We start from the raw sequence: 50362 nt of genomic DNA, 5'->3' as shown, positions 1-50362 counted from the left end.
TACGAAGAAAGGGTTCAACTTTAGATAAAAGTTAAACCCCTTTATTTAGAACTTACACACTTTACGGGATAGTGTCTCTGGACGATTTTTTTTATACCATTATGAGGTCTATATACTAAAAACGCTACTAGTTGTTTCTTAGGTTTTCTTCATCTTCACCTGCAACATGATCTGCATGATATGCATTTCTTTTCCCTAGTGGCATATCTTTACCTATGGTTGTATCATACCGTGTTTGATGTTCCATTTCAGAATTTATTTCAGCACCTATAAGTACTATAAAAGCAGTAAGGAATAACCAAAGCATTAGTATAACTACAGCTGCAAAACTACCATATAGGTCGTCATAACTTCCAAAATTCTGAACATACCATGAAAACAAGATTGAGCCTATGATCCATAGAACCGTACCGAATATCGCCCCCCAGCTTACCCATCCAAATTGAGGATTATTCCGGTTTGGAGCAATTTTATAGATCATACTGAGACTGAATACAAGTATTATGGCAAGAATTATCCATCTGGACCAGTCTAAAATATTTTCAATTTGTATTGGCAACCCAACTTTACCAATTAGTAAAGGAAAAAATATTACGATTAAGAGGCTAATAAGTCCAATAATGACCGCTGCCAGCGTAAACAATAATGTAAGAAGATTTTTTTTAATAATTCCGCGGTCGTCTGTCTCATCATAAGCTATATTAATTCCTTCAAAAAGTGCACTTGTTCCTTTGTTGGCACTCCATAAACTGATAAGAATACTTATTACCAGTCCCCAGCCGATTTCTGATTTAGATTGTTCCAATACAGGTTTTAGGATATCGGAAATCATTCCGAAGGCCTGTTGTGGAAGCATCATACTCAATTTTCCAAATTGCTCCTGAATCTGGGAAGGTTCCAGTACCAAACTGTAAATTGAGATTGCTGCAACAATTGTTGGGAACAGCGCCAGAAAAAAATAGAATGCCACACCAGCGGCAACGATTTGTACATGATCAAGTTTCATCTGGGCAAAAACCCGTTTTCCAATATCTTTCCAGCCATCGAAAGGTATTTGATGTGGTTTCCTAGCTTCTCGTCCGCGATTATCAGGTTTCTTATCTCTATTATCCATCATTTGGTTGGCGTTCATTCAAATAAATCACTTAGCTAATTGTTTAGCAAAGTGTAATTTAGAATATATAAGCTTTCTGAAAAAAAATGAAATTAGAAAGTTTTCTAAAAACTGAGATTTCCGCAGGTTTAACCGATAATCATTCCGGCGATTGTAGCAGACAAAAGTGAAGCAAGAGTTCCACCAATTAATGCTTTCATCCCAAATTCCGAAAGAACTTTACGTTGTCCTGGAGCTAATGATCCAATTCCACCAATTTGGATCCCTATGGAAGCAAAATTAGCGAATCCGCAGAGCATATAGGTAGCCATGATGACTGACTTTTCGTAATTGAGACTTAATGCATTTGCAGGGTTTTTAAGGTCTGCCAGTTGAACATATCCAACAAATTCACTTGCTGCCAGTTTGATTCCAAGCAGCTGTCCCATTAGCATCATATCTTCTTTTGCTACACCTATAATCCACATTAAAGGAGAAAAGATGATTCCTAAGATCGATTCCAATGAGAATTTAGAATATGGTGTATATTCTGCCATTATGCTGTTTAAAGTCGTAAGCGCACCTAGATAACCCAGGATATAATTGATCATGGCAATAAATGCGATGAATACAAGCAGCATCGCTGCAACATTCGCCGCAAGCTTCAGACCTTCCGTAGTACCATTTGCGATGGCATCCAGAATGTTACTTCCAATTTTGTCTGAAGAAACCTCTACATCTGTATTAACTGCTTCCTGTTGAGGATATAGAATTTTCGAAATTACGATAGCTCCGGGCGCAGCCATTACGGAAGCAGCAAGCAGGTGTTTAGCAAATTGAAGTCTTAATTCGGGATCATCACCTCCAAGAAATCCAATATATGCTGCGAGTACACCTCCGGCTACAGTAGCCATCCCACCAATCATAACCAATAGAATCTCAGACCTGGTCATACGTTCCAAATAGGCTTTGATCATTAGAGGAGCTTCGGTCTGACCAAGAAAAATATTCCCGGCGACACTCAGACTTTCCGGTCCAGAGATCCCCATTAATTTGGTAAGCACCCAGGCCATTCCCTTGACAACGATCTGAATCACTCCAAGGTAGAATAATACAGAGGTTAATGCTGAGAAAAAGATAATGGTAGGTAGTACCTGGAACAGAAATATAAATCCAAAACTGTCCACATCCATCATTCCGCCTAACAGGAATTCACTTCCTGCCGCGGTGAAATCAAGGATCAGCACAAATACTTTTCCTACGAATTCGAATACCTTCTGAACTACGGTGATCTTCAAAACACCAATAGCCAGTATGAGTTGTGCTCCTAATCCTATACCAACCGTTTTCCAGCTAATTGCTTTTCGGTTATTACTAAACAGGAATGCGATGAGTAGTAGAACGAGCATACCAAGTACACCTCTAATTAAACTTGAGGTGGACATTCCCTGGCTAGGTATCATTTGCTTCGCAGCTTTCACCGGGATTACATCTTCAGCAAGTTTTGGTTTTGCTGAAAGTTCGAAGGTGTTATCTCTGCCTTTAATGCTTAGGTTTTGATCACTAATCCCTGTTACCCTAAGATTTTGGATAGTATCTTTTGGTGAGTTATAAAACAGGACCAGTAATTTCTTCTGATAAAGATAGTCTCCTGAAGCAATAGTATCTTGTTCAGAATTTGCCAGAAAAAGGAAGCTACCTTCATTAAAATGAACCTCTTCAACATCCTGAAAAACTGAATTCTCTTGAAATTCAGCTGAATTTTCCAGAGTCCAGGATTTGGAAATAGTTTGAGAAGAAGCTGATGCAATAGAAATTAAGACCAGAAACAGGCAACACCAGAGTTTATTCATTGTAGATTATTTTCTTTTGGAGATCTCGTCCCTTAGACGAGCGGCTTTTTCGTAATCTTCCTGATTCACAGCCTGGGCAAGTAGCTCATTAAGTTCTTCCAGCGACATTTTACTGAAACCTGAATCGCTATCCATTTTTACTTCAATGTCCTCGCGTAGAAGTTCCTCTTCAATAATTTCCTCTTCATCTTTCATTTCCTTAGCACGCTGACTCTCGTCTGCTTTCAGGAAAATTCCAGCTTTATCAAGAATGTTCTTGTAGGTGAAAATTGGGGCATTAAACCTTAATGCAAGCGCGATTGCATCGCTGGTTCGGGCATCTACAACTTCTTCGACACCTTCACGTTCACAAATAAGACTGGAGTAAAATACGCCGTCTACCAGTTTGTGAATAATAACCTGTTTTACCGTGATCGAGAATCGATCTGAAAAGTTTTTGAAAAGGTCGTGGGTAAGTGGTCTGGGAGGTTTGATCTCTTTTTCCAGTGCTATTGCAATGGATTGAGCTTCAAATGCTCCAATAACAATTGGTAACTTACGTTCACCATCTTCCTCATTAAGAATCAGGGCGTAAGCTCCATTTTGTGTTTGACTGTAAGATATTCCTTTTATGTTCAGACGAACTAAACTCATGCTTCTTAAAAATTAAAAAGGCTGTCTAAATAAGGACAAAATTACCAGATCTAGACAGCCCTTTTATGGGTCGCAATTTAGAAAAATTATGCGTTTTTCTCTTTAAATTCCCTCAATTTTTCATTTAGCTTCGGTACGATCTCAAAAGCGTCTCCAACCACCCCGTAATCTGCAGCTTTGAAGAAAGGCGCTTCAGGATCATTGTTAATTACAACTTTGGTTTTGGCAGCATTAATACCGGCAAGATGCTGAATTGCACCAGATACACCAATGGCAATGTATAAATTGGATGCTACAGGCTTACCTGTTTGACCCACGTGTTCACTGTGAGGTCTCCAGCCCATATCACTAACTGGTTTGGAACATGCAGTTGCAGCTCCAAGAATTTCTGCCATTTCTTCGATCATTCCCCAGTTTTCAGGACCTTTAAGTCCTCTACCTCCTGAAACAACAGTTTCAGCATCGGCGATCGTTACTTTATTAGTAGCCTTATCTACAGATTCTACATTTACGGTGAAATCTTCATCTGTAAGATTCGGGCTAAAATCTTCAACAGTCGCAGCTCCCTGAGATTCTTTAAGACCGAATGCGTTCTTGGATATTCCAAGCACTTTTACATCAGTATCGATTTTGGTAAAATTAAATGCCTTGTTCGTGAAAGCAGTTCTTTTAACTGTAAAAGGGTCTGCACTCTCTGGCAATGCCACAACGTTAGATGCATAACCTGCTTCTAAATGCACTGCAAGTAGTGGTGCTAAATATTTACTGTTCGCACTCTGGCTAAGAACTACAACCTTGCTGCTTTCCTGAGTTGCTGCTTGTTTGATGGCGTCAGAATATGCTTCAGCATTAAAATTCTTCAACTTATCATTGTTTACTTTCAAAACTTTGTCAACCCCATAGGTTCCCAGTTCTGATACGTCATCTATATTAAAAGTAATCGCAGTAACACCGGTATCCAGCATACCTGCAACTTCCTTTGCATAAGACGCAACCTCGAATGAGGCTTTCTTAAATTTTCCTTCTTCTGATTCTATATATACTAAAACTGACATTTTCTAAATTTTTTAATTCTTGAATCTATTTTATTCTGAATCTTGATTAGATCGCCTTTGCCTCGTTGTGAAGCAAGTTGATCAATTCATCCAGATTGTCAGGATCAATTAATTTTACATCTCCTTTAGGTGCAGGCTTCTCAAATTTTACTACTTCGGTTTTTACTGAAGTTTCCGCAGGCTCCACAACATTTAGAGGTTTTTTACGCGCTTGCATAATACCTCTCATATTAGGGATACGAAGATCAGATTCTTCAACTAATCCTTTCTGGCCTCCAATTACAAGTGGAAGAGAAGCAGTTAAAGTTTCTTTACCGCCATCGATCTCACGAAGAGCTTTCGCTTTTTCTCCATCGATCTCAAGGCTAATACAGTTATTAATGAAATTAGCATCCAGAATTCCGGCTAACATTCCCGGAACCATTCCACCGTTATAATCAATAGACTCTCTACCTGCAATAACAAGATCGTAACCTCCGTCTTTTACAACTTTCGCAAGTTCCTTTGCAACCTGATAACCATCAGTTGCAGGAGTATTTACTCGAATTGCTGTATCTGCTCCAATTGCAAGTGCTTTTCTAAGTGTAGGCTCGGTTTCAGCTCCACCAACATTTACAACATCAACACTGGCACCTTGTTTTTCTTTGAACCACATCGCTCTGGTAAGACCAAATTCGTCATTCGGATTAATTACAAATTGAACACCATTCGTATCAAACTTCGTGTCTACTTCCGTGAAATTGATTTTGGATGTAGTGTCAGGTACATGACTAATACAAACTAAGATTTTCATATATAAGGTTCTTTTTTTTAATAAAACGTTTTCGCAGACGAAGGTAAGTATTTTATATCAGAAAAAGCTATGCATGCATAATAAATTTAACCAAAAGAAACAGCCAATTTTTAGTTGATTTTTGGTTTTGTAGATGTTTTAATGCGCAATATGTATAAAACTAAGTAAAATAATGAGATTCTCATTATTCGTGATTTTAGCATTTCCGAAGAACTCTGCGACCCCTAAATTTTTGCTTACAATTATGGTATTTACCTTAATGAATTACTATTTTTGCTCTGCAGGAATTAAAATTAAGATTTTACATAATGAGGACAATTCAATTTAGAGAAGCTATTGCTGAGGCGATGAGCGAAGAAATGCGTCGCGACGACAGTATCTATTTAATGGGTGAAGAAGTTGCTGAATACAATGGTGCTTATAAAGCTTCCAAAGGTATGCTTGACGAATTTGGTCCGGATAGAGTTATAGATACTCCAATCGCTGAACTTGGATTTTCTGGAATAGGAGTTGGGTCTGCCATGAATGGTAACCGTCCTATTATTGAATTCATGACCTTTAACTTCTCACTTGTAGGGATTGATCAAATTATCAATAACGCTGCAAAAATGCGCCAGATGAGTGGTGGGCAATTTAATATTCCAATTGTATTTCGTGGGCCAACAGGATCTGCAGGTCAATTGGGAGCAACTCACTCACAGGCTTTCGAAAGCTGGTTTGCGAACACGCCAGGACTAAAAGTAATAGTTCCATCTAACCCGTACGACGCCAAAGGATTATTGAAAGCTGCGATTCGTGATGATGATCCGGTAATCTTTATGGAGAGTGAGCAAATGTATGGGGATAAAGGAGAAGTTCCTGAAGATGAGTACGTTATTGAAATTGGAAAAGCCGATATCAAGCGTGAAGGTTCTGATGTAACTATTGTTTCCTTCGGAAAAATTATTAAAGAAGCTTATAAAGCAGCTGAAACTTTAGCTGAAGACGATATTTCATGTGAGATCATTGATCTTAGAACGATTCGTCCTTTAGATATTGATGTGATTCTTGAATCTGTTAAGAAAACGAACCGACTAGTGATCCTTGAAGAATCATGGCCTTTTGGAAATATTTCTACAGAAATTTCTTATCAGGTACAGTCTAAAGCATTCGATTACCTGGATGCTCCAATCATAAAAATTAATACAGCAGATACTCCTGCACCTTATTCACCTGTTCTTTTGAAAGAATGGTTACCAAATAGTGAGGATGTTGTTAAAGCTGTGAAAAAGGTCATGTACAAGTAGACCTTTTCAACCTATCTTTGAAACTTCATCTAAACGATGAAGTTTTTTTTTATCCTATAATGAACAAATACACCTACCTCTTAATACTTTTTCTCCTTCCAGTTTTCAGTTTAATCGCTCAAACAAAAGCAGGAGGAATTGTGACCGATGACACCGGCGCTACTGTACCTTTTGCGAACGTAGTTTTCGCTAATTCTACTTCGGGAACGACTACCAATGAAGTTGGTGAGTTTTACCTTCAGTCAGATGATAATTATGATACCCTTGTGTTTTCTTTTATTGGCTACAAAACCAAAAAGATCGCTTTAAAATCCAGGGTCAATCTAAATATGGATGTGAAGCTGGAGCAGGAAGCATCCAGCCTAGATGAAGTGGTTATCTATCGCGGGAAAACCTCGAAGAAGAACAACCCGGCAATTGATATTCTAAAGAAAGTATGGGCAAACCGCCGAAGCAACGGTGTTAATGCTTTCGACCAGTATAGTTATAAGGAATACGAAAAACTGGAATTTGACCTGAATACCATAGATAGTGCGGTGGTGGAAAGCAGGATCTTTAATGGCATGGAGTTTATTTTCGATTATACAGATACTAATGCAGTGACCGGGAAGACTTATCTGCCTATGTTCATTAACGAGTCGGTTACCCAGGTTTACGGAGATAACAAGATCAATGAGGAGAAAAAAGTTTTACTTGGGAATAAGAATTCCGGATTTAACCAGAACAGGAACCTGATCGATTTTGTGAAGGATATTTATGACGATTACGATATTTATAAAAACTACATCAAGTTCTTCGATAAATCATTCGTAAGCCCAATTTCGACTACAGGGATCGATACCTACAATTATGTGTTGTCTGATAGTGCTTACATCGACAATAAGTGGTGCTATAATATCGTCTATTATCCACGCCGAGAGAATGAACTAACTTTTAAGGGAGACTTCTGGGTAAATGATACGACTTGGGCAGTTAAGAACATCAATCTCGAAACTACCAAGGATGTAAACATCAACTGGATCAAACAGGTTTATATCGAACAGGATTTTGAAGTTTTAAATGACTCTGTTTTTTTGATAGAGAAGGATTTCTTTATGGCCGACTTCGGAATCAACAAAAAGAAAACTTCCCAGGGAGTTTATGCAAAACGAACCATGCTTTACGATGAGTATGAGTTTAATAAAGAGCGGGGATCAAGTTTTTATAATCAACCAGTCTACAATCCACAATCTCAGGCTTATAATAGAAGTGATGAGTTTTGGAGTGAAAACAGGCTGGAACAACTAAACGAAGATGAAGAGGGAATCTATGTAATGCTCGATAGTCTTACGAAGACAAAGGCTTTTAACAGGTTGTATGATATCGCTACGATTGTGCAGTCTGGTTACGTAGAGTTTGATGGATGGGATTATGGTCCTGTTTATTCTACTTTCGGATTTAATGATGTGGAAGGAGTACGAACCCGTTTTGGAGGAAGAACATATTTTGGACAGAATGATCCATGGAGAATTGAAGCTTATGGAGCTTATGGGTTCAAAGACCATAAGTTCAAGTATGGGGTGTCAGCCAAAGTGCTGCTGGATTATAAAATGCGACTTATCTTAAGTGGTGGAAACCGAAGGGATGTAGAACAGTTGGGAACCAGTCTTACAAATTCCACAGATGTTCTGGGAAGGAGTCTTGCTTCTTCATCACTTCTGAATGTTGGAGATACAGATAAACTGAGTTCGATCAATTTGAGTGTTTTTTCCGTAGAACTGGAACCGGTAAAGAATCTTACCCTAAGATTTGGAGCTAACTACAGAATATTGCAACCGGCATCTGAAGGTTTTAGTCTTGATTATTATGTGGATGACACGCGTACAATCACCGACAGTGAGATCAACCAAACCGAACTTTCAACAATCATTACCTGGACACCGGGTAGAAAAACTTCTGGCTTTGGAGTGGAGCGTAATGTGGTGAACGAAGAAGATTTCCCAACCTTGTTCCTAAACTACAGTCTGGGAGTTAAGGAGGTTTTCAATAGTGATTTTGATTATAAGAAACTTCAGTTCTTTTACAATCAGCCATTGTTAATTGGAGGTTTTGGTAGGTCTAAAATCAGCCTGGAAGCCGGGAAGACATTTGATGCTGTGCCTTTAGGGTTGCTGAGTGTAGTTCCTGGAAACCAGACATATTTTAGTATGTACAATTCATTTCCAACACTGGATTTCTACGAATTCGTGACAGATAGTTATTCAGCTATTCATATAGATCACAACTTCAATGGTAGGTTATTTTCCAGAATTCCGTTACTAAGAGAGTTAAACCTGCGGGAATTAGTAGGATTTAGAGCGATCTACGGAGATATTTCACAAGCCAGTAAAGATTTAGATGCTTCCGGTTTACCGCTGGTAGCTCCAGATAATGATCCTTTTTACGAGTATAGTCTGGGTATTGGAAATATTTTAAAAGTAATGCGATTTGACGTTCATTTCCGCGGAAATTACTTCGATAATCCTGACGCAAGAAGTCTTGCGTTTACAATAGATTTCGGATTTCACTTTTAGATAATAGTTTAAATATCAGAAATAACTATATTTGCTGCCCTGAATTTTAACACAGATAAAAATATAAAAATGTCGAATACTTTTGATGTATTGATCGAGATCCCAAAGGGAAGCCGAAACAAATACGAATACGATTTCAAGCTTAAAAAAGTACGTTACGACAGGATGATCTTCTCTTCTATGATGTATCCTGCAGATTATGGTTTTATTCCTAATACCCTTGCATTGGATGAAGACCCTCTTGATGTATTGGTTTTGGTTTCTGAACCTACCTTTCCAGGAATCGTGATGGAAGTGAAGCCTATTGGTGTGTTCCATATGGCAGATGAAAAGGGACCTGATGAGAAAATCATCTGTGTACCGGTATCAGATCCTATCTGGAATAGATTGAACGATCTTAAAGAATTAAACGGGCATATGCTTAAAGAGATCGAACACTTCTTTAAGGTTTATAAAGATCTTGAGAAGAAAAAGGTTGATACAGGAGATTTTGGAGATGCAGACGAAGCTCGTGAGATCATTAAACAGTGTATCGAACGTTATGAGAACTATGACGGTGATAAATCCCGATTTGGAATATAATCGTAAAATATCACTCGAATTATTAAGAATATGAAAGCAATAACCTTAAAAAGTTGTTGCTTTTTTAATTGTTGCCAATTTTACTACATTAGCTAGCATTAATATTTAATTAACAATTAACTAGCTAATATGGAATCAATAATGATCTACCTGCCAGCGGTGCTGGCAATCATCGGACTCATTTTTATGTGGATTAAAAGATCCTGGGTGATGAAACAGGACTCCGGAGACGGAAAAATGAAAGAAATTTCAGCACACATCTATGAAGGAGCCCTTGCCTTCTTAAAAGCTGAATATAAATTATTGACTCTCTTTGTGATTGGAGCCAGCATTGCGTTAGCCGCAATCGCATATTTTGTTCCAACCACTCATTACCTTATTATAGTTGCCTTTATTTTCGGTGCGATTTTCTCAGCATTTGCCGGAAATATCGGGATGAAGATCGCTACCCAAACGAATGTAAGAACGACTCAGGCGGCAAGAACCAGCCTACCGGAAGCATTGAATATCTCTTTTGGAGGTGGAACAGTGATGGGACTTGGAGTTGCTGGTCTTGCAGTTCTCGGTCTTACCGGCTTCTTTATACTCTTCTTTCATCATTTCATGGGAGGAGAGTGGACCAATACTCAGCAAATGACCGTAGTTCTGGAAACTCTTGCTGGCTTTTCTCTGGGTGCCGAATCTATAGCGCTTTTCGCCCGAGTAGGAGGAGGAATATATACCAAAGCCGCAGATGTTGGAGCTGATCTTGTTGGTAAGGTTGAAGCAGGTATTCCTGAAGATGATCCTAGAAATCCCGCGACCATTGCAGATAATGTTGGAGATAATGTAGGAGACGTTGCCGGGATGGGAGCCGATCTTTTTGGAAGTTACGTGGCCACAGTGCTGGCAGCAATGGTGCTGGGAAATTATATAATCGAAGACATGGGAGGTGATATTACCAGCGAAGGTTTTGGTGGTATTGGACCAATTTTATTACCAATGGCCATCGCCGGAGTTGGAATTATCATTTCCATAATCGGGACATTATTGGTAAGAATTTCGTCAAATTCAGCTAAGGAATCTGAAGTTCAGAAAGCTTTAAATATCGGGAACTGGGTTTCGATCTTACTGGTCGCGGTTTCCTGTTATTTTCTGGTAAACTGGATGCTCCCAGCGAATACCATGACCATGGGATTCTTTATAGGCGGAGAGGAAGGATTTGAAATGATAAACATAAGTTCCATGCGTGTATTTTATGCAACGCTGGTTGGTCTGGTTGTAGGTGGAGCCATTTCTTCAGTAACCGAATATTATACAGGACTGGGGAAAAAGCCAATTCTCAAGATCGTTCAGCAATCAAGTACAGGAGCTGGAACAAATATCATTGCAGGTTTGGCGACCGGTATGATCTCCACTTTTCCATCAATTTTATTATTCGCCGGAGCGATCTGGGCGTCTTATGCGTTCGCAGGATTTTATGGGGTTGCATTGGCAGCTTCAGCAATGATGGCAACTACAGCTATGCAGCTGGCGATCGATGCCTTTGGGCCTATTGCAGATAATGCGGGTGGTATTGCCGAAATGAGTGAACAGGAGCCGATAGTAAGAGAAAGAACAGATATTCTTGATTCTGTAGGGAATACGACCGCAGCTACAGGAAAAGGTTTTGCAATTGCATCTGCTGCTTTAACTTCTTTAGCACTCTTCGCCGCTTATGTAACATTTACAGGGATAGAAGGAATCAATATTTTTAAAGCTCCTGTACTGGCGATGCTTTTTATTGGTGGGATGATTCCTGTGGTATTTTCTGCTTTGGCAATGAATGCAGTGGGTAAAGCCGCCATGGAAATGGTGCAGGAAGTACGAAGACAATTCAAAGATATTCCGGGTATTATGGAAGGAACGGCAAAGCCTGAATATGATAAATGCGTGGCGATCTCTACGGAAGCTTCCTTAAAAGAAATGATGCTGCCAGGTTTGTTAACCATAGGTTTTCCATTAGTCATCGCATTTCTACCAATGATCTTTGGGATGGACAATCTTGCAATTGCTGAAATGCTTGGTGGCTATATGGCTGGGGTTACTGTGAGTGGTGTGCTTTGGGCAATCTTCCAGAATAACGCAGGAGGTGCGTGGGATAACGCGAAGAAGTCTTTCGAAGCTGGAGTCATGATCAATGGTGAAATGACCTATAAAGGCTCTGATGCACATAAAGCAGCAGTAACTGGTGATACGGTGGGCGATCCTTTTAAGGATACTTCAGGTCCTTCCATGAATATATTAATTAAATTAACCTGTCTTATCGGTCTGGTGATCGCGCCAATTTTAGGAGGGCATACAGATGCTGACATTCCAAATCAGGAGGAAACTGTGGAGATTATCTCTTCGGAAGGTTCTGTGATTTCAAAAGAAATAAGTTTAGAGAAAAATGATCTTGACGATCTGGTTACTGCGAGGGTAGTAGTTACAAGTTCCTTAAATGGAAATGAGACCAGTGACACCTACGAATTTGAAGGGTCAAGCCGGGAAGTGCAGAAAAAGATCGATGCGCTATAGTAAACTCTTCAGTAAAAAATAATTAAATAAACCTCCGCAATCGTGGAGGTTTTTCTATTTCCGACTATAAGTTCCATTCTCCTGTTTCTTCTGAAAATTGATTGTATAAACTGATATTTCAGTTAAACTATGGTTAATCAATCCCTCAAAATTTCAACACTGCCTGAAGGTTGATTAAATTTAAGTTCAAATTAAAAGATTCAGAAGATGTCAAAAGATCATGTACCCAGTATTAAGAATGACGAGCAATACGAGAAATTGCGTAAGGAGGGGATGAGTAAGGAAAAAGCGGCAAGGATCGCCAATACGTCCAATTCAGGAGAGAAAGGAGGTAAAGCCGAAAAATACGAAGAGAGAACTAAAGAGGAACTTTACGAGCAGGCGAAAAAAGTAGGCATCGATGGGCGAAGTGATATGTCTAAAAATGAATTGATCAAAGCACTAAGAAACCACTAATATGCGCTCAATCTGGAATGGTTCAATAAGTTTTGGTCTGGTTTCAATTCCCGTGAAACTTTATTCGGGTTCAGAAGACAGGCGTATAGACCTGGATATGCTTGATAAAAATGATCACGCCCGTATTCGCTATAAACGTGTAAATGAGGATACTGGTAAAGAAGTGGAATGGAAGGATATTGTCAAAGGTTATAAAAAGGATGATGGCTATGTAATACTGGAAAAAGAGGATTTCGACCAGGCGAACATGAAAAAGACGAAAACCATCGATATTGAAGAATTTATCGATGAAGATGAGGTAGCCGATGTGTTGTTCAAAAAGCCTTATTTCCTGGAACCGCAAAAGGAAGGTGGTAAATCCTATAATTTACTACTACAGGCATTAAAAAAGACTGGAAAACTAGGTGTGGCTACATTCGTGATGCGACAAAAGGAGCATTTATCGCTTGTGGGTATTTACAGGGATGCACTGGTATTACACGTAATTAGGTTTGAGGATGAGATTAGAAATCCCGGAGAGCTAAAGCTCACCAAAACCAAAGTAAAAGCCAAGGAGGTAGATATGGCGGTTTCACTGATCGAGCAGTATACTTCTGACTTTGATTTTAAAAAATACAAGGATATTTATAATGACCAGTTAATGAAGATCATAGAATCCAAAGCGACTGGTAAAAAGCCTAAAGTCGAGGAATACGATTCAGAACCAACTCAGGCAGATGATCTTATGGCTAAACTGAAGGCCAGCCTTGAAAAGAAAAAGTCAAAGGCCAGCTAATACATGTCTTTAGAGGAATACAATAAAAAACGTGATTTTGCCCAAACCTCTGAGCCTAAAGGTGATCTTGAAAAAGAGAATCTTTTTAGGTTCGTCATTCAACGTCATCGTGCTTCCAGATTACATTATGATTTAAGGCTTGAGGTTAATGGTGTTCTTAAAAGCTGGGCCGTTCCTAAAGGTCCTTCCATGAATCCCGAAGATAAGAGGCTTGCCATTGAAACCGAAGATCACCCGGTAAAGTATCTAACCTTTGAAGGATCGATCCCAAAGGGTAATTATGGAGCTGGGAAAATGAGGATCTGGGATACAGGAACATTTGAGTCGGTTGGAAATTTTGGAGCTGAGGAGGCTTTAAAAAAGGGTGATCTTAAAGTGAAATTTCATGGTGATAAGATAAAAGGAACATTTGCCCTGGTTCGAACAAGAAGGAGGGATGGACAGAAGCACTGGTTGCTAATAAAGAAGAAAGACGATCACTCTGTAACTTCAAATTACGATGCAGAAGATTATGCTCCGCAAGGAATCGTAAAAAGCCTAAACGATTCTGATATCATAAAGCCAATGCTGGCGACTGCGGCAGATGGAATTTTTAGCAAACCCGGTTGGATATACGAGTTGAAGTGGGATGGTTACAGAGTACTTGCAAGTATCAGCGATGGTAATGTGAATCTGTACTCCAGGAATGGGATCAATTATAATGATAAGTTTTCAAAGCTTGCTCAGGACCTGGACAGCATCCCTCATGAGGTGATACTCGATGGGGAAGTGGTAATTCTGGATGAGCATGGAAAACCACAGTTTCAACAACTGCAAAATTATGACAGTACTTCCCCGGCAGATCTTCGATTTTATGTTTTTGATATACTTTTTCTAAATGGACACAGTACACTGGACCTAAACCTGCTTGAACGTAAAAGTCTGCTTCCTGATGTTCTGGAAGGGTTGGAGATGACCTACTACTGCGAGCATGTTGAAAGTATGGCAGATGCTTTTTATAAGAAAGCTTTAAAAGAGGGTATGGAAGGAGTGATCGCGAAAAAAGCAGATTCTGTATACACTCCAGGCTATCGTAGTGAGAAATGGTTAAAAATAAAAGGTACAAGCTCTGAAGAAGTTTTGATCTGTGGTTATACAGATTCAAAAGGATCCATTTTTGGTTCGTTAATACTCGGGATCTATAGAGAAGGTGAATTGCAATATGTAGGTAATTGCGGAACTGGATTCTCATCTTCGGTGCAACAGGAATTACTTCAGAAGATGCAGGATCTTGAAATTCAAAAGTCACCCTTTAGTCAGAAAATAAACTTTAAAGGCAGATCACCAAATTGGGTAAAACCGGAACTTGTGTGTGAGATCAAATTTTCAGAATGGACAGAGAGCGGTAGAATGCGTCATCCTGTTTACAAAGGTCTGAGAGAAGATAAATCTTTAAGTGATGTAAAAACCACAAACAAAGCATCTCAGAATTCCTCAAAGGTTAGCTCCAATGCTTTAGAAATAAATGGCAGAACAGTTAATGTCACTAATCTGGACAAAATTTACTGGCCGGGAGAAGGATTCAGGAAGTATGATCTCATCGATTATTACATACAGGTTTCAGAATATATGATCCCGTTTTTAAAGGATCGTCCACAAAATCTCCACAGGCACCCAAATGGTATCGGGAAAGAAGGTTTTTACCAGAAGGATAATGAAGGTTTGCTGGATTCTTGGATCGAAACTTTAAAGATTTGGTCTAGTTCTGCGAAAAGAGATATAGAATACCTTCTCTGCCAGGATGAGGCTAGTTTAATTTATATGGCAAACCTGGGTTGTATCGAGATCAATCCTTGGAATAGTAGAAAAAACACCTTGGATCAACCAGATTATGTGATCATTGATTTGGATCCTTCAGAAAAAAATACATTTGAGGAAGTGATCGAAGTTGCGCAGGTAACACAGGAGATTTTAGAGTCCGCAAATATTGAAGCTTATTGCAAGACTTCAGGATCTTCGGGAATTCATATTTATATCCCACTTGGTGCGAAATATTCTTACGAAGAAGGTCGTGAATTTACTAAGCTCATCTGTTATTATGTTCTTGAGAGAACCAAAGGACTTACCAGCATGGATCGTGCTGTAAAGAATCGGAAAAATAAGATCTACCTGGATTATCTACAGAATAGACGGGGACAAACTCTGGCTGCTCCTTACTGTGTAAGACCTAAACCTGCTGCTCCGGTTTCAGCTCCTCTACACTGGAACGAAGTGAAACCAGGTCTAAAGATCATAGATTTCAATATCAAAAATATGCCCGCAAGAATTATGGAGAATCCAGATCTTTTTAAAGGAGTGCTAGTTGAAGGTATAGATATGGGAAAAGCGTTGGAAGCTCTAAACCGACTTTAATACTAAAATAATTATAAAACTAGGCCATCTGGCAGACTCGGTTCAGAATAAAATATAACTTGAACCAAAACCTTCAATTTTAATGATCAAACGTTTTAAAAAATTACTAGGCAGGTATAGAAACCTCGATCAAATTCATATAGTGCCCTATAGAAGTTATGGTACCTATTCCCATTTATATGTCTTCGGAAGGGTTTTAGATAATGAACCACTGAATATCGTCAAGGAACAGTCCATTTTTCGGACTATAAAAAATACGTATAAGCAATTCGATAGCTTTGAAATTCCTGATGCCGAAATGGAGCTGGTGGTTCCTGGAAAAGTAAATTTAAGAACGACTACCAGCGATGAAGGTTATTTTCTGTTCGATAAGACTTTTGATGAAAATTTATCTGAATATGCATCGAATGAAGGCTGGATAGATTACGAGGTTAGGTACTGTGAAAAGGTAGAACCTAGAACAGATGAATTGGAGAACCCAAAACGTGGCGAATTTCTTATTCCGCAGCATGATGCTGAATTTGGAGTTATAAGTGATATTGATGATACCATTCTGCATACAGGAGTTACTTCATTTCTAAAATGGCGCTTACTGAAGAATTCATTACTAACAAACGCCTATAAAAGAATACCATTAAAGGGAGCTCCGAGCCTTTACAAGAAATTACACGAGGGAACCAGTGGTAAGTTTAGAAATCCCATGTTTTATTTAAGTAACAGTCCCTGGAACATGTATGAGTATCTCAAATTGTTCCTGGATCACAATAATTTTCCCAAGGGTCCCATGTTGTTACGTGATCTTCGAACTCCTTTTGAAAGCACTATGAAACCTGAGAAACCTCATAAGCAAAAGGAGATCACCAACATTCTAAAAACCTATCCAGATCTTAAATTTATCCTGATTGGAGATAGTGGTGAACATGATGCGAGCATCTATACAGATATTGCGGCTCAGTATTCAGATCGTATTTTGGCGATCTATCTAAGAAGTGTGAAACACAAAAAGCAGATGCAACGTGTGCAAAGTATCATTGATAATTTTGATACAGTACCGGTGCTCATGGTGATGAGTAGTGAGGAAGCGGAAGAACACGCCCGTGAAAATGGCTTTATAAAATAGTCAGGTCAAAAATTTCAGTACATAAAAAAAGTCCCTTTTTCAAGGGACTTTTTTTATTGTATATACTGAATTAGCTTGGATCTATACTGGTTCCAACCGCAGCTCTTTCCTGAACCGGAGATTTTCTTGGCATAGTACCAAAGATCTGGTCCCAAAGTGGTGAAGAAACTCCGAAAGCACGATCTGGTTCACGATAATGGTGAATACTGTGATGATGCCATAGGATCTTTAGAAAGTTTCCTGGAACCTTAAAAGCGTGAACAGAATAATGAACAGCCAGGTAAGCAGCGTAACCAATCAGGAAACCTGCAAGAAAACCGAATACATAATCTCCCAGAACCGCACGATAAATAATGAATAAAACGGTTGCGATCACCAGACTAAGAACAGGAGGCATGGCCAGCCTGGATTTGTCTTTTGGGTAATCATGATGTACACCATGCATCGTGTAGCTAAATTTTTGTTTTTTGGGCGTAGTTGCTGGTATGTGATAAAGATACCTGTGCATTACGTATTCAATGAACGTAAAGAAGAAAAGGCCTGCCAGGAATAATCCAATCATCGCCGGGGCTTCAAAACCTTTTTCAAACACTCCATAATAAACTAAAGCGACAGAGATCAAACCAAAAATGATCAATGGGAGCGATATATGTGTGTGGGTTAATTTTTCCAGGATCGGGTTATCGAAGAGTTTTGGAGAACCCTTGTGTTTTGGTCTTTTTAGCTTAGTAGATTCCATAGTCAATTATCATTTAAAAAAGTCCGTGTAACTGTCCATCGATGCGGTTGATGATATCACCGAGGTCTTCCGGATTGTCCACAAAATTAATATTATCTACATCAATTATAAGCAAATTTCCTTTATTATAATCGTGTACCCATGCTTCGTAGCGTTCATTCAACCTACTCAAATAGTCAATAGAGATAGAGTTTTCATAATCACGCCCTCTACTATGAATCTGTTTTACAAGGTTAGGAATACTGCTTCTCAAGTAAATGAGTAGATCTGGTCCCTGTACCACACTTTCCATAAGATCAAAGAGTGATTTATAATTTTCAAAATCCCTGTTGGTCATAAGACCCATTGCATGCAAGTTTGGTGCGAAAATATAAGCATCCTCATAGATCGTACGATCCTGAATGATTTTCTGGCCACTCTCGCGAATTTGAAGGATCTGCCTGAACCTGCTATTCAAAAAATAGATCTGCAGGTTAAACGACCAGCGCTCCATTTTGTTGTAAAAATCTTCGAGGTAAGGGTTTTCCAGAACATCTTCAAACTGAGGTTCCCAGTTGTAATGCTTTGCTAGTAATCGAGTTAATGTTGTTTTTCCTGCACCAATATTTCCTGCTATGGCTACATGCATAATTTATTTCTTAGGCTGAATTAAGGAGTGTAAAGATAAAAGAATTGAATTAAATTGATTGATTTGATATAACTTGAGGAAATAAATTTTCAACAAAGTTTAAGGCCTTGTGCTACAGTTTTATAACGATTTGAAGGGTTAATTTTAATTTGCACTTATTACTGCCTAATATGGTTTAAAAATAGATTCAATATGGTTATTCATTACCGGATAATTCGAAATTGTTTCTGTACATATCGAGCTAAAAAATTGATTATCAAAAGTTTCATCCTATTTAGAGATGCTGCTTCAGAAGTAACAATATTTCTTTAAAAGCTTAAAAGCCAAGTTACTATTTACTTCCGAAGTATAATAAACTATAAGAGATTAGGGGAAATACAGGAGTTACAATTATAGTTTGTCCACAGGCAATCAAGAAAATCTGTGATCATATGAAAGAATAATCCGATACATATCAATCTGATTATTTTTTGTCTTATAAATATCATTCCGAATAAATAAGCAGCGATTGCAATTTCAGAATGCAGGGGATGGAATCCAATTCCGCAGCGATTGGGATCAAAAATTGGGGTGGCTAGTAAATGATCGATATCCACGATCATGGTAGCCGCAAGAATAGCCCAGTATTTTAACCAGTTTTCACGATCATAGAACCAGGCGATCACGGCGATCACCAAAAAGTGCATGGAGTAGTGCACCAGACTCTGTAGCATCAACCTTTGTTGTTATCTTCCGGTTGTTCTCTAAGGAGTCCGTTAAGTTTGCGTTCCAGGGCAACATACCTTGAAAATCCAACAATTATAAATAAGATGCAGAGGAAAAGGGATAAATAACCTACCCACATCAGGCTGATACCCTGATAATCCTTGATTTGTAATAAAGCAAGTCCGCTAATAAGCAAATATATAGATGCCCGAATATAGCTGAGTAAGGTTCTTTCGTTTGCAAGTTTAGTTCGTTCTAAAGCTAGATGTTCACGAAGCAGTTTTTCGTCAATGATTCTGGCTTTAAAAGGGTTATGTAATTTTACTTTTCTCATAGTTCAAAAGGGAAAAACATCGGGATAATAAATGAGGCCGCGATCCAGATGATAAAGTTAAGCGGAGTTCCGAACTTTAGAAAATCTCTGAACCTATAATTTCCCGGCGCGTACACCATTGTATTCACGGGATAACTTACCGGAGTCATAAAAGTAAGCGAGCATGCAAACATGACGCCAATCAAAAAAGGTTTTTCGCTCACCTGCATCGCCCCGGCCAGACTTATGACTATGGGCGTCATGAGAGCTGCCGCCGCCTTGCTGGATAGGACATTAGTAGATAGAAAAGTGAATAGAAATATCATGCTTAACGTCCACCGGGGATCCATATCGCCCAAAGTTTCAAAGACGTACTGGGAAACAATATCAGAACCACCAGTTTTTTCCAAAGCTTTTCCCATAGAAAGTACCCCGGCGATCATAAATATCACTTTCCATTCAATGGCTTCGTAAGCTTCCTGAGGTTTTAAAATGGTAAGAGTGACGATCAATAAACTCCCAACCATCGCGCTTATGAGGATAGAAGTTATATTAAAGGCTGCAGCGGCAACTACCCCAATCACGATGAGCAACGCAGGAATTGCCTTTTTATAGTTCACATTTCTTCCCTGGTATTCTGAAAGCGTTACGATCATTTTTTCTGTAGCAAGAACCGAAATTGCTTTTTCTGAAGCGAATAACAACATCATATCACCTTCTCTAAGAACTACCCGGGAAACATCTTCGGTGATCGTTTCCTTACGATGTCGAATAGCCAGAACAGAGGCATAATAAGTGCTTCTGAAGTTCATATCCCTAATGGAATGACCCGCAAGTTCAGATCCATATGGAATCATGACTTCGAAGATCTTTTTTTCTTCTGAAACTTCTGAGGCATCCTGATTGGCCTCCATTTCCCGGATACTTTCTTTGTCCCCTCTAACAGAAATCCCTTTTTTTGATTTTAATTTTGCCAGGTGTACTGGATCCACCAGGATTCTAATCCTATCGTTTTCTCTTAAAACCGTTTCTCCATTGATTTCATAAACCCGGTAATGTTTTCGTTTTATTCTAAGTATCTGGATCTTATAGTCTTTGACCAGTCTGGATTCTGAAACAGGTAGATCGATATCAACGTGATCATGATGCAGTTCGATCTCCGCCATATACTTTTCAGTTTGCTTAATCAGTCCGGTATTTTCAGGCAGTCCTCTTTTTGGTAATAGAATTGGTCCAAGCAGGAAAATATACGCCAGGCCAATAGTAAGTAAGCAAAGAGCAGCCATTGAAAACTCGAACATGCCGAAGGGCTCAGAACCTAGCTTTTCAGCATAACTGCTTACCAGGATATTCGTTGAGGTTCCAATAAGGGTGCAGGTGCCGCCAAATAATGCTGAAAAAGAGATAGGAATTAGAAGTCTGGCCGGGCTAATTTCGGCTTCGCGGCAAACCAGTAATGCCACAGGAATAAGAATCGCGACTACTGCAGAATCATTAATAAAAGCAGAAAGTACAGCTGAAGTGAGACACAAGGAAACGAGTGCAGAAAAATAATTTATACGTGCAATCTTAATAAGCCTGGCACTAAGACCGTCAATGATCCCCGATTTGAAAACGGCAGCACTAACCACGAACATACAACCAAGCGTAATGGTAGCCGGATGGTTAAATCCCGAGAAACCTTCTTCGGGACTTAGAACTCCCGAAATTATAAAAAGCGCCATGATAATGATAGAAGTGGTGTCTATCGAAAAATAATCGCGCACGAACAGGATGATACCAATGATGATGATCGCAACGGTGAGATACAATTCCATCTGAATTTATTTAATATAACAACCTGATGTTCTTCTTAAAGATAAGACTTCTTTTTTTTACCTGATTTAATTTCTATTTTACAGTAAAATATGAAAATGGATAAAGCTAAACCAGAGAATTGGCTACGCGGTAAAGTAGAAAATGTACCCGACCTGTTGCAGCCCGCAGCGCATGCACTACTTCAGTCTAAAGAAGAACTCCGTAAATATCTTGTTGATTTCCCTGCAGGCGAATTATGGACAAAACCTGCTGAAAGGGCGTCTGTAGGGTTTCATCTTCAGCATATAGCTGGTGTGACCAACCGTTTGATCACTTATGCAAAAGGCGAACAATTGAGTGAAGCTCAGTTGCACTATTTAAAACTGGAAGGAAAAGCTGATGCCTCCATTAGTGTTGAAGAACTTATAATTAAGGCTGAAAATGAATTGAGCGAAGCGGTAGTATTTTTGAAATCACAGAAGCCTGAAGATCTAACGAATACGGTCGAAGTAGGGAGGAGGCGAATTAAGTCAAGTTTAATTGGTGTACTTTTTCATGCTGCGGAACATTCTCAAAGGCATATAGGACAAATGCTGGTGACAATATCTGTAGTAAAAGACTCCTAAAATGGCAGGTTAGAAAGATCAACATTTCCGCCAGAAATGATCAAGCCCACTTTCTTGTTTCTGAATTTATCTTTCTGCTGAAGAATAGCGGCCAGGGCCACGGCACTGGAGGCTTCTACAACGATCTTCATGCGTTCCCAGATCAAGCGCATTGCTGCAATGATCTCTTCTTCAGAAACTCTGATGATCTCTGAAACATGATCCCTAATTATAGGGAAGTTAACGTCTCCGAGCATTGTTTTGAGTCCGTCTGCAATCGTAAGAACAGAAGCGTTACTTTCAATCTGTCCACTTTTTAAAGATCTCCATGCATCATCAGCTTCCATAGGTTCTGCACCAATACAAAGACAGTTGTGAAGCAAAACATGAGTGGAGATAGCGGTTCCGGCAATGAGTCCTCCACCGCCAACAGGACAAACGATCATATCCAGTTCGGGATGGTCCAGCAATAATTCGGTGGCCGCAGTTCCCTGTCCCAGGATCACATTCATATCGTTAGAAGGATGTATAAATCTTGCTCCTTTTTTGTCCATTATTCTGTTAGCTGTAGCTTCCCGATCCTGAAGAGTAGAGAGACATTCTGTAATCTTTCCGCCGTAGGTTCGAACCGCAGCTTTTTTAACTTCAGGAGCCGACTCGGGCATCACTATATATGCAGGAACATTCAGACTTTTAGCAGCCAGAGATAACGCCTGCGCAAAATTTCCTGAAGAATGTGTGACCACACCGGCGTTCTTTTCTTCCTCAGAAAGCTTTGAAATGGCGTACATCGCACCGCGCATTTTGAATGCACCCATCTTTTGAAAATTTTCGCACTTAAATTGAATTTCACAGCCGGCCATTTCGTCGATCAGCTTGGAAGTTAGAACCGGAGTTCTGTGAATAAATGGTGCTATAGTTTCCAGAACTTTCAGAAGTTCTTCCTTGCTGCTATTCAAATCTTTCAGTTTTACACTAAAATAAACAATCCCCGTGATTACGGGGATTGTTTTTATTCATTAATAGGTATCGTTAACATGGGAATTTCAGCTTTTTTAACCAGCTCCATCGAGACGCTTTCATTCAGCAGATTGTAAAGGAAACTGTGCTTATGAGTTCCCACGATCAACAAATCTACATTCAGTTTTTTAGCTTCTTCAAGAACGGTGCTTACCGTTGATCCCTGAATAAGTAAAGCGTCACTTTCAAGCTCTTTGCTTATAAAACTATCGCACACCTGTTGAAGACTACGATGTTCTTCGCGATATTCTTCAGCTTGAAGATCTCTAATATATTGAGGTCCCGGTTCATAACCAACAAAATCTGGTTCTGGATCTGCCACATGCAAAACCCATAATTTGGCTTCATATTTTTCAGCAAGACTATCAGCAAAGATCATTAATTCACCAATGCTATCGTTGAAGTCTACCGCTACCATGATGTTTTTAAATGTATCCATAGTAAATCAATTAGTAACCTCTGTCCATTTCAACTTTGTTCTTCAAGTCTTGATTTTCCTTCATACGATCGTAATTTTCAGCGATCTGCGGAACCACAGATTCCGGCTTGGTTACACTCGCAATGTGCGGAGTGATATTGATACGATCATGTTCCCAGAAAGGATGTTCTTCCGGTAACGGCTCTTCGCGGAATACGTCTAAAGATGCTCCTGAAAGATGACCATTATCGATCATTTTCATAAGATCATGCTCCACCAGATGTTCACCACGCGCCACATTGATCACGTATGCACCTTCCGGCAGCATATCGAAAAGATCTTCGTTCAGGATATTTTCAGTGTCTTCAGTCAAAGGAAGGAGACAAACTAAAATTTCAGAATTATTTAAAAATTCTTCCAGTTGATCTTTCCCGTAATAGCTGGTTACATTTTCACAATCCTTTTCTGTTTTTGACCAACCGGACACTTTGAAAAAGTTCTTGTGTAATTTATCTGCGACGGCATTACCAAGGACACCAAGTCCCATAATTCCAACATTAGTATTCTGTGGTCTTTTATATTGAGACCTGTCCCATTGTTTTTTATACTGCGATTTTACGTATCCATGAAGATTACGAATATGATTCATTACCTGGCTAAGTACGAAATCTCCCATATCTTCGGTGAGTGTTTCGTCTACGACTCTCGTAATTGCAACATTTTCAGGGAGGGAATTATCACTTAAAATATGATCTACACCGGCACCCATACTTGCGATTACTTTTAAATTCGGATAATTCTTGAATAATCCTCTTGGGTGGTTCCAGGTTAGCGCAAATTCTACCTCTTCCGGATCATGTTCTTCGGGATATGTATAAATATTCATTCCCGGATGTTGATTTTTTAATGCTTCTACCCATGCCTCCGAATCTCTTCCCGGAGCAACGATTAATACTGACATAAATTTTTCTTTTTCATTTAACTCACAAATGCGCTGTAACCGGTAATTGCACGGCCAACGATCAATGAATTGATTTCTTTAGTTCCTTCATAACTGTAGATCGCTTCGGCATCTGCTACAAAACGAGCTACATCGTATTCTAATAATATTCCATTTCCACCAAGAACCTCTCTTGCTCTGCTCACTACATCCCGCATTCTCATGCTGCAATACACCTTCGCAAGACTGGCGTGCTCATCTGTAAGTAGATCCTGATCCTGCATTTCTGATAATCTAAAGCAAAGCGTCTGCATCGCTGTAAGATTTGAAAGCATTTCCACAAGATGATTTTGAATAAGCTGAAAAGAGGCAATAGGTCTTCCAAACTGCTCTCTTTTTTTGGTGTATTTCAAAGCGCTTTCATAAGCACCTCTGGCACATCCAACGGCTTGCCATGCAACTCCGGCTCTGGTCATTCTAAGAACATTGGCAGTGTCTTTAAAAGAATTCGCGTTTTGCAGCCTGTCACCTTCAGGGATCTTGCAATCCTTAAGGGTGATGATCGCATTCTGCACGATTCTCAATGCCATTTTATCCTGTATCTTTTCTGCTGAAAAACCAGGGTTTTCCTTACGTACAAGGAAACCTTTTACTCTGCCAGAGTCAAGATCCCGAGCCCAGATCACGATTACATCAGCGAAAGTGGCGTTTCCTATCCATTTTTTCTGACCATTCAATATCCAGTTCTCTCCATCAAATTTACAGGTAGTTTCGAGGCCGCCAGCAACACCAGAACCTACATTAGGTTCGGTAAGGCCAAAGGCACCGATCTTTTCCATTTTTGCCATTTGCGGTAACCATTCCTGTTTCTGTTCTTCACTTCCGCAGAGATAAATGGAACCCATGGCGAGACCACTGTGAACTCCAAAGAAGGTAGAGATCGAAACGTCTACACGTGCAATTTCCTGAGCTATGATGCCTTCCATCAAGAATGGCATGTTTGGACATCCATATCCTTCATAAGGAACACCGACGATATTCAGTTTGCTGAATTTTTTGATGACCTCAAATGGAAACTGATCTTTCTTCCAGTATTCATTCACTAAAGGACGAATTTCGTCTTCCATGAAATTTCTAACCTTAAGCTGAATTTCCCGTTGTTCCGGCGTAAGCTTGAGATCCAGATTATAAAAATCACCGTCGATAGGAGGCAGGTCGTGCTGACCTTTCTTCTTCTTAGTTTTTAACATTTTCATTAATCCGGCGAGTTGACGGTCGTCAAGTTTGCCCAAAGTTTTCATTGCCTCGGCGAGATCGATCTTTTGATTGATCTTGGCGAGCTGATCCAGATCAACCGATTTTAGAAGGTTAACCGTATCACGAACTTTTTTAAATAAAGACATAGAATTTCCTCTTGGTGGAATTTCAATTTAGGAATTAAAACAGCGTTCGCTTGTTAAGGTTTTCCGAAGAATTGATAAAAAATATCGCGCTTTTCCATAATTATTTAGGGAAAGTTTACAATATCTACTCTCCTGATTTATCGAAGCATTCTATAATTTTAAAGAAACCTTTAAAATCAATAATTATGGAACATCCACAGGAAAAATATCCAAAACCACCATTTGAAAATCTCAACCAGAGTGAACCGGGAACAGAAAGTAGCATTGATCCGGATACAGATCATGGTGAAAAATCCTATAAAGGTTCAGGTAAGCTCAAGGGCAGAAACGCGATCATTACCGGGGCAGATAGCGGAATTGGAAGAGCAGTGGCAATTGCTTTTGCCAGGGAAGGGGCGAATGTATTGATCTCCTATCTTGAAGAACATGAGGATGCTAAGGAATCTGCCAGACTGGTAGAAGAGGCAGGCAAAAAAGCAGTTTTAGTTCCGGGAGATATTGGTGATCAGGAACATTGTAAAAGTATAGTTGAAAAAGCTATTGCTGAATTTGGCCAAATCGATATCCTGGTTAACAATGCAGCTTACCAGATGGCGAGAGATTCTTTGCAGGAAATTTCTGCAGAAGAGTGGGATTACACCTTTAAAACGAATATTTACTCCCTGTTTTATTTATGTAAAGCGGCCGAACCTCATATGAAACCGGGCAGTACCATTGTGAATACCACTTCAGTAAACGCATACAATCCCCGTCCAGATCTACTGGCCTACGCTGCTACTAAAGGTGCGATACAGAATATTACAGCGAGTATGGGGCAATTGCTGGCAGATAAAGGAATTCGGGTGAATTGTGTAGCTCCAGGACCAATCTGGACTCCGCTTATTCCGGCTACCATGCCAGAGGATGTGGTGAAGAATTTTGGAAGTGACAACCCTATGAAACGACCGGGACAGCCTGCAGAATTGGCAGCAGCTTTCGTGTTGCTAGCTTCCGAAGATTCCAGTTATATGACCGGCTCAACGGTGCAGGTCACTGGTGGCCAGTACACGATTTGATCCATTAAAAAAGCCTCTAACTTTAAGAGGCTTATTTTATTATTTATCCATTTTTCGAATAATCTCACGAAGCAATTCGTTTTGTTGCTCGCGTAAATGTATAAATCTGGAAACCCATTTATAAATAAGATACAGTACAGAGCCTATTATTAAAAAATATAGTAAAACTATTAAAATTGGAAAAAGTGATAGAAAATCCATTGCTAAAAATTTGATTTATAAATATATCAAATTATTCCAGATCAAAACTCTCTTTGATCTTATCTACATAATCCAGTTTCTCCCAGGTAAATAGTTCCACTTCCTTGGTTATCTTACCATTATACGGACTTTCAAAAACCTTTGTTTCTATACGCGGAGTTTTTCCCATATGACCATACGCTGCGGTTTCACGGTAAATTGGATTTCTCAACTTCAGTCGTTCCTCGATCGCTGCAGGTCTCATATCAAAGATCTTACGAACCTTTTCAGCAATTTCACCATCAGAAAGATTTGTATTGTTTTTTCCGTAGGTATAAACCGAAATAGAAGTTGGTTCCACCACTCCAATTGCATAAGAAACCTGTACCAGAATTTCAGGAGCTACTCCTGCAGCCACCAAATTCTTGGCAATATGTCTGGAAGCATACGCGGCAGATCTATCTACTTTAGAAGGATCTTTTCCAGAGAATGCACCGCCACCGTGAGCACCTTTTCCGCCATAGGTGTCTACAATAATTTTTCTACCGGTGAGTCCTGCGTCACCATGCGGACCTCCAATTACGAACTTACCGGTAGGATTAATATGGTAAATAATGTCGTCATTGAACAATTCCTGAACATAATCTGGCAGCTGTTTCTTAACCCTTGGGATAAGAATCTCAACTATATCTTTTTTGATCTTCGCCAGCATTTTCTCATCATCCTGGTCGAAATCATCATGTTGCGTAGAAACCACGATCGCAACGATTCTTTCAGGAACGTTGTCATCGCTATATTCAATAGTCACCTGGCTCTTGGAATCAGGTCTTAGATATTCGATGTCTTTACCTTCCCTTCTAAGTTTAGCCAGTTCAATTAGGATACGATGTGAAATATCTAATGCCAGCGGCATATAGTTTTCAGTTTCATTGGTCGCATAACCAAACATCATTCCCTGGTCACCAGCACCTTGTTCCTCTTTCTTTCCACGATCCACACCCTGGTAAATATCCTGGGACTGTTCATGAATAAGGGAGATCACACCGCAACTATCACCGCTAAATTTATAAGCACCTTTTGTATAACCAATATCATTGATCACATCACGTGCGATATTTTGAACATCCAGATATGTATTACTTCGTACTTCACCAGCAAGTACTACCTGCCCGGTTGTAACCAGAGTTTCGCAAGCTACTTTCGATTCGCCATCAAAGGCAAGAAAATTATCCAGTAACGTATCACTAATTTGATCTGCAATTTTATCCGGGTGTCCTTCAGATACACTTTCTGAAGTAAATAAATAAGCCATTCAATTACTTTTTAAGTTTATAAGAATGGAAAAATTTGACGTGTGAAGCTAAAAAGGAGTGTAATTACCATTCTGCTTTAGCATTTAAAACATCGATGTGATGTAGAGGGTTGCAATCAGTCAAATCTATCCCTTTCAATAAGTTGATACAAATGTATAAAATTTAAAAGGATAGCAAATCGATTTAACGCCATTTTAAAGGACGTGGAATTACAGTTGCATTTTTCGGAATAATCAGGGCGTTGCGCTTCGCCCGTTCCGGTCTCGCGCCGGGCTTTCGCAACTCGCTTTTTGGTTCGAAAAAGAACCAAAAGAGCTCAAACAACTCGCTCAATCCCTAACGCAAACAAAAAAAATATACTTCGTAACTATCAGTATTTACGCGGGTTATACTTTATACATTCTAGAAGGCTAAAAAAATAAGTACGCAAAAGCTTGGATAATAAAAAACTCTGCCGTTATCTTTGTAAGACAATTTTAGAACAATGTACAGAACAGTTTGCAATATGATGATGTGTATGATGTGGAGAACTTCTGCAGCGCATCTTATTGCATAATTCTGAAAGAATATATATTGCAAAAAGCCGCTGCCAACCGCAGCGGCTTTTTTTATGGCCAAAATTGAAATTAGAACATAGAACTTACAATTATGAAATTACAGGTAACAGTTAAAAATATGATGGACATGCGCATGATGATGTGTATGTACAGCATGTATAGCTATTACCTGAACTCGAGAATATAGATTTTAAAAATAGATTTTAAAAAAGGAATCAATTCAAAAGTCCCCCTGGTAATAGCATATCAGGGGGACTTTTTTATTTCAATCATTTACAATTTTTAAAAATTTATATCATGAGTACTCAAAAATTTTCAACACAGGCATTACATTCAGGACACGATACCACTCAAAATGGAGGAACCAGAGCAGTACCAATTTACCAGACCAGTTCCTATGTTTTTGACGATAGTCAGCATGCAGCAGATCTGTTTTCTCTTGCAAAGCCAGGTTTTATTTATACCCGTTTGAATAATCCCACCAATGATGTGCTAGAGCAAAGGCTGGCAGCCCTGGAAGGTGGAATTGGAGCGGTGGTGACGGCATCTGGAACCGCGGCGATCAATACTGCGTTACTAACGTTACTAAAGGCTGGCGATCATATTGTAGCCAGTAGTAGTTTGTATGGCGGGACTTTCAACCTTTTACAAAATACACTGCCAAGATTTGGCATAACAACCACCTTTGTGGATCCCCGTGATCCTGCAAATTTCCAAAAAGCAGCACAGGAAAATACCCGGGTATTTTTTGTTGAATCGCTAGGGAACCCAAAGCTGGATGTTCTGGATCTGGAAGCAATTTCCAAAGAAGCAAAAGAATTCAAAGTGCCATTTATCGTGGACAATACCGTAGCCACACCTTACCTGCTGAATCCAATAGAATACGGAGCAGATATCGTAATACACTCTCTAACCAAGTATATCGGAGGGAATGGAACCAGTCTTGGTGGAGTGATCATAGACGCAGGTAAGTTCGACTGGTCCAGTGGAAAATTTCCTGAATTCACCGAGCCATCTCCAGGATATCATGGATTGGTTTATCACGAGGCATTGCAGGAAGCAGCTTTTATAGCTAAAGTCAGAATTGAAGGCCTTCGTGATCACGGTGCTGCACTGAGTCCGTTTAACGCATTCCAGATCATTCAGGGACTTGAAACGCTGAAAGTTAGAATCAACGAACATAGCAAAAATGCGCTGGAACTAGCCACCTGGCTGGAGCAGCAGGAGGAAGTGGAATGGGTGAATTATCCAGGCCTCGAGTCCAGCGAGTACTACGATATCGCTCAGCAGTATTTACCAAAAGGACAAAGCGGACTAGTGACTTTCGGGATCAAAGGAGGTTATGAAGCTGCTAAAAAAGTAGTGGACGCTTCCAAGGTATTTTCACTGCTTGCCAATATTGGAGATACCAAATCGCTGATTATTCATCCTGCCAGTACCACTCACCAGCAGTTGAAAGACGAAGAACAATTATCTGCCGGAGTTAAACCGGATCTAATAAGGCTTTCAGTAGGACTTGAAGATACAGAAGATCTGAAAGCAGATTTGAAGCAGGCTTTCGCCCAGGTTGCTCAACAATCACTTGTTTAATTTTAGTTTGGTTTAATCGCCGGAGCCCGTATGAAATGTACGCGGCTTTGGTTTAACCTCAATTTTATGTTACAACAAATAAGTATAACAGATTTCACGAATAGTGCCGGCAAAGTCCAGAACATAGATGTCTGTTTCCAGTTATTTGGCAGAAAACTTGGAACTGCTCCGGTGATTCTGGTGAATCATGCGCTTACCGGCAATGCCCAGGTTTGCGGTTCCGGAGGCTGGTGGAGTGATATTGTGGGTCCTGGTGCGAGCATAGATACAGATCAATATTCTATTCTTTGCATTAACATTCCTGGAAATGGAATTCTGAAGAATGATGAAGATAACTTTCATCATTATAAAGAGTTTACCCTGAAAGATATTGCCAGAATTCAATTATCTGTTCTGGAACACTTAAATATCACCGAGCTATTTGCGATTATTGGAGCCTCTATTGGCGGAGCACTAGCCTGGCAGCTGGCAGCTCTAAAACCAGACCTTGCTTTGCACGTGATCCCGATCGCAACCGATCTAAAATCTACCGACTGGCTTCTAGCCAACTGTAAGATTCAGGACAGGATTTTGAATAATAGTGAGAATCCATTGGAGGATGCGCGTATGCATGCAATGACCTTTTATCGCACACCACAATCGCTTAGCTACAAATTCAGAAATGAAAAAGACGAAACTACGAATAGTTTTAAGGTCGAAAATTGGCTGGAGCATCACGGAAGTAAACTTAGATCGCGCTTTAGTTTGAGTTCCTATAAATTGATGAACCATTTATTGACTACGATCAATATTTCAAACGACTCACAAAGCGCCATTGAAGTGGCTGCCCAGGTTAAAGGTCATATACATATGATCACGATAGATACCGACCTTTTCTTCCTGGCAGAAGAAAACTGGAACACCTACGTGGAGCTGTCTCTATTCAAAAATAATGTTAGCATCCACGAGATCAAATCTATTCATGGACATGATGCGTTCCTGATCGAAACCGACCAGGTAGCCAGATTTTTAGAACCCATATTTCAACAAAAAAATTACACAAATGAAAATAATAAATCTCGCTCTGTTTGGGCCGGGTAAGGTTGGGAGTAAATTAATTCAGCAAATCATCGCTGCGAAAGATCAACTTCAAAGAAATTCAGACCTGGAGATCAGGATTGTCCTGATTGCCGATTCCAGTAATTTGATTACTGATCATCTGGGTTTTGATGAGCACTGGAAAGAAAGTTTTAGCAGGGAAAAACGCTCTTACCAATTTCAGGATATTCTGACATATTTAAAAAATCATGCATTTACTAATCTAATTTCCATAGACACTACGGCAAGTGATAGTTTACCGGAGAATTATATTGATTTGATTGAACATGGGAGTCATATTGTAGCCGCAAATAAAGTTGCCAATACCCTAAGTCTGGATTTTTATGAGCAGTTAAGAATAGCTTTGAAAAGACATCATAAAATATTTCAGTACGAAACCAATGTGGGAGCTGGCTTACCAGTGGTGGAAACCATCAAGAGCCTGTACGATTCTGGAGAGCAGGTAACCAGGATTCGGGGAGTTTTCTCAGGTTCACTCAGCTATATATTTAATACATATTCTAAGCAAAATGTTCAATTTTCAGAAGTGCTTCGGAAGGCCGGTGAATTTGGTTATACCGAGCCAGATGCACGGGTGAATCTTAGCGGTAAGGATGTGGCCAGAAAATTACTAATTCTTGCACGTGAACTTCAGCTGAAGAAAGAGCTGGAAGAAGTAAGTATTGAATCTTTACTTCCTACATCCTTAAATGGTGGAACCAGTTTACAGCATTTTCAGAAGCAGGTTTCAATTCTGGACGATATTTTTCAGAAGCATAAAGATGAGAACAAGAGCGGAGAAGTCTTGCGTTATGTGGGGGAACTCAATGTAGAAAACGGAAGTTTGCAAACCAGGTTGATCTCAGCGAATGCTGAAACTCCGCTTGGCCAGATTGATGGAACCGATAATATTTTTGAGATCTATTCTGAATCCTATAAAGAGTTTCCACTGGTTATACAGGGAGCGGGAGCAGGAATTGATGTTACCGCACGAGGTGTTTTTAGCGATATTCTGAAGATAAACAAGCAATTAAACTAAAGTAATGGCAGAATTTGAAACCATTGCGGTACGAACGCAATTGGAACGAACACAATTTCAGGAACACTCCACACCTATGTTTCTAACCTCCAGCTATGTCTTTGAAGATTCAGAAGATATGCGTGCAAGTTTTGCTGAAGAGAAGGAGCGAAATATTTACAGTCGCTATTCAAATCCTAATACTTCAGAATTTATTGACAAGGTGGTGCAGATGGAAGGAGCTGAAGATGGATTTGCTTTTGCGACAGGTATGGCAGCTGTATTTTCTACTTTGGCAGCCTTGCTGGAAAGCGGTGACCATGTAGTTTCATCCCGTTCTGTATTTGGTTCAACTCATGGGTTATTCACTAAATATTTTCCAAAATGGAATATTTCACATGATTATTTCGATGTGAATGCTCCGGAAGATATTGAAAGTTTGATTAAACCTGAAACAAAAATCCTGTTTGCAGAATCACCTACCAATCCCGGAGTGGATATTCTGGACCTGGAATTACTCGGAAATATTGCCAGAAAATATGATCTTATCCTGATCATCGATAACTGCTTTGCCACCCCGTATATACAGAATCCGATTAAATATGGGGCAGACCTGGTCATACATTCGGCTACAAAATTGATGGACGGGCAGGGCAGGGTTCTAGGTGGAATTACCGTTGGGAATAGGGCATTAATACGTGAGATCTATCTGTTTAGCAGGAATACGGGGCCGGCACTATCGCCATTTAATGCCTGGGTCTTATCAAAAAGCCTGGAAACACTGGCTATAAGGTTGGAAAAACATTGTGAAAATGCGCTGAAAGTTGCAGAGTTTCTAGAGTCCATACCTGAGGTTGAAACCGTAAAATATCCATTCTTAAAAACTCATCCACAATATGAAGTGGCAAAAAAACAAATGAGACTGGGAGGAAATGTAGTGGCATTTCAGATCAAAGGCGGACTGGAAGCAGGCAGAAAATTTATAGATAGACTGCAAATGTGTTCAAGATCTGCAAATCTGGGAGATACAAGAACGATCGTGACTCATCCTGCTTCCACAACACACAGTAAATTAAGTGAAGTAGAGTTGGAAGAGGTAGGAATCTCAGAAAGCCTGGTTAGAATTTCTGTGGGTCTGGAACATGTGGAGGATATTATTAATGATCTTAAAAAGGCCTTGCAGGAATAGCAATAGCAGTCGGAAATTTTCTATTTTCGTTTCATGCTTTCCAAAAAGACCAAGTATGGCATCAAAGCGCTAACATACATAGCGCGAAAAGATGAAAAATTCCCTGTTCAGGCTTCTGAAATTTCAGAAAGTGAGAATATATCTCAGAAGTTCCTGGAGAGTATTATGCTGGAACTTAGAAAATCTGGCTTTCTAGGCTCCAAAAAGGGAAAAGGTGGAGGTTATTATTTAATAAAAAAGCCTTCAGAAATTAAGATGACCGCAGTGATCAGGGTGCTGGAAGGTCCCATCGCCATGGTTCCCTGCGTTAGTCTTAATTACTATGAAAAATGCGATGACTGTCCAGATGAAGACGCCTGTTCTGTTCATAAATTGATGATACAGGTGAGGGATGCATCATTGAATGTACTTGGAGAAAATACACTTGCAGACATTGCCTTTAGGTAATGATAAGGGTGTTAAAATAAAAATTTTTTTAAAAATAAATTGGTGTTTAAATAAACGAAGTCTAGTTTTGCTTAAAACCTAGTAAACCGATAGGATTATAGTTTTTAATGAAGAGAGTATGTTGATGTTACTGAATCAAACTAAAGAAAAAAGTACTTATAAAAAGGATAGGACTACAGAACGACCGCTTCGAAGTATTCTAAAAACGATTAGTTGGAGAATAGTTGGAACCCTGGATACGGTTATGATCGCATGGTTTCTTACTAGAAAAATAGAAACTGCACTCGCGATTGGATCTGTCGAACTGGTAACAAAAATGATCCTGTACTTTGGTCACGAACGGCTTTGGAATTTAATCCCCTATGGCAAAGATTAGTTTTAATAGGAGCAAACCGGAAATTATACTATTGCGAAATAGTAACTGGTTATTCGGAATTGAACAGAATTAAATCATAAAGACAGATGAAAAAGTTTAGCGATTCAGAAATAGAAAAACTTAACAGTCAGTTACGGGGTGTAGCACCTTCAGAAATAATTCAATGGGTCTTGGCATCTAGTAATAATCCAGTAGTTACTACCAATTTCAGACCTTATGAAGCAGCAATCTTACATGCCTGTACTCAGGTAGAAAGTTCTATGAAGATAATTTGGTGCGACACAGGTTACAATACTCTGCCTACCTATAAGCATGCTCATTTTCTCATAGACCACTTAGATCTTAAAGTAAAACTTTATACACCGAGACAAACTGCGGCCTACAGAGATGCCTATTTTGAAGGTATCCCAGGTATTGCTTCACCAGATCATGAGGAATTTACCAGGCAGGTGAAGCTAGAGCCATTCCAGCGAGCAATGGCAGAACAGAAGCCAGACGTATGGTTTACGAATCTTAGAAAAGGACAAACAAATTTTAGAGACAGCATCGATATTCTAAGTTATAGTAAAGACGGGCTTCTTAAGGTTAGTCCCTTCTACCACTGGTCAGACGAAAAATTAGATGGGTATTTGAGAGAGCATAAACTACCGAATGAATTCAAATATTTCGACCCTACAAAAGTATTAGATAATAGAGAGTGTGGTTTACACGCCTAAAAGTTTAAAAATGAGTTCGATCTTAAATCAAAATACGTTAGAAAGCGAAGCTATTTACATCTTCCGGGAAGTTGTGGCTCAGTTTGAAAATCCCGTGCTATTATTTTCGGGCGGTAAGGATTCTATCACTTTAGTACGCTTAGCGCAAAAAGCCTTCTATCCTGCGAGGATTCCTTTTCCATTAATGCACATAGATACCGGTCACAACTTTCCTGAAACTATCGAGTTCAGAGATCGATTAGTTGAAGAACTTGGACTGAATCTTATTGTACGAAAAGTTCAGGATGATATTGACAGCGGAATTTCTATTGAAGAAAAAGGCAGGTACTCCAGCAGGAATTCATTACAAACCAATACTCTTTTAAGTGCTATTGAAGAATATAAGTTCGATGCATGCATAGGTGGAGCAAGAAGGGATGAAGAAAAAGCTCGTGCAAAAGAGAGAATTTTTTCAGTAAGAAATGACTTTGGAGAGTGGGATGAAAAGAACCAACGACCGGAGGTTTTTGATATGTTAAATGGACGTATCGATATTGGCCAGAATGTAAGAGTATTTCCTATTTCTAACTGGACAGAGCTGGATGTTTGGAGTTATATAGATGCTGAAAAGATTGAAATTCCCTCTATTTATTTTGCGCACGAGAGAGAGATTTTTGAAAGAGATGGTTTGATTTGGACAGCTTCAGAGCATGTTTACAAAGACGATCATGAGCTTACAGAAATGAAAACCGTTCGATTTAGAACTGTGGGAGATATAACCTGTACGGCTGCAGTGGAATCTGGAGCAGATACCGTAGAAAAGATTATCAAGGAAATAAGAGAATCTGCCATTTCGGAGCGAGGTGCAAGGATCGACGATAAAAGATCCGAAGCAGCCATGGAAACGAGAAAACAACAGGGTTATTTCTAAATAAGGATAAAATGGAAGTATTAAAAATAGCAACAGCAGGAAGTGTAGATGACGGCAAAAGTACCCTAATTGGAAGACTGCTTTACGATACCAAATCTTTGACTTCAGATAAAATTGAAGCAATTGATAGGCTAAGTAAAAAGAACGGTCTTGACTATCTCGATTTTTCACTGGCTACAGATGGTCTGGTTGCAGAAAGAGAACAGGGAATAACCATAGATGTAGCCCATATCTATTTCTCAACCCCAAAGAAAAGTTATATCATCGCCGATACTCCAGGTCATATTGAATATACCCGCAATATGGTGACCGGTGCTTCAACCTCTCAGGCTTCAATCATACTTATAGATGCCAGAAAGGGAGTTATCGAACAAACGTACCGGCACTTTTTTATAAATAATTTGTTGAGGGTCAAAGAAGTTATAGTCGCCATAAATAAAATGGATCTTGTCAATTATTCCGAAGATGTATTCAATAGCATCATTAAGGAATTTGAGGAGTTGAGGAGTAAAAGTGATTTCCAGGATCAGAAACTCACCTTTATTCCGGTGAGCGCTTTATGGGGAGAGAATATTGCTGAAAAATCTACTGCAATGTCCTGGTATCAAGGACAAACCATACTGGAACATCTCGAAGATCTTAAAGCTGAAGATTTTACGGAAGAAAGTCAGGCTAGGTTTTCTGTTCAAACAGTGATAAGACCTAAAACCGAAGAATTTCATGATTACCGCGGTTATGCAGGGAAAATTAATGGTAATAGCCTGAGAGTAGGAGATGATGTAACCGTGTTACCATCCTTGACGACCTCCAAAATCAAAGACATTCATTTTTTCGAAGAAACTTTTGATGAAGCTCCAGCAGGAAGTTCTGTAACTATTAGCCTGGCAGATGATATAAATGTCGCCAGAGGAGATATGCTGGTGAAGACCAAAGAGGTTCCTGTAGAAACAAAAGTTGTGGATGCCATGGTTTGTTGGATGGATAATCGCCCTTTGGTTCCGGGCCAAAAATATGTTTTACAACATAATACCAACGGTGTTCTGGCAAAAATAGATAAAGTAGAAAGCCATGTTGATTCGAATTTTGGAGCCGAAGAGAATGTAACTTCTTTGAGTCTGAATGATATTGGTAGCGTAAAGATCAAACTAAGTAAAACTATTTATGCCGACAAGTACAGTGAAAATCGAACAAATGGACGATTTATTCTGGTAGATACTCAAACAAATACCACGGCCGGAGTAGGATTTATAAAATAATATCACCAAAAAATGAACCACTTCATTATGAACATTTTATCAAACATGTGTATGTGCTATTCGCCTCATACTTAGAAGTCCATTTTATAAACTGAATTATAAAAGTCCTTTTAAGTGTCATTCTTAAAAGGACTTTTTTCATTTAAATAATCAAGATCATGCAAAGTTTTAGAACCGAAATTGAAAATCCCGTTGTCGAGAAAGACATCCTGGATTTAGAAAAAAAGATCCGGCTTTTTCGAGAAGGAAAGGCTGATGAAGAGAAGTTTCGTAGCCTGCGCCTGGCACGCGGAGTATATGGACAGCGACAGTCTGGAGTTCAAATGGTTCGTATAAAACTACCGTTTGGAAAGGTGACTTCAGAACAACTACACCGGATCGCAAATGTTTCAGATGAGTTTTCAAAGGGGCGACTGCATATCACAACCAGGCAGGATATCCAGATTCATTACGTGAGCCTGGACAGGACTCCCGAGCTTTGGACTCAACTGGAAAAAGATGATGTCACTGTTAGAGAAGCCTGCGGTAATACGGTAAGAAATATCACAGCTTCGCCAACCGCCGGGATAGATCCCAATGAACCTTTCGATGTCTCACCGTATGCACACGCTGCCTTTCAATTTTTTCTTCGGAATCCCATCTGCCAGGAAATGGGTAGAAAATTCAAGATGTCCTTTTCTTCTTCAGATGAAGATACTGCACTTAGTTATATACATGATCTTGGTTTTATCGCCAAGCTGAAGGATGGAAAACGCGGATTCAAAGTAATGCTTGGTGGCGGTCTGGGCTCACAACCCCGGCATGCAGATGAGTTATATGACTTTTTACCTGCGGAAGAGATCATACCTCTAATTGAAGGTGTACTCCGGGTTTTTGACCGGCATGGAGAACGAGCTAAACGTCTAAAAGCAAGAATGAAATTTCTTCTGAAGGATATAGGAAAAGAGGCATTTATGGAACTGGTCGATGAGCAAAAAACCGCACTTTCGCAGAAGCAGCCGGTATTTGAAATTGAAAAATTCGAAGCAGCTCCAGCATTGCAGGAAGTTGAGGTTCCTTCCGCAGAAATCGAAGATGAGAAAGAATTTGAAAACTGGAAGCAAACCAATGTTTTTGCTCAAAAGCAGGAAGGATTATTCGCTATTGGAATTCGTGTGCCGCTTGGTGATTTTTATACTCGTGGAGCGAGGCAGCTGGCAGATCTAATTAAAAAATACGCAGGTAACGAGTTAAGATTAACTTTAAGACAGGATATTTTGATTCGGCACGTTCGGCAGGATTTTATGCCTTTTTTCTATACTGAACTTAAAAAACTGGGTTATGCAGAAATTGGATACAATAAGACTGTAGACATCACTGCCTGTCCGGGCACCGATACCTGTAATCTTGGTATTGCCAGCAGCACTGGTATTGCCGATGTGCTGGAAGATGTTCTCAAAGAAGAATATCCGCAATTCACTAATGGAAAAGATATAACTATCAAAATAAGTGGTTGTATGAATGCCTGTGGACAGCATAATATGGCTGAAATTGGTTTTCAGGGAATGTCTATAAAGGTCGGAAAAACGGTCGCACCGGCACTTCAGGTGTTACTTGGTGGCGGAACTTTAGGAAACGGACAGGGTAAATTTGCAGATAAACTTGTAAAAGTTCCCAGTAAACGTGGTCCTGAAGCATTAAGGATCATACTGAACGATTTTGAAGCGAGTTCTGAAGCGCAGGAAAAATTTGTCGAGTACTATGATCGTAAAGAGAAAACCTATTTCTATGACTTGCTGAAAGATCTGGCAGATACTTCAAATATTTCCGAAAATGAGTTTGTGGACTGGGGTCATGAAACTCCATACATAAAGGCAGTAGGAGTAGGGGAATGCGCCGGGGTGGTCATTGATCTAATTGCAACATTATTGTTTGAAAGTGAAGAGAAGATCGATAATGCGAAATCTGCGTTGAAACGAAAGGACTGGGCAGACAGTATCTATCACGCGTACACTTCGATAGTAAATTCAGCGAAAGCCTTGCTGCTGGCTGAAGATGTAAAGACGAATACCCAGGCTGGAATCATTGCGCAATTCGATGAACTATTCGTTGAAACTGGCAAGATCGATCTAGCGACCACTTTTAAAGAATTTACATACCAGTTAAACCAGCATGAACCCAGCGAAGACTTTGCCAGAAAGTATTTAGAGGATGCGCAGTTATTTCTGAATAGAGTAGATGCTTATAGAACGAAGGAGGTACAGGATGTTTAATTCAGCAAAACTAACCGTAGTAGGCGCGGGTCCCGGTGATCCGGAATTGATCACAGTAAAGGCGTTAAACACGTTAAAATCTGCAAAAGTCGTTTTATATGATGCTTTAATAAATCGTGATTTGTTGGAATACGCCCCACAAGCTGAGCATATTTTCGTCGGAAAAAGGAAAGATAAGCATCGATTCCCACAGGACGAGATCAACGAACTTATTGTAAAGTATGCCTTAGAACGCGGTCATGTGGTTAGACTGAAGGGCGGCGATCCTTTTATCTTCGGAAGAGGGTCTGAAGAAATCAACTATGCGCGAAAGCATGGCTTGGAAACTGCGGTTGTTTCTGGAATTACCTCTTCCATTGCGGTACCGGCGAATGTTGGAATTCCGCTGACACAGAGAGGCACTTCTGAAAGTTTCTGGGTAATAACAGGAACCACTTCCCAGAAGACATTATCTAATGACGTGCAATTGGCAGCACAATCTACGGCAACCGTAGTAATCCTCATGGGAATGGGAAAATTGAAGGAGATAGTAGAGATCTTCAGTGCTTTTGGAAAGCAGGATGTGCCTGTAGGAATTATTCAGAATGGCACTACTATAAATGAAAATTCCGGATATGGGACTATGAGAACTATTGAGAAGATCGTTTCAGAAAAAAATATGGGAGCACCGGCGATCATCGTGATTGGCGAGGTGGTCAAGGAAGCCAGTGCCTTACAGAATGTATATAAGAATGTGAAAAGTCTTCCGAAGCAAAAGGAATTTGTAAATATTGGAGCTGCTTAGAATGGAAGAAAGAAACGAACTATACCCGGTTTTTTTAAAAGTAAATCAGCTAAATATCCTGATTGTTGGAGGTGGCAATGTAGGTAATGAAAAGCTTCACTTTCTTTTCAAATCCAGTCCTAATGCGAATGTCGAGGTGGTCGCAAAATGGTTTTTACCGGAAACTGAAGAACTGGCGAAGAAACACGGAGCTAAATTGACGAAAGGAAGGTATAAACGAAAATATCTCAAGAAGCGACATTTTGTGATCGCTGCAACAAACGATGCAAAACTGAATAAAAGGGTGTATAAAGATGCAAAAAAAAGATTTTTACTGGCGAATATCGCAGATACACCGGAGTTATGCGATTTCTATATGGGCGGGATTGTTAATAAGGGGCATGTGAAAATTGCAATTTCCACTAATGGAAAATCACCAACAACCGCAAAGCGTTTACGACAGTTTTTTGAAGAAGTAATTCCCGAAAATGTGAACGGAATGGTGGAGAATTTGAATGAATACCGAAAATCCATTAAAGGTGATTTCGAAGCCAAAGTGGAACAAATGAATAGTATTACTGAGTCTTTAATATATAAAAAGGAGAAAAATGATTAAAACAGATATCCTGATCATTGGAGCAGGACCCACAGGATTGTTCACCGTATTCGAAGCGGGACTTCTAAAACTAAAAACGCATCTTATTGATGCCCTGCCTCAACCAGGCGGACAGTGTTCTGAGATCTATCCTAAAAAACCTATTTACGATATTCCGGCGTTTCCAGAGATCCTTGCGGGTGATCTTGTTAAGAATTTAATGGAGCAAATAAAACCTTTTAAGCCAGGTTTTACACTTGGCGAGCGAGCAGAAACTCTGGAAAAACTGGATGACGGGACTTTCATTGTAACCACGAATAAGGGAACTCAGCATCATGCACCTGTTGTGGTAATTGCGGGCGGACTCGGTTCTTTTGAGCCACGAAAACCTCCAATTCCCAATATTGCAGATTTTGAGGATAAGGGAGTTTCCTATTTTATCAAGGATCCTGAAAGATATCGCGATCGAAAAGTAGTAATTGCCGGTGGCGGTGACTCTGCTTTAGACTGGGCTATTTATTTAGCTGATGTTGCTTCAGAAGTTGCACTGGTACACAGAAGGGAAGAATTCCGTGGAGCATTGGATTCCGTAGAAAAGGTTTCAGAATTGGCTAAACTTGGAAAAATTGAAATGATCACCAATGCAGAGGTAGTCGGACTCAAAGGCGAAGATCAGCTGGAACAGGTGGTTATTCGACATAAAGACAATGCTCGCGGCGAAGAGTTCAGGGAAGTGGATGAATTCATCCCGCTCTTTGGATTATCTCCAAAACTGGGCCCAATTGGCAGCTGGGGACTGGAGATCGAAAAGAATGCTATAAAAGTTAATAATTCCTATGATTATCAAACCAACATTCCCGGAGTTTACGCGATCGGCGATGTGAATACCTATAAAGGAAAACTGAAACTGATCCTTTCCGGATTTCATGAGGCGGCGATCATGTGTCAGAGTGCTTATCAACGAATTTATCCGGATAAGAAATATGTTTTAAAGTACACTACTGTTGGAGGTGTGGAAGGATTTGACGGAACTAAAAAAGTAGCGAAACGAGAAGTGGTTAAAAGTATTAGTGTTTAGAAGATCTTAGTAACTAAGGTTACTCTTCAGAAGTGTGAGAATTCCTATATTTATTGAAAATTTTAAAAATGAAGATCAGCTTAAAGAGAATCAATGAGAACTATCTGTTCGAGACGGTAAATGAGCGTGGGAATATAGTGTTGCTGGATAACAAATCTGATGAAGAGCCAAAAGGAGCCAGTCCCATGGATCTCCTGTTAAGGGGAATTGCGGGTTGTAGCAGTATAGATATTGTGATGATCCTGAGAAAGCAGAATCATGAACTGGAAGATCTTCAAGTTGAGGTGGATGGTTATCGTGAAGATGGCGCTATTCCTAATGTTTTCAAAAAGATTCATCTTGATTTTATTCTGAAGGGTGACGTTCCAGCAGCAAAAGTGGAGAGAGCAGTAAAACTATCGATGGATAAATATTGTTCAGTTTCGAAAATGCTGGAAAAAGCTGCGGAGATATCTTATAGTGTAAGCCTTAATTCTGAAAAAATCCTTTAGTGAATTCGTTTGAAACGAAAATTGTAAAAACCTGGGATCCCTCCTGGAATGTCCGTATTCTGGTAGCCCTATTATTGCTGGGTAGCGGTGTGATCGCGTATGTCTGGAAACCGGAAAATCCCTGGCTGTTACATTCCGCACATGTGGTGTATGTTATCTGCATGTTTATCGCCCTAGGGCAAAGCTTTCTAAAACCGAAGCACCTAGGCTATTTAAAGATCACTCGCGATGAGATCATTATTATAAAAGAGAACGAATCAAAAACATATAAGATCACAGAATTACAGGATCTTGGTTTTGACTATGTAGGATATGCCAGTTTCTGGAAGCATACGATCTACGGAAATAAGAATCATTTATATTTTACCCATATATCTGGAGAAAAGAGAGATCTTGAAATTACTCTTTCCAACAAGGAAATGAAAGAAGAATTTAAATCATTTCTGAAGGAATTGAGTGAGAATAATTTACTGAAGGTTCAGCAAAGCGGAAATTGTTCTTATTAATTATCAGATTAATTTTTTGCCAAAAGCCTTGGTTTTTAGAGGCTGAACCCTATATTTGTCTTGTAAGTTCATTGTTTACTAACATTCGTTATCAAGAAAGGTTGAGGGATTAGACCCTGTGAAACCTTAGCAACCCTCCTTTGGAGAAGGTGCTACATTCTACTGAGTTCAGTCTCGGATAGATAACAATCAGAATTCTTTCCAGTCTTCTTTTTTTGATATCGTATTATTTGAATAATCATGTCGAAATTAGAAGAGTTACTCTCTCAAAAAATATTAATACTAGACGGTGCCATGGGTACCATGCTTCAGGAATATAAATTTTCTGAAGAGGATTTCCGCGGAAAACGTTTTGCCGACTGGCCCGTTTCTTTAAAAGGAAATAATGATTTGCTTTCCCTTACTCAACCTGAAGCTATTGCCACTATCCATCGAAAATATTTTGATGCCGGAGCCGATATTGTGGAAACCAATACTTTCTCCGGAACTACCATCGCTATGGCCGATTATCAAATGGAAGACTTCGTTTACGAGCTTAATTTTGAATCGGCCAGAATCGCCAAAGGTGTGGCAGAACAAGTGACAGCTGAAGATCCCTCAAAACCAAGATTTGTAGCGGGAGCAATTGGTCCTACCAATAAAACGGCGAGTATGAGTCCAGATGTAAACGATCCAGGCTATCGCGCCATTTCTTTTGAGCAACTTCGGAAAGCATACAAGCAACAGGCGCAAGCGCTTATTGAAGGAGGTGCAGATGTCCTTCTCGTAGAAACCGTTTTTGACACGTTGAATGCGAAAGCTGCTCTTTTTGCGATCGAAGAATTAAAAGAGGAATTGAATGTTGATATTCCAATTATGGTAAGCGGTACGATAACCGATGCTTCCGGAAGAACGTTATCGGGTCAGACAGCAGAAGCTTTCCTTATTTCGGTTTCACATATTCCTTTATTAAGTGTTGGTTTTAATTGCGCTCTGGGTGCAAAACAATTGACTCCGCATCTTGAGGTTCTAAACCGGTATGCGAATTCGGGAGTTTCGGCCTATCCTAATGCGGGCTTACCTAATGCATTTGGCGAATATGATCAGGATGCACAGGAAATGGCCTCGCAGATCAAAGAATATCTGGAAAAAGGTCTGGTAAATATTCTTGGTGGATGCTGCGGTACAACTCCAAAACACATTAAAGCAATTGCTGAAATTGCTTCGAATTACAAACCGCGAGTTTTACCACAACTTCAATCTGAAAGCGCTTAATATGTCAGAAATAAGACCTTTAAAACTTTCCGGACTCGAACCACTGGTGATCACACCAGATAGTAATTTCATCAATGTTGGAGAAAGAACCAACGTCGCCGGATCTAAAAAGTTCCTTAGACTCATCAAGGAAGAAAAATTTGATGAAGCATTGGATGTCGCTCGCGAACAGGTGGATAATGGTGCCCAGATCATCGATATAAATATGGATGATGGGTTGATCGATGGCAAAGAAGCAATGGTGAAATTCCTGAATCTGTTGGTGGCTGAACCGGATATTTCCCGTGCTCCTATAATGATAGACAGTTCAAAATGGGAAATTATTGAAGCAGGACTTCAAGTGGTGCAGGGCAAATGCGTGGTGAACTCCATTAGCCTTAAAGAGGGAGAACAGGAGTTTATCGAAAATGCCAAAAAAATAAAACGTTATGGTGCCGCCGTGATCGTAATGGCTTTTGATGAAACCGGACAGGCAGATAATTATGAACGCCGAATCGAAATAGCGAAGCGGTCTTATGATATTCTGGTGAACAAAGTAAAATTTTCACCCGAAGACATCATTTTTGATCTCAATATTTTCCCGGTGGGAACGGGAATGGATGAGCATAAAAGAAATGCCATCGATTTTATCGAAGGTACGCGCTGGGTAAAGGAAAATTTACCGCATTGCAGTGTGAGTGGTGGAGTTAGTAATGTTTCTTTTTCTTTCCGCGGGAATAACCCGGTTCGCGAAGCGATGCATTCGGTATTCCTATATCATGCGATCAAAGCCGGGATGAATATTGGGATCGTGAACCCTTCAATGTTGGAAGTCTACGATGAGATTCCGAAAGATCTGCTGGAGCATGTCGAAGATGTGATTTTGGATCGTCGGGAAGATGCTACCGAGCGTTTACTGGATTTTGCTGAAAATGTCGTTGGACGAAAAAAGGAAAATAAAGTAGATCTGTCCTGGCGTGAAAAACCTTTGCAGGAAAGAATTACGCATGCGCTCGTAAAAGGTCTGGACGCCTATATTTTAGAAGATATTGAACAGGCCCGTATTGAAGCAGAAAAACCTCTGGATGTGATTGAAGGTCCTTTGATGATCGGGATGAATGTGGTTGGTGATCTCTTCGGAAATGGAAAAATGTTCCTTCCGCAGGTAGTGAAATCGGCAAGGGTGATGAAAAAAGCAGTCGCACATCTGCTTCCTTTTATCGAAGCCGATAAATCTAATAAAAGACAATCGGCTGGAAAGGTTTTAATGGCCACGGTAAAAGGTGATGTACATGATATTGGGAAAAATATCGTGGCGGTTGTTTTAGGTTGCAACAATTATGAGATCATAGATCTTGGTGTGATGGTGCCTCCGGAAAAGATCATCGAAACGGCCAAAAAAGAGAATGTAGATGTGATTGGTCTTAGCGGACTTATTACTCCATCGCTGGATGAAATGGTTTTCTTGGCCAAAGAAATGGAGCGGCAGGAGTTTTCCGTTCCGTTATTAATTGGTGGCGCGACCACTTCCAAAGCACATACAGCGGTAAAGATTGATCCGCAATATAAACATGCGGTAGCGCACGTCAATGATGCTTCCCGCGCTGTTACCGTGGTCGGAGATCTTTTAAAAGAAAGTTCCCGGGAAAAGTATAAGACCGAACTGAAAGAACAATATGAGGTTTTCAGGAGGAACTTTAGCAAGAGAAGTAAGGTCAAATCTTTTCTAAATATTCAAGAAGCCAGAAAGAATAAATTTCAGATCGACTGGGACAAAATCGAAATCTTGAAGCCGAATAAACCGGGAATCCAGATCATTGAAGATTTTGATCTGAGGAAACTGGTGGATTATATAGACTGGAGTCCATTTTTTAGAAGCTGGGATCTGCATGGTCGCTATCCTGATATTCTGAAAGATGAAAAGGTTGGCGAACAGGCACAAAATTTATTTGATGACGCGCAGGTTTTACTGCAGCGAATTTTATCTGAAAACCTACTGAAAGCAAAAGCGATCTTTGGTCTTTTTGAAGCTAATTCTGTGAATGACGATGATATTGAAGTCAGCTATTCTGAAGATTCAGAACATAAAACTGCGATTTTCAGAACGCTTCGCCAGCAATTGAAAAAGCATGGAGATCAGCCAAATTACGCGTTGTCAGATTTTATTGCGCCGAAAGATTCAGGAATTCAAGATCATATTGGATGTTTTTGTGTGAGTACCGGTTTTGGAACTCAAGAGCTTGCCGCACAATTTGAAAAAGAGCACGATGATTATAATTCGATCATGATCAAAGCGCTGGCCGACCGACTTGCGGAAGCCTTTGCAGAATACCTGCATAAACAAATTAGAACTGAAGATTGGGGTTATGCTTCCGATGAAAATCTGAGTAATGAAGACCTGATCAAAGAAAATTATAAAGGAATTCGGCCGGCTCCGGGGTATCCTGCATGTCCTGATCATCTGGAAAAACTAACGATCTGGGAAATCTTGAAAGTAAAGGAAAAAATCGGCGTAGAGCTTACAGAAAGCCTGGCGATGTGGCCTGCGGCAAGTGTTAGTGGTTATTATTTTGCCAATCCTGAAGCTAAATATTTTGGTCTCGGAAAAATCAAAGAAGACCAGGTTCAGGATTATGCTGAAAGAAAAGGAATTGATTATCTCAAAGCCGAAAAATGGTTAAATCCGAATATAGCGGACTAGTATAAAGATTGGAGAATTTAGTATTTAGGCCAATAGAAAATTAATGAAGTCAGAAAAGATGTCAGTGAAGCTGAATTAATTCAATTCCGTGAATCATCGATTTCAGCTTCTTTAAAGATTCTGGAACAGGTTCAGAATGGAGAAAAATGTGAAGTGAAAATCTGCGTTAGGGATTGCAGCGGCATCCTTTTAGTGCGAGGCTGAGCCTGTCGAAGCATCGAGCTAAAAGATACAGCGAAAAGCCCGGCCCGAAGGGCAACGCACAAATTAACATTATTACCAAAATCATGAAGATTACCGAACATCTGGAGAAAACAATAGGAGAAACAGTATTCTCCTTTGAGATCCTTCCGCCTTTAAAAGGATTTAATATCAATTCTATTTACGAAAATATCGATCCTTTGATGGAATTTAATCCGCCATTTATAGACGTGACATATCATCGTGAAGAATATGTGTATTCTGAACGTGAAAACGGACTCCTGGAGAAAAAGATTGTTAGAAAACGGCCCGGAACGGTTGGGATCTGTGCGGCTATCCAAAGCAAATATGGAGTGGATGCGGTACCTCATATTCTTTGTGGAGGTTTTTCTAAGGAAGACACCGAAAATTTTTTGATCGATCTAGATTTTCTTGGGATCAAGAACGTAGTGGCGCTTCGGGGAGATGCAGTAAAAAGCGAAACTTATTTTAAGCCGGAAGCAAACGGACACCAATTTGCCAGTGAACTGGTGGAACAGATTAGGGATATGAACGAAGGTAAATATCTGGATGAGGTCATTGAAAAAGGACATAACACAGATTTTTGTATAGGCGTTGCTGGTTATCCGGAAAAACATATGGAGGCTCCAAGTATAGATTCTGATGTTCGGCGATTAAAACAAAAGGTAGATGCAGGAGCAGAATATGTGGTAACCCAGATGTTTTTTGATAATCAGTGTTATTTCGAATTTGTTGAAAAATGCCGCGATCAGGGGATCAACGTGCCTATTATTCCGGGATTGAAGCCATTGGCGACTAAAAAACAATTGAGTTTACTGCCGCATAGATTTCATGTGGATCTTCCGGAAGCTTTGATTCACGAAGTTGAAAAATGTGAAAATAATCAAGAGGTCCGGCAGGTTGGTGTAGAATGGTGTATCCAGCAAAGCAAAGAATTAATTAAAGGTGGAGCGCCTGTTTTGCACTATTACTCCATGGGAAAAAGTACCAATATCAGGCAGATTGCCGAAGCGGTTTTCTAAGTTCAAACTCTAACGGAATAATATTCGTAAATATGTTAGATTTGTCTCCGTATGAAAAGAATTCTCCCCGCTCTCCTCATGTTTTTCAGCTTGTACATACAGGCACAGGAAGAAAAACCTGAAAAATATTATTCCTTCGATGGCAGTTATTTTTATGGAAGTATCCTTGAACATAACCCGGATATTGCGCATTTGATCGATGAACATCAGGAAGGTTTTTTACTGAGTGTGAACCGGAAAACCTACGGACTCGAAAAATGGGAAAGCAGGTATAATTATCCTGATTTTGGATATTCTTTTATCTATCAGAATATGAAAAATCAGTATCTCGGTGAGAATTATTCTGTTTACGGTCATTTTAGTTTCTATTTCCTGCAGCGATTGCTGATGTTTAGAATTGGTCAGGGGATTGCATACACCACCAATCCTTACGATCCTGATACCAATTATCAGAATAATGCCTACGGGACCCGCTTTTTGAGTTCTACCTATTTGATGGGAAATATTCATAAGGAAAAGATCGTGGGTGGACTGGGACTGAATGCCGGGGTCACCATCATTCATTATTCCAATGCAGATATGGGTTCTCCAAATCATAGTACCAATACCTTCACATTTAACGTAGGGCTTAATTACCTGCTGGATCATAAAGAGCATCCTGACTATATTCCAAGAGGAGAGAAGGAAAAATATACCGAACCTTTTCATTATAATTTCGCTGTTCGAAGTGGTGTGAACACTTCAGGGGTGATTGGTTCTCCAAGGTTGCCATTTTTAACGGTTTCAGCGTATGCAGATAAGGTGCTGAATCGTAAAAGCACATTGCAGGGAGGAGCAGAATTATTTTTCTCAAGATCCCTGGAAGAATTTATCAGGTATCAGTCGGTAGCATTTCCGCAGAAAGGTACTTCAGGCGATGAGGATGCTAAGCGAGTGGGATTATTTTTGGGTCACAAACTCACTTTTAATAAAATGTCCCTGATCACCCATCTTGGGTATTATGCTTACTATCCATATGATGATTACGTAGATAGAGTTTATAACAGAATGGGTTTACAACGTGATTTTTCTAAAGACTGGTGGGCTTCGGTCACAGTTAGATCCCATGGTGCAAATGCGGAAGCAGTAGAATTTTCAATAGGTTACAGATTATGAAAAAGCTAATTTTTATATTCTTCGGAATAGTTCTCTGGAGTTGTGATTCTGAAGATGCCAATGACTGTTTTCAGAAAGCTGGCGCGATCACTTCTGAAGAAATAGTGCTTGAAAGCTTTGACGAGATCCTGGTGTATGACAAGATCAAATTGTTTATTGAGCAGGGTGAACAGCAAAAAGTGGTTGTGGAAACCGGTGAAAATCTTCGAAATGAGGTTTCGGCTGAAGTGATCGACGGTCAGTTAATTTTACGAAACGAGAACGATTGTAATTTTGTGCGGGATTTTAATATCACCAAAGTTTACGTCACTGTTCCCGATCTTACTTACCTGAGACATGCAGGAAATTTGATGATAGAAAGTGTTGGAACTCTCCGCTTGGATGAGCTATGGCTGGTTTCAGAAAACCAGGATAAGGATATAGAAGTCTATACCAATGGCGATTTTAAATTGGATCTGGAGGTACAGAACTTCCGTATCACCAGCGATAATTATTCGCATTTCTTTCTTACCGGAAAGGTGGAAAATTTCGACGGCTTCTTTGCTGCAGGTGACTCGCGGCTGGAAGCCAGAGATCTCATCGTACAGCATTATGACCTGTTGCACCGCGGGACGAATAAGCTAATTATCAATCCGCAGCAATCATTAAAAGCCGATCTTTTTAGTTATGGCGATATTATTTCTGTAAATCGACCGCCAGAAGTTAATGTGACCGAACACTTCGAGGGCAGATTGATTTTTGAATAGCTCAATGATTTTTCTGGTTTGGGCGTTGCCCTTCGGGCCGGGCTTTCCGCTTGATCTTTTAACACGAAGCTTCGACAAGCTCAGCCTCGTTTTAAAAGGATGCCGCTGCAATACCTAACGCAAACAAATAAGAGGGAAGTTGAGAGTTACAATTGTAGTTTTGAGTTATTGAACCTGCGCTGGATCATTTTATTTTTGTTGGTCAATAAACAGAATTTC

At 39.8% G+C, this 50362-nt stretch carries 45 protein-coding genes and 1 riboswitch; of the genes, 30 read left to right on the top strand and 15 right to left on the bottom strand.

The features are described from left to right. Positions 1-127 precede the first annotated feature (127 nt). The 5 genes from ACSHZO_RS11215 to ACSHZO_RS11195 all read right to left on the bottom strand — a co-directional run bounded on the left by ACSHZO_RS11215 (position 128) and on the right by ACSHZO_RS11195 (position 5427). Positions 128-1132, bottom strand: a complete 1005-nt coding sequence (locus ACSHZO_RS11215; protein WP_298248275.1) for a YihY/virulence factor BrkB family protein — start codon at positions 1130-1132, stop codon at positions 128-130. A gap of 110 nt (positions 1133-1242) precedes the next feature. Continuing rightward, complete coding sequence (locus ACSHZO_RS11210; protein ID WP_298248274.1) at positions 1243-2946, bottom strand: NupC/NupG family nucleoside CNT transporter; 1704 nt, start codon at positions 2944-2946, stop codon at positions 1243-1245. A gap of 6 nt (positions 2947-2952) precedes the next feature. After that, positions 2953-3579 carry a bifunctional nuclease family protein gene (locus ACSHZO_RS11205; protein WP_295181568.1) on the bottom strand — a complete coding sequence of 209 codons (627 nt, stop codon included), beginning with the start codon at positions 3577-3579 and terminating at the stop codon, positions 2953-2955. 86 nt (positions 3580-3665) lie between these two features. Further along, the gene (locus ACSHZO_RS11200; protein ID WP_298248273.1) at positions 3666-4634 is read right to left on the bottom strand and encodes an electron transfer flavoprotein subunit alpha/FixB family protein; all 969 of its coding nucleotides are present in this window, start codon (positions 4632-4634) and stop codon (positions 3666-3668) included. Between the two features lie 46 nt (positions 4635-4680). Further along, positions 4681-5427 (bottom strand): electron transfer flavoprotein subunit beta/FixA family protein, encoded by a 747-nt coding sequence (locus ACSHZO_RS11195; protein WP_298248272.1) that lies wholly within the window; start codon positions 5425-5427, stop codon positions 4681-4683. A 308-nt stretch (positions 5428-5735) separates the two neighbouring features. On the opposite strand from ACSHZO_RS11195, the gene ACSHZO_RS11190 reads away from it, so the two are divergent. The 8 genes from ACSHZO_RS11190 to ACSHZO_RS11155 all read left to right on the top strand — a co-directional run bounded on the left by ACSHZO_RS11190 (position 5736) and on the right by ACSHZO_RS11155 (position 17127). Beyond that, complete coding sequence (locus ACSHZO_RS11190) at positions 5736-6713, top strand: pyruvate dehydrogenase complex E1 component subunit beta (protein ID WP_295181562.1); 978 nt, start codon at positions 5736-5738, stop codon at positions 6711-6713. 59 nt (positions 6714-6772) lie between these two features. Continuing rightward, on the top strand, positions 6773-9265 hold the full coding sequence (locus tag ACSHZO_RS11185; protein WP_298248271.1) for a DUF5686 and carboxypeptidase-like regulatory domain-containing protein: 2493 nt from the start codon (positions 6773-6775) through the stop codon (positions 9263-9265). A gap of 69 nt (positions 9266-9334) precedes the next feature. Continuing rightward, positions 9335-9847, top strand: a complete 513-nt coding sequence (locus tag ACSHZO_RS11180) for an inorganic diphosphatase (protein ID WP_141878615.1) — start codon at positions 9335-9337, stop codon at positions 9845-9847. Positions 9848-9976: 129 nt separating this feature from the next. Next, complete coding sequence (locus ACSHZO_RS11175) at positions 9977-12385, top strand: sodium-translocating pyrophosphatase (RefSeq protein WP_298248270.1); 2409 nt, start codon at positions 9977-9979, stop codon at positions 12383-12385. A gap of 207 nt (positions 12386-12592) precedes the next feature. Further along, a complete protein-coding gene (locus ACSHZO_RS11170; RefSeq protein WP_298248269.1) occupies positions 12593-12841 on the top strand; it encodes a DUF7218 family protein in 249 nt (82 codons plus the stop codon). Between the two features lies 1 nt (position 12842). Beyond that, positions 12843-13616 carry a Ku protein gene (locus tag ACSHZO_RS11165; RefSeq protein WP_298248268.1) on the top strand — a complete coding sequence of 258 codons (774 nt, stop codon included), beginning with the start codon at positions 12843-12845 and terminating at the stop codon, positions 13614-13616. A 3-nt stretch (positions 13617-13619) separates the two neighbouring features. Next, positions 13620-16007, top strand: a complete 2388-nt coding sequence (gene ligD / locus ACSHZO_RS11160; protein WP_298248267.1) for a DNA ligase D — start codon at positions 13620-13622, stop codon at positions 16005-16007. 82 nt (positions 16008-16089) lie between these two features. After that, positions 16090-17127, top strand: a complete 1038-nt coding sequence (locus ACSHZO_RS11155) for an App1 family protein (RefSeq protein WP_295182055.1) — start codon at positions 16090-16092, stop codon at positions 17125-17127. Positions 17128-17197: 70 nt separating this feature from the next. Here ACSHZO_RS11155 and ACSHZO_RS11150 read toward each other — a convergent pair whose 3' ends face one another. The 5 genes from ACSHZO_RS11150 to ACSHZO_RS11130 all read right to left on the bottom strand — a co-directional run bounded on the left by ACSHZO_RS11150 (position 17198) and on the right by ACSHZO_RS11130 (position 21329). Then, positions 17198-17866: a sterol desaturase family protein gene (locus tag ACSHZO_RS11150; RefSeq protein WP_298248266.1), complete on the bottom strand. Its 669-nt coding sequence runs from the start codon at positions 17864-17866 to the stop codon at positions 17198-17200. 13 nt (positions 17867-17879) lie between these two features. After that, positions 17880-18494 (bottom strand): deoxynucleoside kinase, encoded by a 615-nt coding sequence (locus ACSHZO_RS11145; RefSeq protein WP_141878609.1) that lies wholly within the window; start codon positions 18492-18494, stop codon positions 17880-17882. Between the two features lie 356 nt (positions 18495-18850). Further along, positions 18851-19207 (bottom strand): DUF6122 family protein, encoded by a 357-nt coding sequence (locus ACSHZO_RS11140; protein WP_298248265.1) that lies wholly within the window; start codon positions 19205-19207, stop codon positions 18851-18853. Continuing rightward, positions 19207-19533, bottom strand: a complete 327-nt coding sequence (locus tag ACSHZO_RS11135; protein WP_298248264.1) for a DUF202 domain-containing protein — start codon at positions 19531-19533, stop codon at positions 19207-19209. The genes ACSHZO_RS11140 and ACSHZO_RS11135 overlap by 1 nt, the downstream gene beginning before the upstream one ends. Then, positions 19530-21329: an SLC13 family permease gene (locus ACSHZO_RS11130; RefSeq protein WP_298248263.1), complete on the bottom strand. Its 1800-nt coding sequence runs from the start codon at positions 21327-21329 to the stop codon at positions 19530-19532. Before ACSHZO_RS11130 ends, ACSHZO_RS11135 begins: the two co-directional genes overlap by 4 nt. A 96-nt stretch (positions 21330-21425) precedes the next feature. Between ACSHZO_RS11130 and ACSHZO_RS11125 the strand changes: the two genes are divergently transcribed. Next, positions 21426-21935, top strand: a complete 510-nt coding sequence (locus tag ACSHZO_RS11125; RefSeq protein ID WP_295182039.1) for a DinB family protein — start codon at positions 21426-21428, stop codon at positions 21933-21935. Here ACSHZO_RS11125 and ACSHZO_RS11120 read toward each other — a convergent pair. Genes ACSHZO_RS11120 through ACSHZO_RS11105 form a run of 4 tightly spaced genes read right to left on the bottom strand, consistent with a single transcriptional unit; the run spans position 21932 to position 25695 of the window. Continuing rightward, the gene (locus ACSHZO_RS11120) at positions 21932-22873 is read right to left on the bottom strand and encodes a threonine ammonia-lyase (protein ID WP_298248262.1); all 942 of its coding nucleotides are present in this window, start codon (positions 22871-22873) and stop codon (positions 21932-21934) included. The genes ACSHZO_RS11125 and ACSHZO_RS11120 overlap by 4 nt on opposite strands. A 53-nt stretch (positions 22874-22926) precedes the next feature. After that, complete coding sequence (locus ACSHZO_RS11115) at positions 22927-23373, bottom strand: universal stress protein (RefSeq protein WP_298248261.1); 447 nt, start codon at positions 23371-23373, stop codon at positions 22927-22929. A 10-nt stretch (positions 23374-23383) separates the two neighbouring features. Then, the gene (locus ACSHZO_RS11110; protein ID WP_298248260.1) at positions 23384-24313 is read right to left on the bottom strand and encodes a 2-hydroxyacid dehydrogenase; all 930 of its coding nucleotides are present in this window, start codon (positions 24311-24313) and stop codon (positions 23384-23386) included. Positions 24314-24330: 17 nt separating this feature from the next. After that, complete coding sequence (locus ACSHZO_RS11105) at positions 24331-25695, bottom strand: acyl-CoA dehydrogenase family protein (protein ID WP_298248259.1); 1365 nt, start codon at positions 25693-25695, stop codon at positions 24331-24333. Between the two features lie 185 nt (positions 25696-25880). On the opposite strand from ACSHZO_RS11105, the gene ACSHZO_RS11100 reads away from it, so the two are divergent. Continuing rightward, positions 25881-26750, top strand: coding sequence for an SDR family oxidoreductase (locus ACSHZO_RS11100; RefSeq protein WP_295182135.1), 870 nt, complete (start codon positions 25881-25883; stop codon positions 26748-26750). A gap of 232 nt (positions 26751-26982) precedes the next feature. Here ACSHZO_RS11100 and metK read toward each other — a convergent pair whose 3' ends face one another. Then, positions 26983-28242 (bottom strand): methionine adenosyltransferase, encoded by a 1260-nt coding sequence (gene metK, locus ACSHZO_RS11095; RefSeq protein ID WP_298248258.1) that lies wholly within the window; start codon positions 28240-28242, stop codon positions 26983-26985. An 855-nt stretch (positions 28243-29097) separates the two neighbouring features. On the opposite strand from metK, the gene ACSHZO_RS11090 reads away from it, so the two are divergent. The 20 genes from ACSHZO_RS11090 to ACSHZO_RS10995 all read left to right on the top strand — a co-directional run bounded on the left by ACSHZO_RS11090 (position 29098) and on the right by ACSHZO_RS10995 (position 50143). Then, positions 29098-30390: an O-acetylhomoserine aminocarboxypropyltransferase/cysteine synthase family protein gene (locus ACSHZO_RS11090; RefSeq protein WP_298248257.1), complete on the top strand. Its 1293-nt coding sequence runs from the start codon at positions 29098-29100 to the stop codon at positions 30388-30390. 66 nt (positions 30391-30456) lie between these two features. Continuing rightward, the gene (locus tag ACSHZO_RS11085) at positions 30457-31470 is read left to right on the top strand and encodes an alpha/beta fold hydrolase (protein WP_298248256.1); all 1014 of its coding nucleotides are present in this window, start codon (positions 30457-30459) and stop codon (positions 31468-31470) included. After that, positions 31433-32506, top strand: coding sequence for an aspartate kinase (locus tag ACSHZO_RS11080; RefSeq protein WP_298248255.1), 1074 nt, complete (start codon positions 31433-31435; stop codon positions 32504-32506). The genes ACSHZO_RS11085 and ACSHZO_RS11080 overlap by 38 nt, the downstream gene beginning before the upstream one ends. A 4-nt stretch (positions 32507-32510) precedes the next feature. Further along, positions 32511-33674: a trans-sulfuration enzyme family protein gene (locus ACSHZO_RS11075; RefSeq protein WP_298248254.1), complete on the top strand. Its 1164-nt coding sequence runs from the start codon at positions 32511-32513 to the stop codon at positions 33672-33674. A 33-nt stretch (positions 33675-33707) separates the two neighbouring features. Then, complete coding sequence (locus ACSHZO_RS11070) at positions 33708-34121, top strand: RrF2 family transcriptional regulator (RefSeq protein WP_298248253.1); 414 nt, start codon at positions 33708-33710, stop codon at positions 34119-34121. 118 nt (positions 34122-34239) lie between these two features. Then, positions 34240-34497: a DUF2061 domain-containing protein gene (locus ACSHZO_RS11065; protein WP_298248252.1), complete on the top strand. Its 258-nt coding sequence runs from the start codon at positions 34240-34242 to the stop codon at positions 34495-34497. Positions 34498-34583: 86 nt separating this feature from the next. After that, positions 34584-35213 (top strand): phosphoadenosine phosphosulfate reductase family protein, encoded by a 630-nt coding sequence (locus ACSHZO_RS11060; protein ID WP_298248251.1) that lies wholly within the window; start codon positions 34584-34586, stop codon positions 35211-35213. Positions 35214-35223: 10 nt separating this feature from the next. Then, on the top strand, positions 35224-36123 hold the full coding sequence (gene cysD / locus ACSHZO_RS11055; protein ID WP_298248250.1) for a sulfate adenylyltransferase subunit CysD: 900 nt from the start codon (positions 35224-35226) through the stop codon (positions 36121-36123). Between the two features lie 11 nt (positions 36124-36134). Further along, positions 36135-37379 carry a sulfate adenylyltransferase subunit 1 gene (locus ACSHZO_RS11050; protein WP_298248249.1) on the top strand — a complete coding sequence of 415 codons (1245 nt, stop codon included), beginning with the start codon at positions 36135-36137 and terminating at the stop codon, positions 37377-37379. A gap of 158 nt (positions 37380-37537) precedes the next feature. Further along, entirely contained in the window at positions 37538-39631 is a 2094-nt protein-coding gene (locus tag ACSHZO_RS11045; protein WP_298248248.1) for a HEPN domain-containing protein, read from the top strand. Then, entirely contained in the window at positions 39624-40415 is a 792-nt protein-coding gene (gene cobA, locus ACSHZO_RS11040; RefSeq protein WP_298248247.1) for a uroporphyrinogen-III C-methyltransferase, read from the top strand. The genes ACSHZO_RS11045 and cobA overlap by 8 nt, the downstream gene beginning before the upstream one ends. A 1-nt stretch (position 40416) precedes the next feature. Next, positions 40417-41010, top strand: a complete 594-nt coding sequence (locus ACSHZO_RS11035; protein ID WP_298248246.1) for a precorrin-2 dehydrogenase/sirohydrochlorin ferrochelatase family protein — start codon at positions 40417-40419, stop codon at positions 41008-41010. After that, entirely contained in the window at positions 41003-42067 is a 1065-nt protein-coding gene (locus ACSHZO_RS11030; protein WP_298248245.1) for an NAD(P)/FAD-dependent oxidoreductase, read from the top strand. Before ACSHZO_RS11035 ends, ACSHZO_RS11030 begins: the two co-directional genes overlap by 8 nt. 68 nt (positions 42068-42135) lie before the next feature. Then, on the top strand, positions 42136-42558 hold the full coding sequence (locus tag ACSHZO_RS11025) for an OsmC family protein (protein ID WP_298248244.1): 423 nt from the start codon (positions 42136-42138) through the stop codon (positions 42556-42558). Beyond that, positions 42558-43064 (top strand): hypothetical protein, encoded by a 507-nt coding sequence (locus tag ACSHZO_RS11020; protein WP_298248243.1) that lies wholly within the window; start codon positions 42558-42560, stop codon positions 43062-43064. Before ACSHZO_RS11025 ends, ACSHZO_RS11020 begins: the two co-directional genes overlap by 1 nt. An 85-nt stretch (positions 43065-43149) precedes the next feature. Beyond that, positions 43150-43253: riboswitch (SAM riboswitch) on the top strand. Positions 43254-43304: 51 nt separating this feature from the next. Further along, entirely contained in the window at positions 43305-44318 is a 1014-nt protein-coding gene (locus ACSHZO_RS11015; protein ID WP_298248242.1) for a homocysteine S-methyltransferase family protein, read from the top strand. Position 44319: 1 nt separating this feature from the next. After that, positions 44320-46998: a methionine synthase gene (metH, locus tag ACSHZO_RS11010; RefSeq protein ID WP_298248241.1), complete on the top strand. Its 2679-nt coding sequence runs from the start codon at positions 44320-44322 to the stop codon at positions 46996-46998. A gap of 287 nt (positions 46999-47285) precedes the next feature. Beyond that, complete coding sequence (gene metF, locus ACSHZO_RS11005) at positions 47286-48242, top strand: methylenetetrahydrofolate reductase [NAD(P)H] (protein ID WP_298248240.1); 957 nt, start codon at positions 47286-47288, stop codon at positions 48240-48242. A 51-nt stretch (positions 48243-48293) separates the two neighbouring features. Continuing rightward, on the top strand, positions 48294-49397 hold the full coding sequence (locus ACSHZO_RS11000; protein WP_298248239.1) for an acyloxyacyl hydrolase: 1104 nt from the start codon (positions 48294-48296) through the stop codon (positions 49395-49397). Further along, on the top strand, positions 49394-50143 hold the full coding sequence (locus tag ACSHZO_RS10995) for a head GIN domain-containing protein (protein ID WP_298248238.1): 750 nt from the start codon (positions 49394-49396) through the stop codon (positions 50141-50143). The genes ACSHZO_RS11000 and ACSHZO_RS10995 overlap by 4 nt, the downstream gene beginning before the upstream one ends. Positions 50144-50362 lie beyond the last annotated feature (219 nt).

The organism is Christiangramia sp. 3-2217-3z, assembly GCF_051195275.1.
GTDB lineage: Bacteria > Bacteroidota > Bacteroidia > Flavobacteriales > Flavobacteriaceae > Christiangramia > Christiangramia marina.
This window is presented reverse-complemented; position numbering and strand designations above follow the sequence as displayed.

Bases quoted from the DNA above. Each gene is read 5' to 3' on its own strand.
- ACSHZO_RS11195 (WP_298248272.1), bottom strand. From the start codon at position 5,427: ATGAAAATCTTAGTTTGTATTAGTCATGTACCTGACACTACATCCAAA.
- ACSHZO_RS11205 (WP_295181568.1), bottom strand. From the start codon at position 3,579: ATGAGTTTAGTTCGTCTGAACATAAAAGGAATATCTTACAGTCAAACA.
- ACSHZO_RS11085 (WP_298248256.1), top strand. From the start codon at position 30,457: ATGTTACAACAAATAAGTATAACAGATTTCACGAATAGTGCCGGCAAA.
- metH (WP_298248241.1), top strand. From the start codon at position 44,320: ATGTCAGAAATAAGACCTTTAAAACTTTCCGGACTCGAACCACTGGTG.
- ACSHZO_RS11150 (WP_298248266.1), bottom strand. From the start codon at position 17,866: ATGGAATCTACTAAGCTAAAAAGACCAAAACACAAGGGTTCTCCAAAA.
- metF (WP_298248240.1), top strand. From the start codon at position 47,286: ATGAAGATTACCGAACATCTGGAGAAAACAATAGGAGAAACAGTATTC.
- ACSHZO_RS11135 (WP_298248264.1), bottom strand. From the start codon at position 19,533: ATGAGAAAAGTAAAATTACATAACCCTTTTAAAGCCAGAATCATTGAC.
- ACSHZO_RS11215 (WP_298248275.1), bottom strand. From the start codon at position 1,132: ATGAACGCCAACCAAATGATGGATAATAGAGATAAGAAACCTGATAAT.
- ACSHZO_RS11070 (WP_298248253.1), top strand. From the start codon at position 33,708: ATGCTTTCCAAAAAGACCAAGTATGGCATCAAAGCGCTAACATACATA.
- ACSHZO_RS11145 (WP_141878609.1), bottom strand. From the start codon at position 18,494: ATGCATGTAGCCATAGCAGGAAATATTGGTGCAGGAAAAACAACATTA.
- ACSHZO_RS11050 (WP_298248249.1), top strand. From the start codon at position 36,135: ATGGAAGTATTAAAAATAGCAACAGCAGGAAGTGTAGATGACGGCAAA.
- ACSHZO_RS11080 (WP_298248255.1), top strand. From the start codon at position 31,433: ATGAAAATAATAAATCTCGCTCTGTTTGGGCCGGGTAAGGTTGGGAGT.
- ACSHZO_RS11115 (WP_298248261.1), bottom strand. From the start codon at position 23,373: ATGGATACATTTAAAAACATCATGGTAGCGGTAGACTTCAACGATAGC.
- ACSHZO_RS11015 (WP_298248242.1), top strand. From the start codon at position 43,305: ATGTCGAAATTAGAAGAGTTACTCTCTCAAAAAATATTAATACTAGAC.
- ligD (WP_298248267.1), top strand. From the start codon at position 13,620: ATGTCTTTAGAGGAATACAATAAAAAACGTGATTTTGCCCAAACCTCT.
- ACSHZO_RS11100 (WP_295182135.1), top strand. From the start codon at position 25,881: ATGGAACATCCACAGGAAAAATATCCAAAACCACCATTTGAAAATCTC.
- ACSHZO_RS11090 (WP_298248257.1), top strand. From the start codon at position 29,098: ATGAGTACTCAAAAATTTTCAACACAGGCATTACATTCAGGACACGAT.
- ACSHZO_RS11175 (WP_298248270.1), top strand. From the start codon at position 9,977: ATGGAATCAATAATGATCTACCTGCCAGCGGTGCTGGCAATCATCGGA.
- ACSHZO_RS11140 (WP_298248265.1), bottom strand. From the start codon at position 19,207: ATGCTACAGAGTCTGGTGCACTACTCCATGCACTTTTTGGTGATCGCC.
- ACSHZO_RS11075 (WP_298248254.1), top strand. From the start codon at position 32,511: ATGGCAGAATTTGAAACCATTGCGGTACGAACGCAATTGGAACGAACA.
- ACSHZO_RS11125 (WP_295182039.1), top strand. From the start codon at position 21,426: ATGGATAAAGCTAAACCAGAGAATTGGCTACGCGGTAAAGTAGAAAAT.
- ACSHZO_RS11110 (WP_298248260.1), bottom strand. From the start codon at position 24,313: ATGTCAGTATTAATCGTTGCTCCGGGAAGAGATTCGGAGGCATGGGTA.
- ACSHZO_RS11045 (WP_298248248.1), top strand. From the start codon at position 37,538: ATGCAAAGTTTTAGAACCGAAATTGAAAATCCCGTTGTCGAGAAAGAC.
- ACSHZO_RS11170 (WP_298248269.1), top strand. From the start codon at position 12,593: ATGTCAAAAGATCATGTACCCAGTATTAAGAATGACGAGCAATACGAG.
- ACSHZO_RS11130 (WP_298248263.1), bottom strand. From the start codon at position 21,329: ATGGAATTGTATCTCACCGTTGCGATCATCATCATTGGTATCATCCTG.
- ACSHZO_RS11025 (WP_298248244.1), top strand. From the start codon at position 42,136: ATGAAGATCAGCTTAAAGAGAATCAATGAGAACTATCTGTTCGAGACG.
- ACSHZO_RS11035 (WP_298248246.1), top strand. From the start codon at position 40,417: ATGGAAGAAAGAAACGAACTATACCCGGTTTTTTTAAAAGTAAATCAG.
- ACSHZO_RS11030 (WP_298248245.1), top strand. From the start codon at position 41,003: ATGATTAAAACAGATATCCTGATCATTGGAGCAGGACCCACAGGATTG.
- ACSHZO_RS11065 (WP_298248252.1), top strand. From the start codon at position 34,240: ATGTTGATGTTACTGAATCAAACTAAAGAAAAAAGTACTTATAAAAAG.
- ACSHZO_RS11105 (WP_298248259.1), bottom strand. From the start codon at position 25,695: ATGTCTTTATTTAAAAAAGTTCGTGATACGGTTAACCTTCTAAAATCG.
- ACSHZO_RS11060 (WP_298248251.1), top strand. From the start codon at position 34,584: ATGAAAAAGTTTAGCGATTCAGAAATAGAAAAACTTAACAGTCAGTTA.
- ACSHZO_RS11200 (WP_298248273.1), bottom strand. From the start codon at position 4,634: ATGTCAGTTTTAGTATATATAGAATCAGAAGAAGGAAAATTTAAGAAA.
- cobA (WP_298248247.1), top strand. From the start codon at position 39,624: ATGTTTAATTCAGCAAAACTAACCGTAGTAGGCGCGGGTCCCGGTGAT.
- ACSHZO_RS11210 (WP_298248274.1), bottom strand. From the start codon at position 2,946: ATGAATAAACTCTGGTGTTGCCTGTTTCTGGTCTTAATTTCTATTGCA.
- ACSHZO_RS11155 (WP_295182055.1), top strand. From the start codon at position 16,090: ATGATCAAACGTTTTAAAAAATTACTAGGCAGGTATAGAAACCTCGAT.
- ACSHZO_RS11185 (WP_298248271.1), top strand. From the start codon at position 6,773: ATGAACAAATACACCTACCTCTTAATACTTTTTCTCCTTCCAGTTTTC.
- ACSHZO_RS10995 (WP_298248238.1), top strand. From the start codon at position 49,394: ATGAAAAAGCTAATTTTTATATTCTTCGGAATAGTTCTCTGGAGTTGT.
- ACSHZO_RS11165 (WP_298248268.1), top strand. From the start codon at position 12,843: ATGCGCTCAATCTGGAATGGTTCAATAAGTTTTGGTCTGGTTTCAATT.
- ACSHZO_RS11000 (WP_298248239.1), top strand. From the start codon at position 48,294: ATGAAAAGAATTCTCCCCGCTCTCCTCATGTTTTTCAGCTTGTACATA.
- ACSHZO_RS11180 (WP_141878615.1), top strand. From the start codon at position 9,335: ATGTCGAATACTTTTGATGTATTGATCGAGATCCCAAAGGGAAGCCGA.
- cysD (WP_298248250.1), top strand. From the start codon at position 35,224: ATGAGTTCGATCTTAAATCAAAATACGTTAGAAAGCGAAGCTATTTAC.
- metK (WP_298248258.1), bottom strand. From the start codon at position 28,242: ATGGCTTATTTATTTACTTCAGAAAGTGTATCTGAAGGACACCCGGAT.
- ACSHZO_RS11190 (WP_295181562.1), top strand. From the start codon at position 5,736: ATGAGGACAATTCAATTTAGAGAAGCTATTGCTGAGGCGATGAGCGAA.